Origin of the sequence: Bradyrhizobium tropiciagri, assembly GCF_018130545.1 — a bacterium.
GTDB classification, from domain to species: domain Bacteria; phylum Pseudomonadota; class Alphaproteobacteria; order Rhizobiales; family Xanthobacteraceae; genus Bradyrhizobium; species Bradyrhizobium tropiciagri_A.
Genome location: NZ_JAFCKF010000002.1, coordinates 727,721 through 782,346, shown reverse-complemented (window position 1 = coordinate 782,346; position 54,626 = coordinate 727,721). Strand labels below are relative to the sequence as shown.

At 64.5% G+C, this 54,626-nt stretch carries 58 protein-coding genes and 2 tRNA genes; 39 read left to right on the top strand and 21 right to left on the bottom strand.

Annotated features, from left to right (window positions below; all coding sequences use genetic code 11):
* Positions 1 to 183: 183 nt before the first annotated feature.
* From JQ616_RS10335 to JQ616_RS10325, 3 genes are all read right to left on the bottom strand, one after another.
* Positions 184 to 975, bottom strand: coding sequence for an outer membrane protein (locus JQ616_RS10335; RefSeq protein ID WP_212014101.1), 792 nt, complete (start codon positions 973 to 975; stop codon positions 184 to 186).
* Between the two features lie 225 nt (positions 976 to 1,200).
* Complete coding sequence (gene parE, locus JQ616_RS10330) at positions 1,201 to 3,261, bottom strand: DNA topoisomerase IV subunit B (RefSeq protein ID WP_212014100.1); 2,061 nt, start codon at positions 3,259 to 3,261, stop codon at positions 1,201 to 1,203.
* 128 nt (positions 3,262 to 3,389) lie between these two features.
* Positions 3,390 to 3,758: a hypothetical protein gene (locus JQ616_RS10325; RefSeq protein ID WP_212014099.1), complete on the bottom strand. Its 369-nt coding sequence runs from the start codon at positions 3,756 to 3,758 to the stop codon at positions 3,390 to 3,392.
* A gap of 187 nt (positions 3,759 to 3,945) precedes the next feature.
* On the opposite strand from JQ616_RS10325, the gene JQ616_RS10320 reads away from it, so the two are divergent.
* From JQ616_RS10320 to JQ616_RS10290, 7 genes are all read left to right on the top strand, one after another.
* Complete coding sequence (locus tag JQ616_RS10320; protein WP_212014097.1) at positions 3,946 to 4,476, top strand: DedA family protein; 531 nt, start codon at positions 3,946 to 3,948, stop codon at positions 4,474 to 4,476.
* 91 nt (positions 4,477 to 4,567) lie between these two features.
* Positions 4,568 to 6,076 carry a caspase family protein gene (locus JQ616_RS10315; RefSeq protein ID WP_212014095.1) on the top strand — a complete coding sequence of 503 codons (1,509 nt, stop codon included), beginning with the start codon at positions 4,568 to 4,570 and terminating at the stop codon, positions 6,074 to 6,076.
* 223 nt (positions 6,077 to 6,299) lie between these two features.
* Positions 6,300 to 7,289 (top strand): MBL fold metallo-hydrolase, encoded by a 990-nt coding sequence (locus JQ616_RS10310; protein WP_212014094.1) that lies wholly within the window; start codon positions 6,300 to 6,302, stop codon positions 7,287 to 7,289.
* Positions 7,290 to 7,508: 219 nt separating this feature from the next.
* The gene (locus JQ616_RS10305; protein WP_212014093.1) at positions 7,509 to 8,180 is read left to right on the top strand and encodes an FMN-binding negative transcriptional regulator; all 672 of its coding nucleotides are present in this window, start codon (positions 7,509 to 7,511) and stop codon (positions 8,178 to 8,180) included.
* Complete coding sequence (gene argC, locus JQ616_RS10300) at positions 8,180 to 9,226, top strand: N-acetyl-gamma-glutamyl-phosphate reductase (RefSeq protein WP_212014092.1); 1,047 nt, start codon at positions 8,180 to 8,182, stop codon at positions 9,224 to 9,226. The genes JQ616_RS10305 and argC (JQ616_RS10300) overlap by 1 nt, the downstream gene beginning before the upstream one ends.
* Positions 9,227 to 9,347: 121 nt before the next feature.
* Positions 9,348 to 10,325, top strand: coding sequence for an N-acetyl-gamma-glutamyl-phosphate reductase (gene argC / locus JQ616_RS10295; protein ID WP_212014091.1), 978 nt, complete (start codon positions 9,348 to 9,350; stop codon positions 10,323 to 10,325).
* A 16-nt stretch (positions 10,326 to 10,341) separates the two neighbouring features.
* A complete protein-coding gene (locus tag JQ616_RS10290) occupies positions 10,342 to 10,935 on the top strand; it encodes a class I SAM-dependent methyltransferase (protein ID WP_212014090.1) in 594 nt (197 codons plus the stop codon).
* Between the two features lie 40 nt (positions 10,936 to 10,975).
* On the opposite strand, the gene JQ616_RS10285 is transcribed toward JQ616_RS10290, so the two are convergent.
* Positions 10,976 to 11,374, bottom strand: coding sequence for an MAPEG family protein (locus tag JQ616_RS10285; RefSeq protein ID WP_212014089.1), 399 nt, complete (start codon positions 11,372 to 11,374; stop codon positions 10,976 to 10,978).
* A 73-nt stretch (positions 11,375 to 11,447) separates the two neighbouring features.
* The gene (locus JQ616_RS10280) at positions 11,448 to 13,256 is read right to left on the bottom strand and encodes a PHA/PHB synthase family protein (protein ID WP_212014087.1); all 1,809 of its coding nucleotides are present in this window, start codon (positions 13,254 to 13,256) and stop codon (positions 11,448 to 11,450) included.
* Positions 13,257 to 13,548: 292 nt separating this feature from the next.
* Here JQ616_RS10280 and JQ616_RS10275 point away from each other — a divergent pair, with 292 nt between their 5' ends.
* The 7 genes from JQ616_RS10275 (at position 13,549) to JQ616_RS10245 (ending at position 21,227) form a co-directional block, all read left to right on the top strand.
* Positions 13,549 to 13,824, top strand: a complete 276-nt coding sequence (locus tag JQ616_RS10275) for a hypothetical protein (RefSeq protein ID WP_212014085.1) — start codon at positions 13,549 to 13,551, stop codon at positions 13,822 to 13,824.
* A 215-nt stretch (positions 13,825 to 14,039) separates the two neighbouring features.
* Positions 14,040 to 15,260: an LL-diaminopimelate aminotransferase gene (locus tag JQ616_RS10270; RefSeq protein ID WP_212014083.1), complete on the top strand. Its 1,221-nt coding sequence runs from the start codon at positions 14,040 to 14,042 to the stop codon at positions 15,258 to 15,260.
* Between the two features lie 22 nt (positions 15,261 to 15,282).
* The gene (locus JQ616_RS10265; RefSeq protein WP_212014080.1) at positions 15,283 to 16,602 is read left to right on the top strand and encodes a homoserine dehydrogenase; all 1,320 of its coding nucleotides are present in this window, start codon (positions 15,283 to 15,285) and stop codon (positions 16,600 to 16,602) included.
* Between the two features lie 79 nt (positions 16,603 to 16,681).
* Positions 16,682 to 17,680 carry a class II fructose-bisphosphatase gene (glpX, locus tag JQ616_RS10260; protein WP_029083354.1) on the top strand — a complete coding sequence of 333 codons (999 nt, stop codon included), beginning with the start codon at positions 16,682 to 16,684 and terminating at the stop codon, positions 17,678 to 17,680.
* Between the two features lie 93 nt (positions 17,681 to 17,773).
* Positions 17,774 to 18,493: a haloacid dehalogenase type II gene (locus tag JQ616_RS10255; protein ID WP_212014079.1), complete on the top strand. Its 720-nt coding sequence runs from the start codon at positions 17,774 to 17,776 to the stop codon at positions 18,491 to 18,493.
* Positions 18,494 to 18,548: 55 nt separating this feature from the next.
* Positions 18,549 to 20,390 carry a single-stranded-DNA-specific exonuclease RecJ gene (gene recJ / locus JQ616_RS10250; RefSeq protein WP_212014078.1) on the top strand — a complete coding sequence of 614 codons (1,842 nt, stop codon included), beginning with the start codon at positions 18,549 to 18,551 and terminating at the stop codon, positions 20,388 to 20,390.
* Between the two features lie 18 nt (positions 20,391 to 20,408).
* Positions 20,409 to 21,227, top strand: a complete 819-nt coding sequence (locus JQ616_RS10245; RefSeq protein WP_212014077.1) for an SDR family NAD(P)-dependent oxidoreductase — start codon at positions 20,409 to 20,411, stop codon at positions 21,225 to 21,227.
* Here the strand turns inward: JQ616_RS10245 and JQ616_RS10240 are convergent.
* Together JQ616_RS10240 and JQ616_RS10235 are read right to left on the bottom strand one after the other, a co-directional pair.
* Complete coding sequence (locus tag JQ616_RS10240; protein WP_212014076.1) at positions 21,224 to 22,459, bottom strand: lytic murein transglycosylase; 1,236 nt, start codon at positions 22,457 to 22,459, stop codon at positions 21,224 to 21,226. The genes JQ616_RS10245 and JQ616_RS10240 overlap by 4 nt on opposite strands.
* Positions 22,460 to 22,571: 112 nt before the next feature.
* Positions 22,572 to 23,147 carry a MarR family winged helix-turn-helix transcriptional regulator gene (locus JQ616_RS10235; protein WP_212014804.1) on the bottom strand — a complete coding sequence of 192 codons (576 nt, stop codon included), beginning with the start codon at positions 23,145 to 23,147 and terminating at the stop codon, positions 22,572 to 22,574.
* 83 nt (positions 23,148 to 23,230) lie between these two features.
* Between JQ616_RS10235 and JQ616_RS10230 the strand changes: the two genes are divergently transcribed.
* The 3 genes from JQ616_RS10230 (at position 23,231) to JQ616_RS10220 (ending at position 25,290) form a co-directional block, all read left to right on the top strand.
* Positions 23,231 to 23,710 (top strand): carboxymuconolactone decarboxylase family protein, encoded by a 480-nt coding sequence (locus JQ616_RS10230; protein WP_212014075.1) that lies wholly within the window; start codon positions 23,231 to 23,233, stop codon positions 23,708 to 23,710.
* A 43-nt stretch (positions 23,711 to 23,753) separates the two neighbouring features.
* Complete coding sequence (locus JQ616_RS10225) at positions 23,754 to 24,260, top strand: cupin domain-containing protein (protein WP_212014074.1); 507 nt, start codon at positions 23,754 to 23,756, stop codon at positions 24,258 to 24,260.
* Between the two features lie 136 nt (positions 24,261 to 24,396).
* A complete protein-coding gene (locus tag JQ616_RS10220; RefSeq protein WP_212014072.1) occupies positions 24,397 to 25,290 on the top strand; it encodes a dihydrodipicolinate synthase family protein in 894 nt (297 codons plus the stop codon).
* Positions 25,291 to 25,344: 54 nt separating this feature from the next.
* Here JQ616_RS10220 and JQ616_RS10215 read toward each other — a convergent pair whose 3' ends face one another.
* Positions 25,345 to 25,767, bottom strand: a complete 423-nt coding sequence (locus tag JQ616_RS10215) for a DUF805 domain-containing protein (RefSeq protein WP_212014070.1) — start codon at positions 25,765 to 25,767, stop codon at positions 25,345 to 25,347.
* Positions 25,768 to 26,008: 241 nt separating this feature from the next.
* Here JQ616_RS10215 and JQ616_RS10210 point away from each other — a divergent pair, with 241 nt between their 5' ends.
* Positions 26,009 to 26,431, top strand: a complete 423-nt coding sequence (locus JQ616_RS10210; RefSeq protein ID WP_212014068.1) for a chorismate mutase — start codon at positions 26,009 to 26,011, stop codon at positions 26,429 to 26,431.
* Here the strand turns inward: JQ616_RS10210 and JQ616_RS10205 are convergent, their stop codons facing one another.
* Both JQ616_RS10205 and efp read right to left on the bottom strand, forming a co-directional pair.
* Positions 26,432 to 28,015, bottom strand: a complete 1,584-nt coding sequence (locus JQ616_RS10205; RefSeq protein WP_212014067.1) for a M23 family peptidase — start codon at positions 28,013 to 28,015, stop codon at positions 26,432 to 26,434.
* 37 nt (positions 28,016 to 28,052) lie between these two features.
* Positions 28,053 to 28,619, bottom strand: a complete 567-nt coding sequence (gene efp, locus JQ616_RS10200; protein ID WP_092125602.1) for an elongation factor P — start codon at positions 28,617 to 28,619, stop codon at positions 28,053 to 28,055.
* 402 nt (positions 28,620 to 29,021) lie between these two features.
* Here efp and epmA point away from each other — a divergent pair, with 402 nt between their 5' ends.
* The 3 genes from epmA (at position 29,022) to JQ616_RS10185 (ending at position 31,672) form a co-directional block, all read left to right on the top strand.
* On the top strand, positions 29,022 to 30,074 hold the full coding sequence (gene epmA, locus JQ616_RS10195) for an EF-P lysine aminoacylase EpmA (protein WP_212014066.1): 1,053 nt from the start codon (positions 29,022 to 29,024) through the stop codon (positions 30,072 to 30,074).
* Entirely contained in the window at positions 30,071 to 31,162 is a 1,092-nt protein-coding gene (locus JQ616_RS10190) for a lysine-2,3-aminomutase-like protein (RefSeq protein ID WP_212014065.1), read from the top strand. The genes epmA and JQ616_RS10190 overlap by 4 nt, the downstream gene beginning before the upstream one ends.
* Before the next feature lie 243 nt (positions 31,163 to 31,405).
* On the top strand, positions 31,406 to 31,672 hold the full coding sequence (locus tag JQ616_RS10185) for a hypothetical protein (RefSeq protein ID WP_249136609.1): 267 nt from the start codon (positions 31,406 to 31,408) through the stop codon (positions 31,670 to 31,672).
* A gap of 66 nt (positions 31,673 to 31,738) precedes the next feature.
* Here the strand turns inward: JQ616_RS10185 and JQ616_RS10180 are convergent, their stop codons facing one another.
* The 3 genes from JQ616_RS10180 to JQ616_RS10170 all read right to left on the bottom strand — a co-directional run bounded on the left by JQ616_RS10180 (position 31,739) and on the right by JQ616_RS10170 (position 34,719).
* Positions 31,739 to 32,824 carry a 3-deoxy-7-phosphoheptulonate synthase gene (locus JQ616_RS10180; protein ID WP_212014064.1) on the bottom strand — a complete coding sequence of 362 codons (1,086 nt, stop codon included), beginning with the start codon at positions 32,822 to 32,824 and terminating at the stop codon, positions 31,739 to 31,741.
* Between the two features lie 236 nt (positions 32,825 to 33,060).
* Entirely contained in the window at positions 33,061 to 33,633 is a 573-nt protein-coding gene (locus JQ616_RS10175; RefSeq protein WP_212014063.1) for an HdeD family acid-resistance protein, read from the bottom strand.
* 48 nt (positions 33,634 to 33,681) lie between these two features.
* Entirely contained in the window at positions 33,682 to 34,719 is a 1,038-nt protein-coding gene (locus tag JQ616_RS10170) for a PrsW family glutamic-type intramembrane protease (RefSeq protein WP_212014062.1), read from the bottom strand.
* Between the two features lie 304 nt (positions 34,720 to 35,023).
* Between JQ616_RS10170 and JQ616_RS10165 the strand changes: the two genes are divergently transcribed.
* Together JQ616_RS10165 and JQ616_RS10160 are read left to right on the top strand one after the other, a co-directional pair.
* Complete coding sequence (locus JQ616_RS10165; RefSeq protein WP_212014061.1) at positions 35,024 to 35,167, top strand: hypothetical protein; 144 nt, start codon at positions 35,024 to 35,026, stop codon at positions 35,165 to 35,167.
* Positions 35,154 to 36,059 carry a sulfite exporter TauE/SafE family protein gene (locus JQ616_RS10160; RefSeq protein WP_212014059.1) on the top strand — a complete coding sequence of 302 codons (906 nt, stop codon included), beginning with the start codon at positions 35,154 to 35,156 and terminating at the stop codon, positions 36,057 to 36,059. The genes JQ616_RS10165 and JQ616_RS10160 overlap by 14 nt, the downstream gene beginning before the upstream one ends.
* Before the next feature lie 7 nt (positions 36,060 to 36,066).
* Here JQ616_RS10160 and JQ616_RS10155 read toward each other — a convergent pair whose 3' ends face one another.
* The gene (locus tag JQ616_RS10155; RefSeq protein WP_212014057.1) at positions 36,067 to 37,299 is read right to left on the bottom strand and encodes a Zn-dependent hydrolase; all 1,233 of its coding nucleotides are present in this window, start codon (positions 37,297 to 37,299) and stop codon (positions 36,067 to 36,069) included.
* Positions 37,300 to 37,451: 152 nt separating this feature from the next.
* Between JQ616_RS10155 and JQ616_RS10150 the strand changes: the two genes are divergently transcribed.
* From JQ616_RS10150 to JQ616_RS10130, 5 genes are all read left to right on the top strand, one after another.
* Positions 37,452 to 37,793 carry a hypothetical protein gene (locus tag JQ616_RS10150; protein ID WP_212014054.1) on the top strand — a complete coding sequence of 114 codons (342 nt, stop codon included), beginning with the start codon at positions 37,452 to 37,454 and terminating at the stop codon, positions 37,791 to 37,793.
* A 78-nt stretch (positions 37,794 to 37,871) separates the two neighbouring features.
* Positions 37,872 to 38,021, top strand: coding sequence for a hypothetical protein (locus JQ616_RS10145; RefSeq protein WP_212014052.1), 150 nt, complete (start codon positions 37,872 to 37,874; stop codon positions 38,019 to 38,021).
* Positions 38,022 to 38,180: 159 nt separating this feature from the next.
* A tRNA-Glu gene (locus JQ616_RS10140) sits at positions 38,181 to 38,255 on the top strand.
* Positions 38,256 to 38,420: 165 nt separating this feature from the next.
* Entirely contained in the window at positions 38,421 to 38,678 is a 258-nt protein-coding gene (locus JQ616_RS10135) for a PilZ domain-containing protein (protein WP_163159771.1), read from the top strand.
* A 31-nt stretch (positions 38,679 to 38,709) separates the two neighbouring features.
* Positions 38,710 to 38,955, top strand: a complete 246-nt coding sequence (locus JQ616_RS10130; RefSeq protein WP_212014050.1) for a hypothetical protein — start codon at positions 38,710 to 38,712, stop codon at positions 38,953 to 38,955.
* Positions 38,956 to 38,973: 18 nt separating this feature from the next.
* On the opposite strand, the gene JQ616_RS10125 is transcribed toward JQ616_RS10130, so the two are convergent.
* From JQ616_RS10125 to JQ616_RS10115, 3 genes are all read right to left on the bottom strand, one after another.
* Complete coding sequence (locus JQ616_RS10125; RefSeq protein WP_212014048.1) at positions 38,974 to 39,615, bottom strand: glutathione S-transferase family protein; 642 nt, start codon at positions 39,613 to 39,615, stop codon at positions 38,974 to 38,976.
* A 350-nt stretch (positions 39,616 to 39,965) separates the two neighbouring features.
* Positions 39,966 to 40,418 (bottom strand): VOC family protein, encoded by a 453-nt coding sequence (locus tag JQ616_RS10120; RefSeq protein WP_050420326.1) that lies wholly within the window; start codon positions 40,416 to 40,418, stop codon positions 39,966 to 39,968.
* 860 nt (positions 40,419 to 41,278) lie between these two features.
* Positions 41,279 to 41,452 (bottom strand): hypothetical protein, encoded by a 174-nt coding sequence (locus JQ616_RS10115; protein ID WP_212014046.1) that lies wholly within the window; start codon positions 41,450 to 41,452, stop codon positions 41,279 to 41,281.
* Between the two features lie 166 nt (positions 41,453 to 41,618).
* Here JQ616_RS10115 and JQ616_RS10110 point away from each other — a divergent pair, with 166 nt between their 5' ends.
* The 3 genes from JQ616_RS10110 to JQ616_RS10100 all read left to right on the top strand — a co-directional run bounded on the left by JQ616_RS10110 (position 41,619) and on the right by JQ616_RS10100 (position 43,001).
* Positions 41,619 to 41,966: a GrlR family regulatory protein gene (locus JQ616_RS10110; RefSeq protein WP_212014044.1), complete on the top strand. Its 348-nt coding sequence runs from the start codon at positions 41,619 to 41,621 to the stop codon at positions 41,964 to 41,966.
* A gap of 243 nt (positions 41,967 to 42,209) precedes the next feature.
* On the top strand, positions 42,210 to 42,395 hold the full coding sequence (locus tag JQ616_RS10105) for a hypothetical protein (protein ID WP_212014849.1): 186 nt from the start codon (positions 42,210 to 42,212) through the stop codon (positions 42,393 to 42,395).
* Between the two features lie 330 nt (positions 42,396 to 42,725).
* Positions 42,726 to 43,001 (top strand): hypothetical protein, encoded by a 276-nt coding sequence (locus tag JQ616_RS10100; protein WP_212014042.1) that lies wholly within the window; start codon positions 42,726 to 42,728, stop codon positions 42,999 to 43,001.
* 110 nt (positions 43,002 to 43,111) lie between these two features.
* Here JQ616_RS10100 and JQ616_RS10095 read toward each other — a convergent pair whose 3' ends face one another.
* Positions 43,112 to 43,273 carry a hypothetical protein gene (locus JQ616_RS10095; RefSeq protein ID WP_212014041.1) on the bottom strand — a complete coding sequence of 54 codons (162 nt, stop codon included), beginning with the start codon at positions 43,271 to 43,273 and terminating at the stop codon, positions 43,112 to 43,114.
* A 192-nt stretch (positions 43,274 to 43,465) separates the two neighbouring features.
* Here JQ616_RS10095 and JQ616_RS10090 point away from each other — a divergent pair, with 192 nt between their 5' ends.
* From JQ616_RS10090 to JQ616_RS10060, 7 genes are all read left to right on the top strand, one after another.
* Positions 43,466 to 44,227 (top strand): SIR2 family NAD-dependent protein deacylase, encoded by a 762-nt coding sequence (locus tag JQ616_RS10090; protein ID WP_212014040.1) that lies wholly within the window; start codon positions 43,466 to 43,468, stop codon positions 44,225 to 44,227.
* Between the two features lie 214 nt (positions 44,228 to 44,441).
* A complete protein-coding gene (locus tag JQ616_RS10085; protein ID WP_097672215.1) occupies positions 44,442 to 45,104 on the top strand; it encodes a cold-shock protein in 663 nt (220 codons plus the stop codon).
* A 197-nt stretch (positions 45,105 to 45,301) separates the two neighbouring features.
* The gene (locus JQ616_RS10080) at positions 45,302 to 45,781 is read left to right on the top strand and encodes a DUF192 domain-containing protein (RefSeq protein WP_212014039.1); all 480 of its coding nucleotides are present in this window, start codon (positions 45,302 to 45,304) and stop codon (positions 45,779 to 45,781) included.
* A gap of 120 nt (positions 45,782 to 45,901) precedes the next feature.
* Positions 45,902 to 45,978: transfer RNA gene (locus JQ616_RS10075), tRNA-Pro, on the top strand.
* Positions 45,979 to 46,326: 348 nt separating this feature from the next.
* Complete coding sequence (locus tag JQ616_RS10070; RefSeq protein ID WP_212014038.1) at positions 46,327 to 46,608, top strand: tetratricopeptide repeat protein; 282 nt, start codon at positions 46,327 to 46,329, stop codon at positions 46,606 to 46,608.
* Complete coding sequence (locus tag JQ616_RS10065) at positions 46,605 to 46,898, top strand: UDP-N-acetylglucosamine-peptide N-acetylglucosaminyltransferase (RefSeq protein WP_212014037.1); 294 nt, start codon at positions 46,605 to 46,607, stop codon at positions 46,896 to 46,898. The genes JQ616_RS10070 and JQ616_RS10065 overlap by 4 nt, the downstream gene beginning before the upstream one ends.
* A gap of 92 nt (positions 46,899 to 46,990) precedes the next feature.
* A complete protein-coding gene (locus tag JQ616_RS10060; protein WP_212014035.1) occupies positions 46,991 to 47,767 on the top strand; it encodes a cyclase family protein in 777 nt (258 codons plus the stop codon).
* A gap of 315 nt (positions 47,768 to 48,082) precedes the next feature.
* On the opposite strand, the gene JQ616_RS10055 is transcribed toward JQ616_RS10060, so the two are convergent.
* On the bottom strand, positions 48,083 to 48,361 hold the full coding sequence (locus tag JQ616_RS10055; RefSeq protein ID WP_249136608.1) for a hypothetical protein: 279 nt from the start codon (positions 48,359 to 48,361) through the stop codon (positions 48,083 to 48,085).
* 366 nt (positions 48,362 to 48,727) lie between these two features.
* On the opposite strand from JQ616_RS10055, the gene JQ616_RS10050 reads away from it, so the two are divergent.
* Positions 48,728 to 50,548 carry a carbamoyltransferase family protein gene (locus JQ616_RS10050; RefSeq protein WP_212014033.1) on the top strand — a complete coding sequence of 607 codons (1,821 nt, stop codon included), beginning with the start codon at positions 48,728 to 48,730 and terminating at the stop codon, positions 50,546 to 50,548.
* A 42-nt stretch (positions 50,549 to 50,590) separates the two neighbouring features.
* Here the strand turns inward: JQ616_RS10050 and JQ616_RS10045 are convergent, their stop codons facing one another.
* The gene (locus tag JQ616_RS10045; RefSeq protein WP_349629976.1) at positions 50,591 to 52,060 is read right to left on the bottom strand and encodes a SagB/ThcOx family dehydrogenase; all 1,470 of its coding nucleotides are present in this window, start codon (positions 52,058 to 52,060) and stop codon (positions 50,591 to 50,593) included.
* A gap of 12 nt (positions 52,061 to 52,072) precedes the next feature.
* Positions 52,073 to 54,325, bottom strand: a complete 2,253-nt coding sequence (locus JQ616_RS10040; protein WP_212014032.1) for a TOMM precursor leader peptide-binding protein — start codon at positions 54,323 to 54,325, stop codon at positions 52,073 to 52,075.
* Positions 54,326 to 54,626: the final 301 nt, after the last annotated feature.

The window sequence follows — 54,626 nt, the reverse complement described above, 5'->3', positions numbered from 1 at the left end:
GTTATCCGCTGTGGTTTGAATCCGGTCGCGAGAGTGCCCGATCATCGTAGCACTGACCAGATCGGACACAGCCGGTCGGCCCTGCACCGACTTGTGTGCGGCCGGGGCATCTCCAAAGCGATTCGGGCAACAAAAAAGCCCCGGACGATGCCGGGGCTTTTGCTCTGCTATGTCAGCAGAAGATCAGTACTTGGCGACAACCGGACCGGTCCAGTTGAAGCGGTAGACCAGCGAGGTGCTGATGGTCTGCACGAGCGGCTTGAAGGTGATGTCGGTACCGGTCAAGGCGTTGGTGCCGTCGACCAGCTCCGAGATGTTCTTCTTGTCGTAGTAAGCAGCACGGTACTCGGTCTTCATGAACCAGCCCGGCGCGGTGATGCCGAAGATGTTCAGGTTGTTCTCGACGCCGCCGCCGACAAACCAGCCGCCACGATCGAAATCGTTGGTGTGCACGCCGCCCGGAAGCGCGCTCGCGGTGTTGAACAGGGTGGTGCCCTTCCAGTGCGAGCTGGAGTAACCGGCGTTGACGTAGGACAGAACGTTCGGAGCGACCAGATAACCGAGGCGCGCACCAGCGGCCCAAGAGTAGTCGTTCTTGATGTTGCCGGCGAGGAACGCCGTCTGATCCTGGATGGTGCCCTTCAGGCTGCCGAACTGACCGTCGGCGAACACGCCGATGACCCAGCTGTTGGCGGTCTGCCAGTCGTAACCGGCACCGACGGTGCCGTACCAGCCATCGCCACCCTGGCGCTGATTGAAGCCGAGGATCGGCGCGCCCGTGGCGGTCACCTGGGTACCGGTGTCAGCGTCCCAGACGCCGCCGCCGCCACCGCCGAAGATGTAGAAGCCGGTCCAGCTCGGCGCCACCGCGATCGGGGCGGGAGCCTTGGTGTAGGGGCGGGCGGCCAGGTCGGCAGCCGACGCGGAACCCGTCATCGCAGCAACCGCGGTCAGAGCGAGCAAAATCTTCTTCATATCCAAATCCTCGACTAGCGTTCGATCGGGTCGCTGGCGGGAGTGCGTTGGCACCGATTCCCGAAACTCATGCTCGGACTATACGTGGTTCCGCCGGAAATGCTGTTGCGGGTGAGACACAACCGCCCGAAAACGAAACCTCTGGAGCTCTCGGAGAGCGCGAATGAAAACGGCCGCCCCGATCAGGAGGCGGCCGGAAATTCATTTTGAATCAGTTGGTTGAGCCTAGACGTCGAGCAGGTCGTCGCTGGCGAATTCGGCCTTGTCGGAGATGAAGGCAAAGCGGGCTTCGGCCTTGGTTCCCATCAGCCGCTCGACCGAGTCGGCGGTGCCCTCGCGATCGTCGGCGAGCAGCACCACGCGCAGCAGGGTGCGCTTGGCCGGATCCATCGTGGTTTCCTTGAGCTGCGCCGGCATCATTTCGCCGAGGCCTTTGAAGCGATTGACCTCGACTTTGGCGTTGGCGTTGAACTCGCTCTTGAGCAGCTCTTCCTTGTGCGCGTCGTCGCGCGCGTAGATCGACTTGGTGCCGTGCTTCAGTTTGTAGAGCGGCGGCACAGCCAGATAGAGATGACCCTCGTCGATCAGCCGCGGCATCTGCCGGTAGAAGAAGGTGATCAGGAGCGAGGCGATGTGCGCGCCGTCGACGTCGGCGTCGGTCATGATGATGATGCGCTGATAGCGCAGATCCTCTTCGCGGTAGTGCGCGAGCGTGCCGCAGCCGATCGCCTGCACGAGATCGGAGAGCTGCGCGTTGGCGGTCAGCTTGTCCTTGCCGGCCGACGCGACGTTGAGGATCTTGCCGCGCAGCGGCAGCACGGCCTGCGTCTTGCGATCGCGCGCCTGCTTGGCGCTGCCGCCGGCCGAGTCGCCCTCGACGATGAAGAGTTCGGAGCCTTCGGTGCCGGCATCGGAGCAATCCGCGAGCTTGCCGGGAAGGCGCAGCTTCTTGCCGGCGGTCTTGCGCGCGGTTTCCTTTTCCTGGCGGCGGCGCAGCCGCTCTTCGGCGCGATCGATCACGAAATCGAGCAGCCGGTTGGCCTGGTTCGGATTACCCGACAGCCAATGGTCGAACGGATCCTTCATCGCCTGTTCGACGATGCGCTGCGCTTCGGCGGTGGCGAGGCGATCTTTCGTTTGACCCTGGAATTCAGGCTCGCGCACGAACACCGAGAGCATCACGGCCGCGCCCACCATCACGTCTTCCGAGGTGATCGAGGCCGCGCGCTTCCCCTGACCGGCGCGCTCGGCGTGATCCTTCAAGCCGCGCAGCAGCGCGCTGCGCAGGCCGGATTCATGCGTGCCGCCATCGGGCGTCGGCACCGTGTTGGTGTAGGACGACAGGAAGCCGTCGGCATCGGCGGTCCACGCGACCGCCCATTCGCAGGCGCCATGCGCGCCGCTGCGGCCGGACTTGCCGGAGAAGATATCCTGATGCACCAGCGTGTCGGCGTGGATCGCCGCGGCGAGATAGTCCTTTAGGCCGCCGGGGAAGTGAAACTTGGCTTCCGCCGGAACGTCTTCGACGCCCTTCAGCAACTCTGCATCGCAGTGCCAGCGAATCTCGACGCCGCCGAACAGATAGGCCTTCGAGCGCGTCATCTTGAACAGGCGCTGCGGCTTGAACGCCGCCTTGGCGCCGAAAATGTCGGTGTCCGGCTTGAAGCGGATCCGGGTGCCGCGGCGGTTGTTGACCTTGCCGAGGTCTTCGAGCTTGCCCTTCGGATGGCCGCGCTCGAAGGTCATGCGATGCAACTGTCCGCTGCGCGCAACCTCAACCTCGAGCCGCGAGGAGAGGGCGTTGACCACGGAGACGCCGACGCCGTGCAGGCCGCCCGAAGTCTCGTAGACCTTGGAGTCGAACTTGCCGCCCGAATGCAGCGTGCACATGATGACTTCGAGTGCCGACTTCTTCGGGAATTTCGGATGCGGGTCGACCGGAATGCCGCGACCATTGTCGGTCACGGTCAGGAAGCCGTCAGTGGTCAGCTCGACGTCGATGAAAGTGGCGTGACCCGCCAGCGCCTCGTCCATGCAGTTGTCGATCACTTCGGCGAACAGGTGGTGCAGGGCCTTCTCGTCGGTGCCGCCGATATACATGCCCGGTCGCCGGCGGACCGGTTCCAGCCCTTCCAGCACCTCGATGTCGGCCGCCGTATAGCCGGCTTCGGCGCCTCCCGAGGGGCGTGAAGCAGCCTTCGCCGGGGCGCGTCCCTTCGGTTCCGGGGCTCCGAACAGATCGTCGGCAGATTTGCTTTTGGCGTTCGATTTCAATGACTTGGCCATGGTTCTTCAAGTGGCGCGCCGGTCTTGGCGCCGCGAATCGGTTGCTCTGACTATGCCACGGATGGGCTGCCAAATGGGGGCGACCGCGCCCTTGGGCGCCAGCCGCCTGTGTAGATAGGAAGCCGCGATTACGCCCGCGAGGTGCGAAATACAACGACCGTGAACAGGGCCATGGCGACAACGACCATCAGGGAACCGACGATCGGGGCAGCCTCGAACGAGGGGCCCTTCAGCAGCACGCCGGCCACGCCGGCCGGAAACACGATGCCGCCGACGATATGCAGCCAGCCCTGGATTCTGGCGAGCAGCATGGCGCCTGCGGCCGGCACCAGGCGGTAGTACAGGCCGAACAGGAACAGCAGCACGCCGCCGACGAGATTGAGATGCGCGTGCGCCGGCCCCAACGTGAAGTCGTGCTGGATACCCATGGTGATGCCCGCGAGCATTCCGAACAGCAGGACGAGCACGCTCACGCACATCATCAGTGACCCGATCATCGAGTGATTCCTTTTCTTATGAGGGAGATGCCGGCCAGCCTGGACCGCGGGGGCCTTACCGGAAATCACGTTCGATCCCCGCCTTTGTGACTTGATGTCACGCAATGGGCTGGCTTACCTGTTCTTAGGCTGCGTGCCGGTAGAAAGGTTCATTCGGGGTTCAACGGAGCGGAAGGCACACGACGAGATGGAAGACTTTGCGCGGGCCTTGGCCGAATTCGTGCGCCACCACCAGGCCTGGGCCGCTCCGATCGTCATGTTGCTGGCGTTCGCTGAATCGCTCGCCTTCATCTCATTGCTGGTGCCCGCTTGGGGCGCGCTGGTTGCGATCGGCGCGTTGATCGGCGTCAGCGGGATCAACTTCTGGCCGATCTGGATCGCCGGCGGCATTGGAGCCGCGCTCGGCGACTGGGTCTCCTACTGGTTCGGCTATCGCTACAAGGAACAGGTCGCGCAGATGTGGCCTCTGTCGCGCTATCCGGAGATCCTGCCGCGCGGCGAGGCCTTCGTGAAGACCTGGGGCGTGCCCAGCATCTTCATCGGCCGCTTCTTCGGCCCGCTGCGCGCTTCGGTGCCGCTCGCAGCCGGCATCTTCGAGATGTCGTACTGGCAATTCCAGGTCGCCAATTTCGTCTCCGCGCTGGTCTGGTCCGCGGCGCTGCTGTTGTTCGGCGATGTCATTGCGCAGGGCATCGAGTGGATGTGGCGGGTGGTGTAGCTATTCGCCAGCGCAGGCGCGCCACAGCCTCGCAGACAAATCCGGGAAGCCGGATTTCGCCGTTCTGCCGTGGCCGGATGGAGGGCAGGGCATGAATCGGTTTTGGTGCGGGCTGGCGGTGTTCGTGGCGGTTGCCGTGGCATCTGCGACCGTAGTGCCAGCTTCGGCGCAGACCATTCAAAGCACACCTGAAAAGAATCCCGCGGTGGCGCGCTCCAACAGTGCCGCGATCGCGCTCTTCAAGCGCGGCGACTACCAGGGTGCGCTGTCTGCCCTCGACGGAATCATCCAGCGCTTCCCGGAGTCCGGGCTGGCCTATGCCAACCGTGGCGGGGTCTATTTCCAGATCAAGAAGTACGACGAGGCGATCAAGGACTACACGCAGGCGATCGGCCTCGGCCGAAACGATACGATGACCGTCCTCGATCGCGCATCCGCCTATTCCAAGAACGGCGAGTTCGATCGTGCGCTGGACGATTGCAACGCCATCATCCGGATCAATCCGCGCAATGCGGTTGCTTACCGCGTGTGTGGGGTCGCCTGGCAGGGCAAGGGTGACAACCAGAAAGCGTTCGCTGATCTCGACGAGTCCGTCCGTCTCGATCCTCGCGCGGCCAAGACGTTTCGTGCGCGCGCCATCGCCTATGAGCAGGCGGGGCTGGCGGACAAGGCGCGGGCAGATATCGCGCAGGCTGGCAGGCTCGACCCGTCGAGCGTCACCCAGGCGGCATTGGCCGAGGCTCGCGAGCGTGCCGGGGCCGCAGCGCCAGCGGCGATGCCGCAGCCCAAGCCTGCGCAGCAGCTCACGCCTGCTGTGGCTCCTCCGGTTGTCGCCGCCGCGCCTCAGAATGATCCCGCGCCGCCGGTCACCGCAAGCGACGCGCCGGGCGGCGAGACGCGCGTGGCGCTGGTCATCGGCAACAGCGACTATGTTTCGGTGCCACGCTTGCCCAATCCGCAACATGACGCGGCCGCCGTCGCGGATGCGCTTCGGGCTGCCGGTTTCAAGACCGTCAGGCTTGACGACAATCTCGGCGCTCCGGCGATGCGCCAGGCGCTCAACGAATTCTCGGCCGAGGCCGCCCAGGCTGACTGGGCGCTGGTCTATTACGCCGGCCACGGCATCGAGGTGAATGGCACTAATTACCTGATCCCGGTGGATGCCAAACTGAAGACCGATCGCGCGGTTCAATTCGAGGCGGTGCCGCTTGATGCGGTGCTGGCGAGCGTCGAGGGCGCGCGAAAGCTGCATCTCGTCATCCTCGATGCCTGCCGGGACAACCCGTTCCTGCGCGACATGGCGCGGACGGTCACCAGCCGTTCGGTCGGGCGAGGATTGGCGCGGATCGAGCCCGACGCGAGCGCGACGCTGGTGGCTTATTCCGCCAAGGCCGGGCAGACCGCGATGGACGGAACGGACGGGCAGGACAACAGCCCGTTCGCGCGCGCCGTGATCCGGAACATGCAGAGGCCGGGCGTCGAAATTCGCAAGTTCTTCGGCCTGGTCCGCGACGACGTGATGGCGGCGACCGGCAACAGCCAGGAGCCGTTTGTCTACGGTTCACTGGGAGGCGATGACTATTTCCTCAGGAAACCCTGAAATTTCCTGAAACGGATTCGCGGCGCGCGATCGCCGTGGTCCGCGCCGCCAAGTCGTAACGTCATCGCGTCGCGGCCGGGAATATCGCTGGCCGTGCGGGGTAAGCCGAGAGGACGGTGGTTCGCGCCATCGTCATCGCGCGCGCATCGAAACGCTGATAAAACCACGCGCAGAAGGCGCGGCTTCCACCGGGCGCATCACCGATTCACTGGGAGGACACCACATGGAATTGACACGACGTCACGCACTCGCTGGCGCGGCCGGCATCGCCGCCGCGCCGCTGTTGTCAGCCGCGCCTGCGGCCGCCGCGGCGCCCGCAGCCGACAAGCAGGCGCCGAGCTTCTATCGCTACAAGGTCGGCGACATCATGGTCACCGCGGTGTCCGACGGCAAGAACGTCTTCAAGCTGGAAGACAGCTTCATTCCGAACGCGAAGCGGGATGACGTCAACGCGGCGCTGGAGAAGGCGTTCATGCCGCGCGACATGATGACGATCTGGTTCGCGCCGATCGTGCTCAACACCGGCGGCAAGCTGGTCGTGATCGACACCGGCAATGGCGCGCTGGCGAAGGCCAGCACGAAGGGCGCCAACGGCCTGTTCGCCGACAATTTCGTCGCGGCCGGATTCGACCCCAAGAATGTCGACATGGTCGTGATCTCGCATTTCCACGGCGACCACGTGAACGGCCTGCTGACCGCCGAAGGCACGCCGGCATTTCCGAATGCCGAGGTGCTGGTGCCGGCGACCGAATGGAAATTCTGGATGGACGACGGCGAGATGAGCCGGGCGCCGGCCGGCCGCATGGCCGGCCTGTTCAAGAACAACCGCAACATCTTCGAAGCCGGCTTGAAGAAAAAGGTGACGCCCTATGAGTGGGGCAAGGAGATCGCGCCCGGCCTGACCTCGGTCGAGACTGTCGGCCATACGCCGGGCCACACCTCCTACGTGCTGGCCTCGGGGGCGGACAAGGTGTTCATCCAGTCCGACGTCACCAACAATCCGAACCTGTTCGCGACCAATCCCGGCTGGCATGCGTTCTTCGACCAGGACGGCGACGTCGCGGAGAAGACCCGCCGCCGCATCTACGACATGGTGGTCGCGGAGCGGCTCCAGGTGCAGGGCTTCCACTATCCGTTCCCGGGCCTCGGCAATGTGGTCAAAGACGGCGCCGGCTACCGCGTCGTGCCCGCGCCGTGGAATCCGGCGATCTGAACGGTTTATCTTGACGCCAAAGGGGCGCGGCCTTATAGCCGCGCCCATGATCAACGCCGCGACCATCATCATCGCCCGCCGCCGCCGCATTCTCGCGGTATGGGCGGTCGCTCGCGTTTAGACCATCGCCTCTGCCGCCGGATCTGATCCCGCGGCGCTCTCCTCAAAAAGACACGCGGTTCGATCGGGCGGCTCCTTCGTCATGCAGGAGTGTCGACCATGTATACGCCACCGGTATTCAAGCCTGACCGCGCCGCGAGCCTCGGCTTCGCGGAAGCGCGCGGTTTCGGCTTGGCCTGCGCGTGGGACGGCGGCAAGCCGATCGCCTCCGCGCTGCCGTTCTATCTGACCTATGCCGCCGACGGCACGCCGCGGGCGCTGTTTCATGTTGCCCGTCACAATCCGCTGGTAAAGCTGGCCAACGGGATGTCCTGGCTGCTGGCCGTCACCGGCGCGGATGCCTATGTGTCGCCCGACTGGTACGTGTCGCCCGACCAGGTGCCGACCTGGCTCTATCAGGCCGTGCATCTGACGGGGCCGGTCCGGACCCTGTCGGGCGAAGAACTTGGCCTTCAGATCGACGTCCTGAGCGCCAAGTTCGAGGACCGGCTGCTGCCGAAAAAGCCGTGGGTGACGGGCAAGATGACCGCCGCGCGGCTGGAAGCAATGAAGAAGGCCATCGTGGGCCTCGAGATGACGGTGGAAGAGGTGGAGGGCAGCTTCAAGCTGAACCAGCATAAGTCTGAAACAGACTTTGCGGCGGTCGGTAACACGCTCGCATTGCAGGCCGAAGCCGGTGCCCGGGACATCGCGGCATTGATGCGCGAGGTGCGCCCGCAGGCTTTCGCGATGACACAGACCGAGATGACTGCGCTTCCGAGGAGCGAGTAATGACGAAGAAGAAAATCGGAATCTTGGGCGCGTCCGGCTACACAGGCGCCGACGCGGTGCGCCTGTTGGCGCGGCACCCCAATGCCGAAATCACCGCGCTTACCGCCAACACCCATGCCGGCAAGACGATGAGCGAGGTATTTCCTCACTTCTTCATGCTCGACCTGCCAAAACTCGTGGAATGGGAAAAGGTCGACTGGACGCGGCTCGACGCCGCGTTCTGCGGACTGCCGCACGGGACGACGCAAGAAATCATCGCCGCGGTGCTGAAAGCCAATCCCGGAATCAAGATCCTCGATATGTCCGCGGATTTCCGGCTGCGCAACAAAGACAGCTACGCGCAATGGTACGGCCATGAGCACCGGGCGCTCGAATTGCAGCACGAGGCCGTCTATGGGCTGACCGAACTCTACCGGGAGAAGATCACGGCCGCGCGGCTGGTGGCCTGTCCCGGCTGCTATCCGACAGCGGTGCTGCTGGCGCTTGTTCCGCTGGCGAAGGCAAAGCTGATCGACGTCGACGACATCATCATCGACGCAAAGTCGGGCGTCACCGGCGCCGGACGCGGACTGAAGCAGAACACGCTGTTCAGCGAAGCCGGCGAAGGGTTGTCGCCCTATTCGATCGGAAGCCATCGACACTCGGCGGAGATCGAGCAGGAGATCGGCGCGGCCGCTGGCTCGGCTGTGACAGTGAACTTCACCCCGCATCTCATTCCGATGGCGCGGGGTGAGTTCTGCACATCCTATGTCAAGCTCAACGGGGCTACGCCGGACGATTTGCGCGCCGAGCTGGAAAAGGCCTACGCCAACGAGCCGTTCGTATATGTGACGAAGAAGGGCGTGCTGCCCCAGACGCAGAACGTGCGTGGTTCCAATTACGTTCAGATCGGCGTCGTCGCCGACCGGATCAAGAACCGCGCCATCGTGCTCTCGACGCTCGACAATCTCGTGAAGGGTTCTGCCGGGCAGGCGATCCAGAACATGAACCTGATGTTCGGCTTGCCCGAAACCACCGGACTGGAGCAGATCGCGCTGTTTCCGTGAGCGGGGGTTGTTGTTGTGGACGAGGATGCGCTCAGGCTAGGGATAACAGTTCCGGATTGGCGGCGCAGGCGCGGCCAGATGTGTTAGCAAACGAAACGAACGAGCTCGAAAGGAGCGTGCCATGACCCTCACCGACACCAATCCGAAGACCAAGAGCGGTGCGACCAAGGCCACCGTGTTTGTCGATGGCGGGTCCGGCACCACCGGGCTCGGCATCCAGGAGCGGCTGCATTCGATCGGCGACGTCGCCGTGAAGCACATCGCCGAGGACAAGCGGAAGGATGCCGGTGCCAAGCGCGCGCTGATGGAGGAGGTCGACCTCGTGATCCTCTGCCTGCCCGATGAGGCCGCCAAGGAAACCGTCGCGCTGATCGACACCATGGGCAATTCAGCGCCCAAGGTGCTCGACGCGTCGACCGCCTATCGGGTCGCGCCCGACTGGGCCTATGGCTTCGCCGAGCTCGCGCCCGACCAGGCCGATAAGATCCGCCACGCGAAAAAGGTCTCGAATCCCGGCTGCTATCCGACCGGCGCGATCGCGCTGCTGCGGCCGATCGTCGACGCCGGCCTGCTGCCTGCGGATTATCCGGTCACCATCAACGCGGTGAGCGGCTATTCGGGCGGCGGCAAGACGATGATGTCGAGCTTCGAGGACGGCTCGGCGCCGGCGTTCCATCTCTATGGGCTCGGTTTTGAGCACAAGCATGTGCCGGAGATGCAGCTCTACTCGCATCTGACGCGGCGGCCGCTCTTCATCCCGTCGGTCGGCAACTACCGGCAGGGCATGCTGGTCTCGGTGCCGCTGCAGCTCGACGCGCTGCCGGGCAAGCCTGATGGTGCCGATCTGCAAGCCGCGCTCGCGAAGTGGTACGCGGGCAGCAAATATGTTTCCGCGATGCCGCTGCAGAACGAGGCCAGCAAGGGCGGCAAGATCGAACCGGAGGCGCTCAATGAGACCAACCAGCTCGAGCTCTATGTCTTCGCCAGCGACAAGCACCGGCAGGCGGTGCTGGTCGCGCGGCTCGACAATCTGGGCAAGGGGGCCTCAGGCGCCGCGGTCCAGAACATGCGGCTGATGCTCGGGCTCGCCGACAGCTGACAACGAGGGGCGCATCGTGGACGACGCCACGCTGCAATTCTACCGGCGCAATGCCGAGGCCTATGCCGGGTGGGCGAAAGCGCCGTCTGCCCGGCTGGTCGCTTTCCTCAAGCTGCTGCCGCCGGGCGGGGCGATCCTCGAGCTCGGCTGCGGCGCCGGCAATCATGCCGCGGTCATGCTCGCTGAAGGCTTTGTGGTGCGTGCGACCGACGGTTCACCCGAAATGGCTGAGGTCGCGGCGCGCCGCATCAATCATCCCGTCGAGGCGATGCTGTTCGATGAGCTCGGGGACCTCGATGCCTATGACGGCGTCTGGGCCAGCGCGTGCCTGCTGCACGTGCCGCGCGACGAACTGGCCGGCATCCTCGGTCGCATCCATCGGGCGTTGAAACCCGGCGGCCTGTTCTACGCGAGCTACAAGATCGGCCATGACGACGGCCGCGACAGCATCGGCCGCTACTACAATTATCCCGCGGCCGAATGGCTGGTGGCGACCTACGCCGCGTCAGGGGCGTGGATGCAAGTTTCGTCCGACACCAGCGAGATCAAGAGCTTTGATGAAGCGCCTGCCACGATGCTGCACATCGTGGTGCGCAAGAACGAAGCATAGCGCCGGCGCGGCTGCGCCGCGACCGGCCGGAATCTGCAGTTCAGAGAGCCTTGAAGATCGCGAGTGCCAGCACCGCTTGGGCGATGAAGCCGACCGTGAAGGCCAGCGTGCGGAACACCGGCAGGCCGAGTGTGTAGACGATCAGATGCGCGACGCGGGCCCAGAAATAGACGGCGCAGGCGAGCACGGTCCATTTGGTGGAATAGTCGGCCGCGTTGAGGATCAAGACCAGCGGCGCGAAGATCACGAGATTCTCGACCGCGTTGTCGTGGGCGAACATCAGCCGGTTGGCCCATTCGGCGTGAGGCTTGTCGCCGCGCGAGGGATTGCCCATGGCGCCGGAGAGGCCGCGCACCTGACAGCGATTGATGATGTAGGGGACCCACAAAATGCCGGTCAGGATCACCGTCAGCGACAGCCAGAACAGTTCGCGCGTCATTGTCTCCCCCTCACGTCAATGCGATTCCCGACCGCCGGGATCGCCTGTTTATAGCTGAGCGGAAGAGCCCGCGCTACGCGCGGACGCGGACATAGCTGCCCGGGGCATCCTCGAGCGCCTGCATTCCGTTCGACCCCACCGTGCGCGCTGGAACCATCTCCGGATCATGGCTCTCCAGCCAGCCGCGCCAGTCGGGCCACCACGAGCCCTTGTGCTCCTCGGCGCCCTTCAGCCAGTCGGCGAGCTTGATGTCCCTGATGTTGTCGTTGGTCCAGTATTGGTACTTCTTCGACGCAGGCGGATTGACCACGCCGGCGATATGGCCGGAGCCGGACAGCACATACTTCACCGGACCGCCGAAGAACTGCGAACCGTACAGCACCGATTCCGCCGGCGCGATGTGATCCTCGCGGGCGGCGAGGTTGTAGACCGGCACCTTCACCTTCGACAGATCGAGCAGCGTGTTGTCGAGCACCATCGTGCCGGTGGACAGCCGGTTCTCCAGATAGCAGTTGCGCAGATAATAGGAATGGTTCGACGACGGCATCCGCGTCGCATCCGAATTCCAGTGCAGCAGGTCGAACGAGGAGGGCGGCTGGCCCTTCAGGTAATTGTTCACGACATACGACCAGATCAGGTCGTTGGAGCGCAGCATGTTGAAGGCCATCGCCATCTTGCTGCCTTCGAGCACGCCGGATTCCTGCATGTCGCGTTCGAGCGCCGAGATCTGGTCCTCGTCGACGAACACCAGGAGGTCGCCGGCATGGGTGAAGTCGACTTGCGCGGCAAAGAACGTCGCCGAGGTCACGCGCTGGCGGCGCTTCTCGGCGAGATAGGCCAACGTCGAGGCGAGCAGGGTGCCGCCGACGCAATAGCCGGCGGTGTGCACCTTCATCTCGCCGGTGGCCTTCTCGATCACGTCCATCGCCGTGAGCGGACCTTCGGTCATGTAGTCGGCCCAGGTCTTCTTGCCGAGCTCCTTGTCCGGATTGACCCAGGAGATCACGAACACCGTGATGCCCTGGTCGACGCACCATTTGACGTAGGATTTCTCGGGGCGCAGATCGAGGATGTAGAACTTGTTGATCCAGGGCGGCACGATCAGGAGCGGCGTGCGCAGCACGTTCTCGGTTGCCGGGGAATACTGGATCAGCTGCATCAGCTCGTTCTGGTAGATCACCTTGCCCGGCGTCGTCGCCATGTTGAGGCCGACCTCGAGATTGCTCGAATCGGACTGGCGGATCCGCAGCGTGCCGTGGCCGGCCTCGATGTCCTCGGCCAGCATCTTCATGCCGCGCACCAGATTGTCGCCATTGGTCTCGACGGTGGCGCGCAGCACTTCCGGATTGGTCAGCACGAAGTTCGACGGCGCCAGCGCGTTGCTGATCTGCTGAACGTAGAATTCGGCCTTCTTGCGGGTGTGCGGATCGATCCCGTCGGCCTCATGGACCAGCTGCTGCGCCCATTTCGAGGTCAAGAGATAAAGCTGCAGGATGAAGTCGAAGAACTGGTTCGACTTCCACTCCGGGTCCTGGAAGCGCTTGTCGCGGGGGGCCGGCAGGATTGCCGGCTTGGCGTCGGCTTCGCCGGCCATGCGGCGCACCGCCGAGCCCCAGAGATCGAGGTAGTCCTTGCCGAGCTGCATCTGCAGCGACGAGGCGCGCTCCTTGTCGGACAGCCAGTATTCGGCAATCACGCTGAAGGTCTTGATGACCTCACCGAACTCGTTCGGCGGCTTGTCGCGGACCTCCCCAGTCTGGCGCGGCTTGAGATAGGCGGCCAGCGCCTGGCCGCTGCTCTCCATCGCCCGGGCGATGTTCATGGCGAAGGCTTCGGCGTTGAATTTGGGGGCGGGTTGGGTGTCGGGAATGACGTTGCTCATCTGAGGGACATTATCGCGTCGTTTGGGGGGCGTCATCGCGCGGTGCGGCAAGGAGAATCAGGCAAAATCCGATGTTTCACTCTGTTGCGGTGCGACAAAAAATCTTTGTTCCGTCATATTGAAGCCTCAGGCATCGCTTTTCCTGTATCCCGCTTTAAGTGTTTCGGGCGACAATGGTTTGAAACGCTGAACTCGGAATTAACGCAGCGGGGACGCTGCAAGGCTCGTACCAGTGCGACCCGTGTCGGCAATGTGCGACGTGCGCGCTAGCTTGTTGGGGACAATTCGGCGCATGCCGATCGATCGAATGAACAGGGGGCTCGCGGCCGCAGTGCTGCTCGCGTCGATGATGGCGCTGAGCGGGTGCTCGAGCACGATTGCCGATATGGCCATGCCGGCCGATGCGCCGGCGCGGGCCAAGGATGCCAGCGGCTACCTGCCGGTCCATGACCTTCCGCCCGACCGGGCCGATCCGACGATCAAGCCGGCGGACCAGGCCAAGATCGAGCAGGAGCTGATTGCCGCGCGCGAGCGCCAGACCCAAGCTCAGGCCCAGGCCGGCAAGTGAGCCGCGCCAGATGGCCGATCAGCGCTGGCGCCGCCCGGTGTCCGTGCTAAAAGAAACCCGGTTCAACCGCAGATCCGGCCGCAGCCCCCAGATCGTGCGCCTGAATTCGCTCTAAATCATTGATTCAGCGCGATTTCTGTAAGAGGCCGTGACGGCTTCCGCGACATTGGCAAGGGGGTCGATTCTGGCATCGCGGTTGTCGGAGCAAGGGTCCCATGGAAGATTTTTACCGCATTCGCCGTCTGCCGCCTTACGTCTTTGAAAAGGTCAACCAGGCCAAGGCGGCCGCGCGCAATGCCGGGGCCGACATCATCGACATGGGCATGGGCAATCCGGACCTGCCGACCCCGCCGCATGTGATCGAGAAGCTGAAGGAGACGCTGGGCAAGCCGCGCACCGACCGCTACTCGGCCTCGCGCGGCATCAACGGCCTGCGCAAGGCCCAGGCCGCCTATTATGCGCGCCGCTTCGGCGTCAAGCTCAACCCGGATACCCAGGTGGTGGCGACGCTCGGCTCGAAGGAGGGCTTCGCCAACGTCGCACAGGCCATCACCGCGCCCGGCGACGTCGTGCTGTGCCCGAATCCGAGCTACCCGATCCATGCCTTCGGCTTCCTGATGGCGGGCGGCGTGATCCGCTCGGTACCGTCGGAGCCGACGCCGCAATTCTTCGAGGCGGTCGAGCGCGCGATCATCCATTCGATCCCGAAGCCGATCGCGCTGATCGTCTGCTACCCGTCGAACCCGACCGCCTATGTCGCGGACCTCGACTTCTACAAGGATCTGGTCGCGTTCGCGAAGAAGCACGACATCTTCATCCTGTCCGATCTGGCCTACGCCGAAGTCTATTTCGACGACAACAATCCGCCGCCGTCGGTGCTGCAGGTGCCCGGTGCGATCGACGTCACCGTCGAGTTCACCTCGATGTCGAAGACATTCTCGATGGCCGGCTGGCGCATGGGCTTTGCGGTCGGCAATGAGCGCATCATCGCGGCCCTGGCGCGCGTCAAATCCTATCTCGATTACGGCGCCTTCACGCCGGTCCAGGTGGCGGCGACCGCTGCGCTGAATGGCCCGGATGACTGCATCCGCGAGATGCGCGACACCTACCGCAAGCGCCGCGATGCGCTGGTCGAGTCATTTGGCCGCGCCGGCTGGGAGATTCCGCCGCCGCAAGCCTCGATGTTCGCCTGGGCGCCGCTGCCCAAGGAATTCGAGGCGGTCGGCAGCATGCAGTTCGCGACCCTGATGGTGGAGAAATCCGGCGTCGTGGTATCGCCCGGCGTTGCGTTCGGCGAGCATGGCGAAGGCTATGTCCGCATCGCGATGGTGGAGAACGAGCAGCGCATCCGGCAGGCCGCGCGCGGCGTGCGCCGCTTCCTTGAAAGCGGCATCGAAACGTTGCACAACGTCGTTCCTCTCGCCAACCGACGCTAATCCTTCCAGGTTGCTTAATATCATGGTCGCACCCCTGAACGTGGGCATAGCGGGGCTCGGCACCGTCGGTGCCGATGTCGTCCGCCTCATCGAAACGCAAGGACGGGCGCTGGCCGAGCGCAGCGGCCGAGCGGTTCGCGTTGTCGCCGTCACCGCGCGCTCGAAAGCCAAGAAGCGCGGGCTCGATCTGCGCGGCATCGCCTGGGCCAAGAGCCCCGAGGCGCTGGCTGAGGATCCCAATATCGACTGCTTCGTCGAGTTGATGGGCGGCGCCGGCGATCCGGCGCTGTCGGCGATCGAGACCGCGCTGAAGGCCGGCAAGTCGGTCGTGACCGCCAACAAGGCGCTGATCGCCAAGCATGGCCTGCGGCTTGCCGCAGCCGCCGAGAAGCATGGCGGCGCGCTGAACTTCGAGGCGGCCGTCGGTGCGGCGATCCCGGTCATCAAGACGCTGCGCGAGGGCCTCGCTGGCACCAGCGTCAACCGCGTCTATGGCATCCTCAACGGCACCTGCAATTACATCCTGACCCGGATGGAGCAGGAGGGCCTGTCGTTCGAAGAATGCCTGAAGGACGCCCAGCGCCTCGGCTATGCCGAAGCCAACCCGTCATTCGACGTCGACGGTCACGACACCGCGCAAAAGCTCGCGATCCTGGCGAGCCTCGCCTTCGGAACCAAGGTCGCGGAAAGCGCTGTTTATGTCGAAGGCATTTCCTCGATCACGCCGGAGGATCTCAAGGCCGCCGCGGAACTCGGCTACCGGGTCAAACTGCTCGGCGTGGCCGTGCGCACGGCAAAGGGCATTGAGCAACGCGTGCACCCGACCATGGTGCCGAAATCATCCTCGATCGCCCAGGTGATGGGTGTGACCAATGCGGTGGCGATCGACGGCGAGGGCATTCCGCCGATCACGCTGGTCGGTCCCGGCGCCGGCGGCGGCGCGACGGCGTCCGCCGTAGTCGCCGATATCGCCGATGTCGCCCGCGGCATCCGTGCGAAGCCGTTCGGCCGACCGGTGGAGCGGTTGCGTGACACCACCAAGGCGCCGATGGAACGCCACGAGGGTGGTTATTATATCCGCCTGATGGCGCGCGATCTTGCAGGCACTGCTGCAACAATCGCCACCCGGCTCGCGGAACAGAAGATATCTCTGGAATCCATCGTGCAGCGGCATCCGGATGGCGTCGATGTGAATGGCGCGGCCAAAAAACCTTCACCGGTTCCGGTCATTCTGATTACCTATGCGACCAGCGAAGATGCCGTGCATCGGGCGTTGGCCGCAGTGCAGCGCGATAAGGTCATCAGCGGCAGGCCGCAGGTGATCCGGATCGAGAAAAACTAGCGCATGGCCTGAACGGGTCGGGCGTGAGACGATTGATGCGGGCAGGCTGGCCTGTCCCAGAGGCTTAAGGAGTACGCTGATGTCGACCCATATTTCCGTTCCGCCGCAGATGTTGCTCGAGCGTATCCTGACGCTCGAAATCGTGCGCGTGACGGAGCGCGCGGCGGTGTCGGCCGCGCGGCTGCGCGGCCACGGCCAGGAGAAGGCCGCCGACAAGGCCGCGGTCGACGCGATGCGGCGCGAGCTCAACAAGCTGCCGATCGAAGGCACGGTCGTGATCGGCGAGGGTGAGCGCGACGAGGCGCCGATGCTGTTCATCGGCGAGAAGGTCGGTCTCAATGCCGGCCCCAAGGTCGACATCGCGGTCGATCCGCTCGAAGGCACCACGCTGTGCGCCAAGAATATGCCGGGCTCGATCGCCACCATGGCGATGGCCGATGGCGGCACGCTGCTGCACGCGCCCGACGTCTACATGCAGAAGATTGCGATCGGCCCGGGCTACGCCAAGAATGTGATCGAGCTCGACGCACCGCCGGCCGACAACGTGCGGCGGCTCGCCAAGGCCAAGGGCGTCGACCCGACCGCCATCAACGTGCTGGTGCTCGACCGTCCGCGCCATGCCGACATCATCAATAGCGTGCGCTCGACCGGCGCTGCCGTGCAGCTGATCACCGACGGCGACGTCGCCGGCGTCATTCACTGCGCCAAGCCCGATGAGACCGGCGTCGACATGTATATCGGCACCGGCGGCGCGCCCGAGGGCGTGCTGGCGGCGGTCGCGCTGCGCTGCATCGGCGGCCAGATGCAGTGCCGCCTGATCCTCGACACCGAGGAGAAGCGCGAGCGCGCCCACAAGATGGGCGTCATCGACCCGAAGATGATCTACGGCATCGAGGACATGGCCAAGGGCGACTGCCTGTTCGCCGCCACCGGCGTCACCACCGGCTCGCTGCTGACCGGCGTCAAGTTCAAGAAGGACGTCATCGAGACCGAGACCGTCGTGATGCGCTCGGTCACCGGCACCGTGCGCTACATCAAGGCCGAGCACCGGCAGCTGGAGAAATTCCACCTCGACTAAGCAGAGCCTAGATACGATCTCCGTCATTCCGGGTTCGGTGCTTTGCATCGCCCCGGAATGACGAACCAACAAAAACAACAAAGGGAGAGGCGCATGTCCGATCTGTCCGGGGTCAAGGCGCTGGTGTTCGACGTGTTCGGAACCGTGGTCGATTGGCGTACCAGCCTGATCAACGATTTCACGACATGGGGAGAGAAGCGCGGCATCAAGGCCGACTGGACCGCGTTGGTCGATGGCTGGCGCGCGGTCTATGCGGCCTCGATGGATGAGGTGCGCAAGAACCCGCAGAACGGCTACGTGATCCTCGATGTCTTGCACCGCCGCTCGCTGGAGAAGCTGGTCGCGCAGTTCAACATCAAGGGACTCACCGAGGACGACCTACAGCATCTGACGAAAGGCTGGCATCGCCTGCATGGGTGGTCCGACAGCGTCGCCGGCCTGACCCGGCTGAAGACCAAGTACATCATCTCGCCGCTGTCCAATGGCAACGTCGCGCTGCTCACCAACATGGCGAAGTTCGCAGGCTTGCCCTGGGACCTCGTGATGTCGGCTGAGCTGTTCGAGCACTACAAGCCCGATCCGGAAACCTATCTCGGCGCCGCGAAGCTGCTCTGCTTGCCGCCGGAGCAGGTGATGATGGTCGCCGCGCACAATTACGATCTGAAGCACGCGCAGAAGCTCGGCCTCAAGACCGCCTTCGTGGCACGTCCGACCGAATACGGCCCGTTGCAAAAGTATGATTTCGAGGCCACTGGCGAATGGGACATCGTGGCCAAGGATTTCGGGGAAATCGCCAGCCGGTTGGGCTGCTAGAACTGGCCTGTGATTCATCGAAGCGCTACGGTTCCTTCTTAATTCGGAAGGGATCATGACAGTTCACGCATCCGCCATACCCGTTGAAGCGCCGCCGGCGTTCCTTGGTGTGTCGCGGTCGCTGACCGGAAAGCTCTGGCGCGACCGGCTGGATGCGCGCGGGGCGGCGCGGGCGCTTGCGATCGTGCAGCGCTATCAATTGCCGGAAATGCTGGCGCGGGTGCTGGCCGGACGCGATGTCGCCATCGACGAGGTCGCGGACTTCCTCGATCCAACCATCCGCAAGCTCATGCCTGATCCGCACACTGTCACCGAGATGGAGACTGCCGCCAAGCGCATCGCGGATGCCGCGGCTCGCGGCGAGAAGGTCGCGATCTTCGGTGACTACGACGTCGACGGCGCGACCTCGGCGGCGCTTTTGACCTGGCATCTGCGCCATTGCGGGCTGGACCCGCTGATCCACATTCCCGACCGCATTTTCGAAGGCTATGGGCCGAATGTCGACGCCGTCCGCGCGCTCGCGGCAAAAGGCGCGACGCTGCTCGTCACCGTCGATTGCGGCACCACCAGCATCGAGCCGCTGGCGGAAGCAAAAAAGCTCGGCATGTCGGTCGTGGTGATCGATCATCACCAGACCGGTGATGAGTTGCCCGAGGTCGACGCGCTGGTGAACCCGAACCGGCCCGACGATCTCTCCGGGCTCGGCCATCTCGCAGCCGTGGGCCTCGTGTTCGTGACTTTGGTTGCGGTGAACCGCGAGCTGCGCCAGCGCGGCTTCTGGACCAGCGAGATGCCGGAGCCCGATCTGCTCAGCATGCTGCATCACGTCGCGCTCGGCACCGTCGCCGACGTCGCGCCGCTGATCGGGCTCAACCGCGCCTTCGTCGCCAAGGGCCTGATCGCAATGCGCCGCCGCGACCATGTCGGCCATACCGCGCTGATGGATGTGGCGCGGCTCAATGGCCCGCCAGAGGCCTGGCATCTCGGCTTCATGCTGGGGCCGCGCATCAATGCCGGCGGCCGCATCGGGCGCGCTGATCTCGGCGTGCGGCTGCTGCTTGAGGGCGATATATCGGAGGCCGCGCGGATCGCGGCCGAACTCGATCGGCTCAATGCCGAGCGACGCGTGATCGAGCAGGCCGCCGAGGCGCAGGCCGAAGCCGAGGCGCTGGCCTCGCTCGGGCTCGAGGACAAGGGCGCTGTGATCGTCACCGCGGCGGAAGGCTGGCACCCCGGCGTGGTCGGGCTGGTCGCCGCGCGGTTGAAGGAGAAGTTCGCGCGCCCCGCCTTTGCGATTGCGCTCGAACCGGGCGGCATCGGCACCGGATCCGGCCGCTCGATCGGCGGCGTCGATCTCGGCAAGGCGGTGCGGCAGGCGGTGCATGACGGTCTGTTGATGAAGGGTGGCGGGCACGCGATGGCGGCCGGCGTCACGCTGCGCAAGGAGAAGCTCGCCGAATTCCGCGCCTACATGGAGAGCGCGCTCGCGGCGGACGTCGCCAACTCGCGGCACGAGAACGAGCTGTTCATCGACGGTGCGGTGACCGCGCGCGCGGTGACGCCGGAATTCGCCGCGACGCTCAATCGCGCCGGTCCGTTCGGTGCCGCCAATCCCGAGCCGGTGATCGCGCTGCCGTCGCATCAGCTGGTCTATGCCGACGAGGTCGGGCAGGCGCATCTGCGGCTGCGCTTCAAGTCAGGCGACGGGTCCATCGTCAACGGTATCGCATTCCGCTCCGTCGGACAGAAGCTCGGCAGCGCCTTGACGCAAAATCGCGGCCAGCAATTGCACGTGGCGGGCTCTCTTGCGGTTGACCGTTGGCAAGGCACCGAACGTGTGCAATTCCGTGTCCTCGACGTCGCGGTGCCGGACCAGGGCCCGACGGTGATCAAATAAGAAACGTTGGGAGAGGACATGTCAGGACAGGTTGAAGGCAAGGTCGCGCTGGTGACCGGCGGCGCATCGGGTATCGGCGAGGCCATCGTCGAATTGCTCGCACAGGAAGGCGCGACCGTTGTTGCGACCGACATCGACGAGTTGAGGGGACCGGAGCTCGCCGCTCGGCTCACGAAGGCCGGGCGCAAGGTGAGCTTCCTGCCGCAGGATGTGACCAGCGAGGAGCGCTGGATCGAGGTCGTTGCTGAAATCGGCAAGCGCCACAGCCGCCTCGACATCATGGTCTCCAACGCCGGCATCGGCATCGGCGCGCCGTCGATTGTCGAGATGTCGCTTGCCGACTGGCGCCGGCAGACCGCGATCAATATCGACGGCGTGTTCCTGTCGGTGAAGCATTCGCTGCCGCTGATGCGCAAGCATGGCGGTGGCTCCATCATCATGATGTCGTCGCTCGCGGGCCTGCGTGGTGCTGCGAACCTGTCAGGCTATAGCGCGACCAAGGGCGCGGTGCGGCTGTTCGCCAAGTCGATCGCGATGGAATGCGCGCAGGTGAATGACGGCATCCGCGTCAACTCCGTGCATCCCGGTATCATCGATACGCCGATCTGGGGCAAGATCCCGACCGGCGCCACCGGTGCCGGCCAGAACGCGCCGATCGATCCCGAGGAGCGCGCCAGGTTCGCGACGCCGCTCGGCCGCGCCGGCCAGGCCATCGAGATCGCGCAGGGCGTGCTCTATCTCGCCTCGGACGCGTCGCGTTACGTCACCGGCAGCGAACTCGTGATCGACGGCGGCATGAATGCCGGCGGCGTGGTGCGGCAGCCTCCGAGCAATTAGCCGCCCTGGCGTAACCGCGCCAGCACCTTGAGCCCGCCGTAACCATCGGCGGGCAGCAGGCCCGCCTTGACCTGAAAATCCTTGATTGCCTTCATGGTGTCGTTGCCGACACGGCCGTCAGTGCCGCCGGTGTCGAAACCGGCCTTGGTCAGACGCGTCTGCATCTCCTGCACTTCGGCGAGCGTCAGCGCGCGCTCCGAGCCCGGGAAGGGCTGGATGAAGGGCGGGCCGCCGAGGCAGCGATCGCCGAGATGGCAGATCGCCAGCGCGTAGTTCATCGAGGGATTGTAGCTCTTCACTGAATTGAAGTTCGGGCCGAGCAGGAAGGCCGGGCCGCCGGCGACGGGGATCCAGAGCTGCGCCGATGCGTTCGGTTGCGGGAACGGCTGGCCATCGGCTCTGACGACGCCGGCACTGGCCCAGGCTGCATAGGTGCGGCTGCCGCTGGCTCCGCCACCGGGCGCGCGCACCTCGTAGCCCCAATGCTCGCCGCGGTGCCACTTGCCGCGATTGACCAGATATTTCGCGGTCGAGCCCAGCGCGTCGTCGGGCCGGCCGAACGGCGAGACCTTGCCGTCGCCGTCATAGTCGAAGCCGACATTGAGCCAGACTTCCGGCATCCACTGCGAATGGCCCATTGCGCCGGCCCAGGAGCCGTTCATCTCCTCCGGCGTGCTCCAGCCGCGCTGCACGATCTTCATCGCGTTGATCAGCTCGGTTTCCCAATAAGCCTTGCGGCGCGGCTCGTTCCAGGCGAGCGCCGCAAGCGAGGGAAACACCGGCGTCATGTGGTTCTGCTGTACCAGCGGATCGCCATAGGCTGATTCAACGCCCCACAGCGCGAGCAGCGTGCCGCGCTCGACGCCGAAGTCGCGCTCGATGCGGCCGAACAGCGCCTCGTTCTTCTTCAGCGCCTCGCGGCCGTGAATGATGCGCCAGTCGGAGACGCGGCGGTTGATGTACTGCCAGATCTGCTCGTGGAATTCCGGCTGGTTGCGCATCTGCTTGAACACGCTCATGTCGGGCTCGACCCGTCCCATGCAGCGGTTCCAGGTCGCATCCGAGATGCCTTTTGCCTGCGCGCGGCCGCGGAAATTGTCGCGCCACTGGTCGAAGCCGGGAGGCGCGGCGGCGAGCGCGCCGAGCGGATTGGCAAGCACGACGCCTGCGGCGAGCCCGGCCTTCAAGACGGCGCGACGGGCAGAGGACTTCAAAGAATCAGGCTGTTTCATGCGCCTAGTCTAGCGGCGGCCGTGGGGTGGGCCAAAAGCCATGACGCCGCAAGAATCATTATTTGAGCATGCCCTTGTCGGAAAACCGGTTCCCGCTTTTCCGGGGCATGCTCTAACTATCCTGCAAATCTATGGCGATTTTTGACAGCCATTGCCGGACAATTTGCTCCGATCTGGCATCAAGGCTGGCGGCAAGCCGGCGCTCCTGGGCCTGGGCGATATGGCGGCATTTCTCCAGCAGCGAGGTTCCATGGCTGGTCAGCGTCCATTGCAGCACCCGGCCGTGGACCGGGTGCGGCGTCTTGCGGATCGCGCCGTCGCGCTCGAGGTTGCGGATGATCACACTCACGGTCTGCGGCGTCTGCAGTGCCACCCGCGCCAGATCGGCACCCGAGAGGCCCGGATAGGCCTTCAGCATCGTGAGCACCACGAACTGCGGCGAGGTGACACCGAGCCCGGCGAGCCCGCGCTCCATCGACAACCGCGACGCCGCATGCGCCTGGCGCAGCAGATAGGCGAGATAGCCCTGTTCGCCGCGCTTGCCTTCGCCGGGAGGCGGGACGGGGGACGTGAGCACGGTATCGGCTGCGCTCGATCTCGAACTCGCACCGGCCGTCCCGTCGGCTCTTGTCCTGCCCGGACGCTGCCCGGTGGCGCCGGATTTCGCTCGTTTCTGCATTCCCGCCATGTTGCCTTCGCGAATGTCTGCGGCTTGATCGATGTCAGAGCTCTGATAATGTATCAGTACACTGATAACACGAGGCCAGGTCAATGTCACACGCCCGCAAGGAATACACCGACTTCGAGAAGCTCGCGCCCGACGTGTTCGCCGCGGTGCGGGCGCTCGGCCAGTTCGCGGCGAAGGCCGGCCTCGACAAGCAGCTGCTCGAGCTGGTGAAGCTGCGTGCGTCGCAGATCAACGGCTGTGCGTTCTGCGTGCAGTATCACATCCTGCAGGGCGAGAGCCTCGGCGTGCCCGTCGACAAGCTGAACCTCGTCGTGGTGTGGCGCGAGGCGCCGCAATTCTCGGCTCGCGAGCGGGCGGCGCTGGTCTGGACCGAAGCGCTGACCACCATGCCGAACGGCGTCAGCGACGAGGTCTATGCCGAGGTCACCGCCGAATTCTCCGAGCAGGAGCTGACCTATCTGACCTCGGCGATCGCATCGATCAATGTCTGGAACCGGTTCGGCGCAGCCTATCGCTGGACGCCGCCACCGCGCCGGCAAAGCGCGAACGCGACGGTCTCGTAAGGTCGAGACGGAACAAACGATAACTGACAGGGGAGACGTACCGATGGCTTCGATGACGATGACACCCTCGCTTCCATTTGCACGGCCGCCGCGCCCGGTCACGCTCGCCGTGGTCGCAGGGTTGGCCTCGGCTGTCCTGATCGGCAAGGCGCTGCCGACCCCGATGGATGCGATCTCCGCGGCGATCGCGCCGCTCTGCGCCAGCGCCAATGCGGCGTCACCACTCGACAAGGTCGAGGTCATCAGCTCGCATGCACTGCCGAACGTCGCGGGCAAGCGCGTCACGGTGGTGCGCGTCTTCTATGGTCCGGGCGGCTTTACGCCGCCGCACCGCCACTCCGGCTCGGTGACGGCCTACATCACCAAGGGCGAGATCCGCTCGCAGCTCGGCGGCGGGCCGGTCGAGACCTTCAAGGTCGGCCAATCCTTCTTCGAGCCGCCGGGCTCGACCCACATGGTCTCGGCCAATGCCAGCACCACGGAGCCGGCGGAGCTGATCGCGGTGTTCGTGGCGGACGAGGGTGCACAGCTGACCACGATGCTGGAATAGCGCTCGCTTCTCAGGGACGACCGCATTGGACCAGTTTGGTGCCGAGCTCGCGTGAAAGTGGACCTTGCGCGCGGGGCGTTGCGTGGATTGATTACGCGACAAGTTGCGGCGACGGTTGCCGACAGAGGACAAATCGATGATCAGTCTGAAGGGGCTCTCCGCCTTCCCGATAACGCCCTCGAACCGCGATGGCCGGGTCGATGTGGGCGCGCTCCGCGCTCTGCTCGAGCCCTTGCTTGCGGCGAAGGTGGATTCGGTCGGGCTGCTTGGCAGCACCGGTTCATATCCGTATTTCAGCCGCGAGGAGCGGCGGCGGGCCGTCGAGGCGGCGACAGCGTTGGCCAGCGGCCGGATGCCGATCCTGGTCGGCATCGGCGCGCTGCGCACGGACGATGCGGTGCGGCTGGCGCAGGATGCACGCGAGGCCGGCGCGACGGCGGGCCTGCTGGCGGCGGTGTCCTACACGCCTCTGACGGACGATGAGGTCTTTGAGCATTTTCAAACCGTGGCCCGCGAGAGCGGGCTGCCGATCTGCATCTATGACAACCCCGGAACCACCCATTTTCGATTCACGCCGGCTCTGATCGGCCGCCTGAGCCGTGTCGAGGGAATCGTCGCGGTGAAGAGCCCTGCGCTGGATGCCTCGACCATTGCGGATCATCTGAAGGAGTTGCGCGCTGCCGTTCCGGACGGCGTTGCGTTGGGTTACAGCGCCGACTGGAATTGCACCGAGTCGCTCCTGGCAGGTGGGGACACCTGGTACAGCGTTGTCGCCGGCGTCCTGCCGCGGATTTGCGTGGAGATCGTCCGCGCTGCGACGAGCGGCGATGCGGCCCGGGCACGGCAGCTCGATGCGCGCTTGTTGCCGATCTGGGATTTGTTCAAGGCATATTCGGGCCTGCGCGTCGTCTACGCGATCGCCAATCTCAGAGGGATCTGCGCGGCCGAGCCGCCGCGTCCGATCCTGCCGCTACCCGCGGACGCTCAGCGCAGGGTCAAAGAGACGTTGGCTGCAATGGACGTCAGCTGATCGCGTGACATGGCACTAGATGTAACGGCGCGGGACGTCGTTACGTAGGGCGCGCTAGATACCGGTGCGTGCCGGCGGGGCGCGGCCGAACCGGTTGTCGCCCTTCGATCCCGGCAGCGCGCTCAGCGTCACCACGAGCGCCAGGTAGGGGATCCAGTATTTGACGTGCAGCGCAGCGGCGAGGTGGGGGATGCCCAGGAGCGTCAGTGCCCACCAGCCCGAGACGTTGAGGTCGTGTAGCCGCTTCACCAGGATCGTGACCAACGGCCACAATGACAGGATGAGCAGCAGGCGCAGCACGGACAGCTCGTCAGCCGGGCCGCTGCTGTCGTAGTGGTGTGGCGCTGGGCCGAATTTCACGCTGAGCCGAATGACGAGCATGTCGGTCAGGACGAGGCCGAAGAACCCCAGGCCGAATTCCTGCCGGCTGATGCGGCCCTTCACCGAGAGGAAGAACCAGATGAAGGTCGATAGCATGCTGGGTTGCGATCCGGCTTGAGCAGGCATCTGATTGATATCTGTATCGTTGGTCGAAGCGGAATCGGTTCCCGCGATTTGCTGCCGCCATCATGATCATTCAGCCCGGCCGTTGTCGCCGCGACATGACGCCATCAAGGCGGATTCGAATGGACCCTGCGTCGTCCGATCCATGGTGCGGCTTCCATCGGCGCGCAAAATCGGCATAAACATTCGCAAAGCCTGGCTGGGAGGGCGTTCGATGCGATTGCCGATGTTTCTGTTGACGCTATTGGTTCCTGCAATGGCCTGGGCCGAGGAACCTGCAACCAATGCGCCGGCGCTGTGGGGCAGTCCCACGGTTGACAATGGCGCCTGCTGCAAGACGCTTGGTGAGGTGCGCGGCAATATCGACCGGCTCGACCGCGAGATCGTGCGCCTGATGGCCGAGCGTGGCCGCTATGTGCATGAGGCCGCGCGCTTCAAGGCCAACCCGGCGCAGGTCGAGGCGCCGGAGCGCGCCGAAGCCGTGGTGAAGAAGGCGATGGCGCTCGCGGAAGCGGACGGGCTGTCGCCCAAGGTGGCCGAAGCCGCCTATCGCGCGATGATCCGCGCCTTCATCGATTACGAGCAGGGCATTTTCGCAGCCGCCGCGGCGCGCGGCGAAGCGCCCTGGAAGAAGTAGCTAGTTGCCGCCACCCTCCTGGGTGTCGATGCGATGCACGATGTCGTCGGGCAGGGCGTGGGCGACGGCGGCCGCAGGTCCAGACTCGGGCCCGATCTCGCGGCCGCGACCGCGGATCAGCCGCTCATAGGCCGACACCAGCGTGCTGTAGGGATTGACCCACAGCCAGCCGTCGCGCGTGAATACCTGCACGTCGAAATGCAGATGCCGTGACGTGCCGTTGGGATGGTCGAGATAGTTCGAGACCACGCCGATCTTCTCGCCTTCGCTGACGCGACGGCCGTTGAGCAGGCCGTCGGCATCCATCGCCGACGGGTTCATGTGCATGTAGCGGAAGCGGACATGCTCGGTGCGGGTGTTGACCTGCAACGTCGCGGCCTGCTGCTGCGCCGAGCGGAACACGATGCTGTCGCGCACCGCGACGACCGCCTGCTGCCTGGGGTCGCAGCCGTCCTTGCTGTCGGCCGGACATGCACCGGGTCTGATGTCCTGGCCCTGGTGGCCGTAGCCGCTGTCGCATTGGCCGACCTCGAAGCTGCGCGCCTCGCAGAAATTGTCCTGCCAGGGATACTCGTCGACGGTCGCGCCCGCTCTGCGCCTGGCGAAGGATTGCGAGTGCGCGAAGGCCGGTGCCTTCTCCAGCGGAAAGCGGATCTGCGAATAGACCGTGACGTCGGGATGGCCGCCTTGCCTGCGTCCGCCACTGCCCGCGATGATGTCGCCGCTCGGGCGGTAGGTGAAGTCGGCCGACTGCGCGATCGGCCGCTCGGCGACCTCAGAGGCGATGTCGCGGCGTGGCTGCGACGGCTGTCCGCCGACAATGTGGAGGGCCTTCAGGAAGCGTTCGGCGACCGGAGTGGCCTCGCGGCACGCCAGCCGCTTCGCCCGCGGTGCGCTGTCGAGGCATTGGATCGAGACGACATAAGGGATTCCGAACCGGGTGAAGGCGTAGCGGACATAGCCTTCGCGGATGAAGCGGCGCAGGTCCGGAAACTGCGCGCCCAGCGTCTTGACCGGCTCGCCCTTGCCGCCGAGCCGGTCGGTGAGGTCGTAAACCAGGATCGAGCCCGAGATCTGCACCTCGACCGGCTTTGCGAAGGTTCGCGGTGGCATGTCGTCGCCGGCGCCGGGCGCGAGCGAGAACACCGCGTCATAGCCGGAGCCACCGGCATGGAAGACGTCGGCCGCGCTGAAATCGGCCTGATAGCGCGCGACCGGCAGATTGTCCGGCGCTCCGTTTTGCCGCGCGTCGAGATAGCTTGCGGGGTCGAACGGCAGCAGCACGGGGATCGGGCTGCGCACGATGCCGGGGAAGAGTTGTGAGGTCGCGGCGTTCAGCTGAACCAGCGCGGGCGTCGCGCGCGGATCGGAGGCGGGGACGCGGCGCTGTCCGGCGAAGCTGAAATTGGCGGCGATCGCCGGGCGGGAAGAGATCTCCTGCCGCAGCTGCTCGAGCGCGGCACGCCATTCGACCCGCATGGCCGAGATCGATGGCGTTCGCAGTTCGTCGGCACGGAGGCCGGGAGGAGGCAAGAGCAGGACTGCCAGCCAGCAACTGATGAAGCTGACCACCTTCCTGTTCACTGCACCCCCCGGTTCGAGTCTCCAGAGAGACTAGCGCTCAATCCTTGGCGCGTTCAACGTAGGAACCGTCCTCGGTCATGACGACGATGCGTGTTCCGGTGGAAACATGCGGCGGCACGCCGGTGCGGATGCCGTTGGAGAGCATCGCGGGCTTGTAGGACGACGAGGCGGTCTGGCCCTTGGTGACGGGCTCGGTCTCGACCACTTCCAGCGTCACGCGCTGCGGCAGCTGAATCGCGACCGGGTTGCCGTCGTGCATCGACAGCTTCACGGTCATGTTCTCCTGCAGATACGGCGCAGACGAGCCGACGATCTCCTTGGAGACCTGGACCTGGTCGTAATTGTCGTTGTTCATGAAGTGGAAGCCGTCGGCATCCTCGTAGAGGTAGTTGTAGTTGTGGTCCTCGACGGTGGCCTTCTCGACCTGGTCGGTGGTCTTGTAGCGCTCCGAGACCTTCACGCCGTCGCCGATGCGGCGCATTTCGATCTGGCTGACGGGAGTGCCCTTGCCGGGATGAATGTTTTCGGCGGAGAGGACCACATAGAGCTTGCCATCCTGCTCGATGATGTTGCCCTTGCGGATGGAACTGGCGATGACTTTCAAAGGTGTTTTCCTGAATTTGAGAACGTGAGGGGGCCAACCGGTTCGGCAGCGCCTCGGCCGTGGCGGCGATTTCGGGCCGCAACATACTCAATTATCCCTGAGATGCCAGCCTTTTGCGGCTGTTTTCGGTCGGTTGCGAACGTCTATTCTGGCGATGATCGGACCGGTTTCGCCGTCGGGATCGGGAAGGGCCGGCGAGCCTTGGCGCCGGCACCGCCGGGCCGCGCCAGATGGACAAGGCCGGCGTCTTTCGACATGAAGGGGCAGGCGCCGCTGCGCCTGTCCGGGATCGAGCATCATGTTTGCCGTCAATTCTTTCAATATCAATGGCTTGCTCCAATTTCCTAAGCGGCCATGCAGGGTGCTTCATGCCGCTTCGACGTTGCCGGAAGCGAGGCTGATATGACCGGGCTGGACCAGACTTCGCCCTGGTGGACGCCGCAGCGCTACGCCGATCGCCGGCCATTCCTGCAGGCGCGGACAGCGATCACGCGGGCACTGCGGGCCTGGTTCGAGGAGCAGGGATTTGCCGAGGTCGAGACCGCCATCCTGCAGGTCTCGCCGGGCAACGAGACCCATCTGCATGCGCCCCGCACCGAGCTCACGCAGGCCGATGGTTCACAGGCGACGCGCTATCTGCGCACTTCGCCGGAGTTCGCCTGCAAGAAGCTGCTCGCGGCCGGGGAGCCGAAGATCTACGAGTTCGCCCGGGTGTTCCGCGACCGTGAGCGCGGCGACCTGCATCTGCCCGAATTCACCATGCTGGAATGGTACCGCGCCAACGCCGGCTACGATGCCATCATGGCCGACACGATCGTCGTGATCGCCCATGCGGCGCAGGCGACCGGGATCGGGCGGTTTTCCTTCCGCGGCAGGATGGCCGATCCGTTTGCCGAGCCGGAGCTGCTGACGGTCGCCGCAGCCTTCGAGCGCTTCGCCGGCATCGACCTGCTGGCGACGATTTCGGGCGGCGAGGGCGATCGCGCGGCGTTGGCGTCGGCGGCGCGCGAGCGGGTACGGATCGCCGACGACGACACCTGGTCGGATATCTTCAGCAAGGTGCTGGTCGAGCATGTCGAGCCCAATCTGGGACAGTGCCGCCTGACCGTGCTGTTCGAATACCCGTCGCCGGAAGCCGCGCTGGCGCGCACCAAAGCGGGCGAGTCACGGGTCGCCGAACGCTTCGAGGTCTATGCCTGCGGCGTCGAGCTCGCCAACGGCTTTGGTGAGTTGACCGATGCCGTCGAGCAGCGCCATCGTTTCACCGCCGCGATGGACGAGAAGGCTCGCCGTTACGGCGAGCGCTATCCGCTCGACGACGATTTCCTTGCCGCGGTCGGCCGGATGCCGGAGGCGAGCGGCGTCGCGCTCGGCTTCGACCGGCTGGTGATGCTGGCGAGCGGCGCGCCGCGAATTGATCAGGTGGTCTGGACACCGCCGGCAGGAGAGACATGAACAGGATCGATCCCAAACTGGCGGCGACGTTGCGACAGCCGCGCGAGCTGGTCGATGCCGGCCTCGCCCCGGCGTCCGCGCTCGCCGACCTCGAACAGGTGGCGGCGCGCTACGCGGTCGCGGTGACGCCGGAGCTCGCCGCACTGATCGATCCGGACGACGCCAACGACCCGATCGCGCGGCAGTTCATCCCGAGTGCGGACGAGCTCGTGGAGCAACCGGGCGAGAACGCCGATCCGATCGGCGACGATGCGCATTCGCCGGTCGCGGGCATCGTGCACCGCTATCCTGATCGGGTGTTGTTCAAGCTGGTCCATGTCTGCGCGGTCTATTGCCGGTTTTGTTTCCGGCGCGAAATGGTCGGGCCGGGAAAGGCCTCGGCCCTGTCCGACGACGCCTACCGTGCGGCGCTGGACTACATCCGCAGCCATCCGGAGATCTGGGAAGTCATCCTGACCGGCGGCGATCCCCTGATGCTGTCGCCGCGCAGGCTGACCGAGATCATGGCCGACCTCGCCGGCATCGATCATGTGAAGATCATCCGCATCCACACCCGTGTCCCGATCGCCGATCCCGGCCGCATCAATGCCGAGATGATTGCGGCCCTGCGGGTGGAGGGCGCGACGACCTGGATTGCGATCCATGCCAACCATCCGCGTGAACTCGGCGCCAATGCGCGCGCCGCCTGCGCGCGGCTTGCCGACGCCGGCGTCCCCCTGGTCAGCCAGTCGGTCTTGCTGCGCGGCGTCAATGACGATGCCGCGACGCTCGAGGCGCTGATGCGCGCCTTCGTCGAGTGCCGGATCAAGCCCTATTACCTGCATCACGGCGATCTGGCGCCCGGCACCGCGCATCTGCGCACCACGATCGAAGCCGGGCAGGAGTTGATGCGGACGTTGCGCGGGCGCGTCTCCGGACTGTGTCAACCGGACTATGTCCTCGACATCCCCGGCGGCCACGGCAAGGCGCCGATCGGCCCGGCCTATTTGTCGCAGCCGGATTCCCGCGAATGTGAAGATTCCCTGGAACGGCGGTACCGTGTCGTCGATTATTGCGGTGACGTTCATCTTTATCCGCCGCAATCGTGAAACGGCGATGGGCGGGGCCGGGGACGGACGGCGGGAGCCGCCCGAGGACGAGGGCAGCCGCGGCATCGAAAATGCTGTGATGTTCGGCTTCTTTGCGGTGCTGGTTGCCGCGGGCAATCTGGCTCCTTGGCATGATGGCCGATATACGGAAGGTTCAGGATTGCGCAGCGCAGGGACGACGCAACTGTGCTACCGTCGAGCTGCCGGAACGGGCGCGATAGGGTTGAGAAGCGGAGACGCGAGATGCGGAAGACAGTTTTGTTGATGGCTCTGATGATGGCTGCGGTCGGAGCGCCCCAGCTTGGAACGTCCCTGGCCTGGGCGCAGCAACAGGGCGGATCGTCCTCCATGCAGAAGGGGTCGGGGGTGCCGGAAGCGCCGATCGGACATCGTCAGCCGCGCCGGGGCGACGTCAGCAACGAGAAGAATATCAGCGATCCGAACAGCCAGGCCAACAAGGAAGACGCCGCGCTCGACAAGAAGATCAAGAGCATCTGTCGCGGCTGTTAAGCTGCGCAGTACGCCGGCGGAGCGCGACAGCCGCCCCGCCGGCAATGCTCAATCCGTTCGGCCGCGTCAGGCCGAACGCTCCTGCAAGCCGTCAGGCCGCACGCGGCGCCTTGCGTCGACAGCGTCGGCCAGCTGCTTCAACACGTCAGCCGTCGTATCGAGGTCGATGCAGCCATCGGTGATGCTCTGGCCGTAGGTCAGAGGTTTGCCCGGCTCGACGTCCTGGCGTCCCGCAACCAGATTGCTTTCGATCATTACGCCGACGATGCGCTGTTCGCCGCTTGCGACTTGCTGCGCAATGTCGGCGGCCACCAGCGGCTGGTTCTCCGGCTTCTTGCTGCTGTTGGCGTGGCTGGTGTCGATCATCAGCCGCGCTGCGACACCGGCGCGGCCGAGTTCGGCAGCGGCGGCATCGACGCTCGCGGCATCATAGTTCGGCATCCGGCCGCCGCGCAGGATGACGTGGCAATCCTCGTTGCCGCTGGTTGCGGCGATCGCCGAACGGCCGCCCTTGGTGACCGCCATGAAGTGATGCGGGTGCGAGGCCGACTTCACCGCGTCGGCCGCGATCCGCACGCCACCGTCGGTGCTGTTCTTGAAGCCGACCGGGCAGGACAGGCCGGACGCCAGCTCGCGATGGATCTGGCTTTCGGTGGTGCGCGCGCCGATCGCGGCCCAGGACACGAGATCCGCAATGTATTGCGGCGTCGTCATGTCGAGGAATTCGGTGCCGGCCGGCAGACCGAGATTGTTCACGGCCGACAGCACATTGCGGGCGAGCCGCAGGCCCTTGTTGATGTCGAAGCTGCCGTCGAGGCCGGGATCGTTGATCAGCCCCTTCCAGCCGACGGTGGTGCGCGGCTTCTCGAAATAGACCCGCATCACGATCTCGAGGCGGTCGGCGAGCTGCTCGCGCAGGCCGGCGAGGCGCTCGGCGTAATCGACGGCCGCCGCGGGATCGTGAATGGAGCAGGGGCCGACGACGACCAGCAGGCGGTCATCGGTGCCGTTGAGGATGGCATGGATGGCGTTGCGGGCGCCCATCACGACGCGGGTCGCCGTCAGGGTGCGCGGGACCTCCCGCATCACCTCTTCGGGCGTACTCAGCTCTTTCAGTTCCTTGATGCGAAGATCGTCTGTCGTACTCAACACGGCTGGCTCCTTTGGATTTTTGGGACCTGCCGGCAACAAAAAAGCCGCCAGGTCTGGCGGCTTGTTTTGGACGTTTGCTGCAATTCTTCAGATTGAGCGCGATCCTCCTGCCGCCAGCGAGCTGTCGTAGCTAAAGTACCAAAAATAGCTGGTGGCAGTGGTGATCATGGGGCGGCTCTATAGCGCAGGGATTTGGGGCTGTCACCCCCCAAATGCAAGCCCCCTGCGGTTCGCCGTCAGGTGTTGCGCGCCGCCAACGCCATGCCGATCAGCGTCGCGCCGCCGAACATCAGGTTGAGGCCGACCAGGAGGCCGATCGCCCAGCCCGCCGACTCCGGCAGGCCGGCGATGATGAAGAAGGCGACCACGATGTCCATCAGGCCTGCGATCAAGAGCCAGGACCAGCGTCCCGACAATTCGCGGCGATGCTCGAGCGCGTACATGACGGTGGCGACGCCCTCGGCGACGAAATAGGCGCCGATGACGATGGTCAGCGTCAGCACGCCCTGCATCGGACGAGCCAGCAGCACCATGCCGGCCAGCACGGCGAGCGCGGCTGATATCAGCGACCACCAGAAGCCCGGCATGTTGCGCGCCCAGAACGTCACGATCAGCCCGCCGATGCCCGAGATCAGGAACATCCAGCCGAGGAAGATGGTGACGGCGAGGCTTGCGAAGGTCGGCACGATCATCGCCGCGATGCCGAGCACCACGAGCAGGATGCCCTCGAACAGGAACGCCTTCCAGTGCGCCTTGACGGCAGCCTGCATCTCCGATCGCAGTCTGTCGAGGTTGTTGGGCAGGGTCATCGCGGCACTCCCGATCTGCGAGCGTAAAGTCTGCGCGTGCAGCGTATCCTAGCTCTGGCTTGGCGCGGACGGAAAGCCCTCCGCGGCGGTGCGCATCCGGTTGCGGCCGAGGAAGTAGACGGCGGTGGTCGCGATCAGGAGCGCGAGGCCAATCAGGATCGAGGTGAAGCCGATCGGCACCAGGATGAACGACGCATTGCGCTCGGGATTGACGTACCAGTGATGCAGCGAGGTGAGCAGGAAGGAGACGCCGGCAAAGCCGGTGCCGCCGCCGATCAGTAGCAGCGCCCACATCCGCCGCAGTTGGCTGAGCCGCTCGCGCGCGACGTCGGTGCGCGGCGCGTGATGCTTGCCGAGGCGGCGCACCAGGCGGATCGCAAAGCCGATCGAGGAGAAGCCGACCAGCACGCTGGCCGAACCGAGCAGCAGCCGCGTGGTCGAGCCGAGATCGGGCATGCGCTGCAGCACGAGCAGCGGGAAATCGAACGCCGCGTGCAGCAGGACCGGCGCGACCAGCACCAGCGTCCAGTTCGTGATCCGCGCCCAGTCGCGGTGACCCCGATAGGCACCGAGCGCGCCGCCGGAGCGCGCGATCGCCAGGTAGGCGCCGGCGATGATCCCGAGCGAGCCATGGAACGGCACGGTGAGCACGCTGCGCAACGCCGCGAGCGCGCGCCACATGTCCTTGTGCTGGACCAGATAGGCGAGGTTTTCATAGGCGGCGAAGCCGAGTCCGGCGGCCGCGCCATAGACCACCGTATCCATCGGATCGGCGAAGGCGCGGCGGCGCGTCGAGATGACGACGATGACGAGAACCTTGACGATCTCCTCCGGCGCCGCGACGCCGAACAGCGCGCGCACCGCTTGCGTCGCCCAGGGATCGTCGGGAATGGCGAGCAGCGCGTTGAAGGGAATTCGCGCCAGCCCGAGCAGCGAGATGCTGGCCGCACCGAGCACGAAGGCCAGCCACACCTGCACCGGCGGTCCCGGGCGCTCGTCGGCTGCGATGACGAGCCACAACACCAGCAGTGCGGGGGCAATGGCGGCGGCGCCAATGACCGTTGGAAGCGACTCAAACAACAACATGAGCCGGACGGGCCCCTTCAAAGGCATCAAAGCGATGCGTACCCAAGAAATGGCAGCAAGTTCAGCGGATTGCAAATCGTGCGGTGAGGAGAATAGGTTCGGCCGAGGCGGTTCTCGTGTCCAATATGCCACGGTACCCGCGAAAGCGTGCCGGAAGCCCGTTGTTGCGGGCCTCGTCAGAGCCGGAGCGGGCTGCAAGCTATCTGTCCCGGGTCAGGTTCCTGAAGGCCCAACGCACCATCAAGGCTCCAAGCGGCATTCCCCGCGCAGAGCTTCAACGTCCCGATGGGGTGGCGACCTCTGAATGAAGCGATCCGTCGTCACCGCGAGCGCGGGTGCTTTGCAAGACCCGACAGCCGCAAGTTTCGGCACCGAGCCGCTTGCGTTAGGCTATAATGCCGCAGGCAAAGCGACTGATCCGGTAAAAGCCAAAGATGCCTTCGATTGATTCTGCTGTGATCGTTCTTGCCGTGATCGCTCTGTTTGCGGCTTTTGTGAACGGTGCGTTGGGTTACGGGTTTTCCTCGCTCACCGTGCCGGTCGCGCTTGTCTTCTATACCAACCGCGTCCTCAACCCTGCGGTTGTCATCGTCGAAGTCTTCGTCAACCTATATGTTCTGTGCATCAATCTGAGCGGCGTGCCGGCGGTTTGGCGGCGCGTGCTGCCGATCCTGATCGGCCTGGTGCCGGGCATCGCGATCGGCGCCTTTACGCTGACATCGCTGCTGCCCGGCTGGACCAAATTCGCCACCTACTCGATCATTCTGCCGTTGATCCTGCTGCAGGCGGCCGGATGGCGACGGCCGATCCAGTCGAAATGGCTGGTCGGTTTGCCGTTTGGAACGACGCTCGGCGTCCTGTACTCGGTCACGACCATCTCGGGACCGCCGCTGGCGATCCTGTTCAACAATCAGGGCCTCGTCAAAGACGAGTTCCGGGCCGGACTCGCGTTGGTTCGGGTGACGGAGTCCAGTCTCACGGCGATCGCGTACTACAAGCTCGGTTTGTTCATCGAAGAGAGCCGGAGTATTTTGTTCGTGCTGGTTCCCTGCGTCGTCGTCGGCATCCCGCTCGGGGCCTGGCTGATCCGGCGGCTGGATGCCGAGACGTTTCGCCGGATCTGCATGAGCTTCGATGCCTGGGTCGTGGGCTTCGGCCTGTCGCGCGTATTGATGGAACTGAAGCTGATCGACAGCCCGTGGGCCTACAGCGTGATGGCCGGCACGATCCTGATCGACGTCTGCCTGTTGTACGTCTTCTTCACTGCGCGGCGAGGCAGCGCGCAGAACTCGCACGCTCTGGCTTCGCTGCGATCCGGCAACCGGCGCGGTCCGAGCTGACGGCGCGCTAACCTGCCAGCAGGCGCCTGCAGGTTTCGACAAACACTTTGGCTCCCGTGACGATGTCGGCGTCGGCGGTGTTCTCGCTCCAGTGATGGCTGATGCCACCGATCGACGGCACGAACAGCATCGCCGCCGGCATGATGGTGGCTAGCACCTGGGCGTCATGGCCGGCGCTGCTCGGCATCCGGATGGATTTGCCGCCGGCGCAAGTTGCGCTCGCGGCCTCGATCGCATCCTGGAAGGCGGGCGTCATCATTGCGGGCACGCCGGTGCGGATGCGTTCGACCTTCACGCTGCAACGCCCCTGCGCGGTGACCTCGGCCGCCATGCGCTGCAGATGCTGCTCGAGACGTGCGATCACCTCGGGATTGTCGTCGCGGATCTGGAACAGCATCTCGGCGGCACCCGGGATGACGCTCGGTGCACCCGGATCCAGCGTGATGCGGCCGGTGGTCCACACTGTGCGCGGGCCGCACAGGGCAGGGAGGCTATCGTCGATCGCGACACAGAACCGCGCCAGCGCAAGTCCCGCATCCTTGCGCACCGCCATCCGCGTGGTGCCGGCATGGTTCTGCGCGCCGGTGAACGTGATGCGATACTGCCAGATGCCGACGATCGAGGTGACGATACCGATCTTGAGCCCGCTGCTCTCCAACGTGTCACCCTGTTCGATATGCGCCTCGAGATAGCCGATATGGCGACGAGCTTCGGCGTTGAGGCGCGGGCGTCCAGCGAAGCCCGCATCCTGCAACGCCTGTCGCATGGTGCGATCGCTGGAGCGGTCGCGCGCCGCATCGATGTCGGCTTCGGTGACGGCGCCGGCAAAGGAGCGGCTGCCGAGGAAACTGCCGAAATGTCCTTCCTCATCGCACCACGAGGCGACCTCGACCGCGCCGTGAATCTCCGGATCGGTATTGATGACGCGCGCGGCTTCGAGCGCGTAGATCACGCCGAGCGGGCCATCAAGCCAGCCCGCATGGTTCTGGCTCTCCAGATGCGAGCCGGCGAGCAGTTTCGGTCCCGCCTTTGCGCTCGTGCCGAGCACATTGCCGATGCCGTCGATCGTTGCGGTGAGATCCGCGTCGGGCAGGCGGGCGGCCAGCCAGTCGAGCGAGCGCAGATGCGGCTCTGAGAAGGTCGGCTTGTGCACGCCGGACTTGTAGGCGCCGATCGCACGCAGCGTGTTGAGATCGGCGAGCACGCGCTTGCCGTCGAAGCGATCGTTGGTGCCTGGCATGAGGGGACTCCGGATTAGCGTCTTGATTACGTGTTGGCGCCGCAATCCCGTCTTGATGCCGTCGCGGTTGGATGCGACGGAACAATCAGGGTGAACGATTTCTTAGCGGTTCTGCTCTTAGCTCGTAGTACGAATAGCGTGTGAGTGTGATCATGTCTGCATTCCGGAACTGGGCCCGCAAGGCCGCCGTGTTGTTTCTTCCGATCGCGCTTGGCGCCTGCGCGCAAGTTGCGCAGCAATACAGCATGAGCGCGCCGCCACCGGGAACAGGGCCGCTGGCCTGGGACGGTGCCGGACAAGACCCCAATCAGCCGCAGCCGCGCCGCCATGCGCACAACGCGTCACCTGCGGTGCCGGGGACGCAGCTGTCGGATGCGGATGCCGATGAGCGGCTCGCGCGCAAGCTCGTGATCTGCAGCACCTGCATCAAGCAGAAGCCGGCGGTGGCGGCGGCGCAGCCGACCAACCGTCAGGACGTCGCCAGCAATCACTAGCGGCCGGCGCTGCGCGTGCTGCTGCCGTCCGGCCTGTAGGCCTTAGTTAGGCCACGAAGTCGGTTGATGCGCAGGCCCATGTCGTTCCGAAGACTCATCGTTCCCGCCGTCGTCGTCGCGCTTGCCGCCGTCATCCTGATTCATGTCGGTGGCTCGCGGGCCCATGCCCATGTGCCGCTGCATTGCGGCTTCTGGACCTCGATCGAGGCCGGATTGTCCTGCAGATAACCCCTCCGGCGGGCGACCGGGGGCCAATCCGCGAAAAGCGCGTCTCGACGCTTGCCCGCCCGGCCAATCGCCACTATACGTTCGCCCGTCGCGGCCCCTGAGGGCTGCGGCCGATTCCGGCGCTTCTCACGTCTAACGTATTGATCTGCCGAGAGTTTTGCTCCCTTCGTCTATCGGTTAGGACGCCACCCTTTCACGGTGGAGAGAGCGGTTCGATTCCGCTAGGGAGCGCCATAGCGCGGCAAACCGAAATTCCCGCCAATGCAATGGCCGTCCTTGGGCGGGCCGCCTTGTCCTGCCTTCTGACGGTGTGAACAACGCCGCAATCACTGCAATCCGCCGTGATTTCGCAACCCTTTGGTAAGCCACCGGCGCTAGGCGTGTGCCGGGGATGATGTGATGGCTTTAGGGTCCAAGAAGCGCGAAACGCGCAAATCGCTGCGGCAATCCGGCTGGATCACGCTCGACGGCGGATTCGCGGCGCGGCCATGCGTGGTCGAGGACATTTCCTCGTCGGGCGCAAAGATCACCGTCCAGGACAACAACACGCTGCCGGCCAAGCTGCGGCTGGCGTTTTCGCGCGACGCCCGCACCGGGCGCGCCTGCGAGGTGGTCTGGCGCGAAGGCAAGACGTTCGGCGTCAAGTTCGTGCGCTAGCCTCATCAGGCTGCGCGGGATAAAAGGCGGGATGCGCAAAACCTGCCTCGTCATCGCCGCTGTCCTGCTTCCCGCTGTTGCGTTCGCGCAGCAGGGCGACCGCCGCAATTTCCAGACGCCGCCCGATGCCGGGAAAATCTTGCCGTCGAAATCCGCGACGCGGAGCAATCCGTGCGCGTCGTATGGACCGGGCTTCGTCAAGGTCGAGGGCAGCGACACCTGCGTGAAGCTTGGCGGCGGCATCAGTGTCGGTGCAGGGATGTCGAGCGGCCGCTGAACGGACTGCCGGCGGCGCTCACGACATCGGCGGCGCGACGATCTGCACAAAAGCCGGCCGCTGCGCGATCTCGCCGAACCAGCGTTCGAGATGGGGCAGCCTGGGCTTGGTGACGCCCTCGACACCAAACCAGCGCCGCGCAAAGGCGCCGAGCGCGAGGTCGGCGATGGTGAACTGATCGCCCTCGATGAAGCGGCGGGTTGCGAGCTGCGCCTCGGCGACGCGCCACACCACGCCCTCGGCATCGGCGGCCTGCTGGATCTGGACCATGTCGCGCTTGTCCGGCGGCGTACGCACTAGCCCCCAGAACACCGGGCGGTCGACCGGCTGCAGCGTCGACAGCGTCCAGTCGAGCCAGCGGTCGACTGCGGCGCGCGCCCTCGGCGGCTGCGGATAGATCGGCGCGTGCTGGCCATAGGCCATGCAGAGATAGCGCATCACCGAATTGGATTCCCACAGCACATAGTCGCCGTCGACCAGCGTCGGGACGCGGCCGTTCGGATTCATCGCGAGATAATCGGGCTGATCGTTCTTGCCGAACTGCATGCCGGCATCGATGCGATGATAGGGCAGCTCGAGCTCGGCGAGACACCAGAGCACCTTCTGAACATTGACCGAATTGGCTCGGCCCCAGATCGTCAGTTGCGGCTTGCTATCCATGTCGCGATTCTTCCCGCTGTTGTGCTTTGCGCGCTTCTTAGCCGAAACGTCAGCGGAAAGCGCGGGATGAATCGTACCGAGAGCAAAAAAGAGGCTCCGCCGCATTGCGGCAGAGCCTTGTCGATTTACACGCATCAAAACGTAGTCAGCGACCGAACAACAACCACAGCACAATGATCACCGGGATCGGCACGCCCAACAGCCAAAGCAAAATCCCTTTTCCCATCTCCGTTGCCTCCTCGCATTCCTCTTGTGGGGAGGCAACGTCAACGGTCGTGTCACGTTCCTAACGATCGTCCCGCGCATCGCTGCGGCATAGCGCATAGGAACGAAGCGCGCGGGCGCGGCGTTTACCAGTGACCGGTATTGGGCATCGATGCCCACGGTTCGGCCGGTGCCTTCGGATCTCCCTTTTGCAGGATTTCGATCGAGTGCAGGTCGGGCGAACGCACGAATGCCATGTTGCCGTCGCGCGGTGGACGATTGATGGTGACGCCCATCTTCATCAGCTTCTCACAGGTCGCGTAGATGTCGTCGACCTCATAGGCGAGGTGGCCGAAATGGCGATCCTCGCCGTATTTCTCCTCGTCCCAATTATAGGTCAGTTCGACCAGCGGCGCGCCGCGGGTTTGCGGCAGCGATTTGAGCAGGTGAAGGTCTTCCTCCGCGCAGAGAAACACCAGCGTGAAGCGGCCCTTGTCATTGTCGATGCGGCGCACTTCCTTCAGCCCCAGCGCGTCCTGATAGAATTTCATCGCGACGTCGAGATTGCGGACGCGCAGCATGGTGTGCAGATAGCGCATTTTTTATCCTCCTGAGAAACGTTCAGAGATTCTTGTTGGGGCGGGGGGTGGTTCGCCGCGGAAACTAGCAGCAAATCGAACCGAGGGGCAGCGATAAGGTGCGGCCTTGCTCTGCTGCCGTTCGCGCTTTCCGGCGCTTCATGATCGCGATTGCGTGAAGGTTTGATCGCGCAGGACTCTCGTCAAGTCGATGGACGTTGGCGCGCCAATCTGCGTGGGCGATGTTTCGGATCGCGCTGGCGATGAACCAGATGACGAGCGCAAACTGCTCCCCGATTGGTGCGGCATCTAAAGCTTTATGCGCCGCCGCAAACAGGGCGCATGCGGCGCGAGACAAGAGAAAGCCCCGCCCGGGCAATTCCGGGACAGGGCTTTCGTGGTCGAGCCTTGGAGGCTGGTACCTCTATCTCATCGAATGGCCATCACGGCCAATCAAGGACGCGCGAGGTTGGACGTCCTCTAAAAAGTAAAACCCCGCGAGTGGGCTCGCGAGGTCTGATGCCGACCGGCCTTGGGGAGATCCTGCCGGCACCGGGCATCTAACGTGGCCCTGAGCGGCTGGTTCCCGCGCCCGGAAAATAGAAAGCCCCGCAGGCTGGATGCGGGGCTTTCCCAGCTGACGGACTGGGGATCTCTCAGGGCGTGAGCCGTCAACTGTTGGGGACCAAACTTAAGGTTGAATTTGTAAAATGCAACAGCGCCGCGTAGACGGAATATCTTCGTCCCACAGCGCTGTGCCTGATACTGGGCCCTGAAATCCCCAGTGCTGTTGTGTCTTCCCAGCTCGCAAAAGGTTCAGAACGGGACGCCGCGCGCGCGGAGTCTTCGTGGCATCCAGAACGCAACGGCTGATTGCGATCTCACACCTTGATGTCGAGAATGGTCTCGATGGTGTCGCGGTCGGCCTTGTTCTTGGCAGCGAACACATCAAGCACATCCGCGCTGATGATACGCGGCTGCTCCTTCGCCGTCTGATCGACGACGAGCTGCACCCGGGCTTGCGTCACTTCGGCAGGTACGGGGTAAACGAGCATGGCTCTCTCCCTCCGATAGCCGACCTTGTCAGGACTTTCTTAACGATCTGTAAGCGCCTCGCCGGGGCGGTTTTTAGTCCGAATCGGCGGCCGGGCGGGTACGGCGCGCTCGCCTGCGGCCCGGCTTGGCGTCATACTGCCGTTTTCGGGACCGGCGGCGCGATCCATGAGGAATGGGCTCTACTCGATCCACATGCACATGACGGACGGTGTCCGGGGGCGCGACAGCGGTGTCCTGATCCTGCGCGATGGGGTGCTGATCGGCGGCGGGCCGTATTTCTGGTCGATCGGCGCCTATACGGTCGGCGAGGGGACCTGGAAGGGACATCTCAGCACCAACCAGCATACGCCGTTACCTGACCCGTTCACCCGGCCGCTGTTCGCAGGCCACGAGGTGTCGAGCGGCTTCACCGGTACCTTCAGCGGCGACCAGGCCGAGGCGTTCGGCACCGTGCTGATTGGAACCCGCAGCCTGGGCTTCCAGGCGACCCTGAAATGGCTCGCTGACGCCTGATCGGCGCGAGGCCTGTGGACGAGTGCGCAGCAAGCGCCGAAGCTTGTTGCGCAAATGGACCTGGTGCGGCTGTGGATTTGCTGCGGACAAGCGGGGGATAGTCTGTGCACCCGCGACGTGTGGCCGATCGAGCCATCATTAAGGGGAATACCGGGCCACCGCTAACCCTACCGGGTTAGGTTAAGAGCAGCATCGCGTTGCCACCACCTGCGATTGCGCTAGGGATGGTTGCAGGTGACCGCCATGATGCCATCGTTCCATAGCGCTGACCGACCGACCCACCGGCGTGTGATGGTGGTGGGCCTGCTGTTCTGTGCAGCTTTTGTAACGATCAGCTTCTGGCTGCGGCAGCAGCCCGAGGGGGGCAGGGTGTTGGTCAAGGCGGACCGGCTGGTCCGGACGGCGGGCGAGGCGCGCAAAGCGAACTGACAAGACGAACTGACCAGGCAACCGGGACACCGGGCCGCCGACGCTCAGTCCGGCAGCTTCCCGTTCGGGTGCTTGTGATACATCGCGATGCCGATGAAACCGGCAAAGCCCATCACATTCAGTAGCAGTTCCATCCACGCCGGCATCGGTGCCAACCTCGCTTACAGACAAGCTAATCCCTGAGGTTGTGTCTTTGTTCCCGCGCTAACCGATGGTAGCTTTGCGCAATCGCATGGCTGCGGAACCGGAACACTCGCTCCGCACCTGGCCTTGTTGCAACCATCCCATCGAGCCCGCGTTAGCCTCACGAACTTGAGTGAGGAGGTTGTGATGAGAAAGACATTGGCAGTCCTGGCGACGGTTGCGACGGTTGGTGCAACGATGATCAGCGCGCCGGCACAGGCACGCGGCATCGGTCCCGGCCTGGCTTTCGGTCTGGCCGCCGGCGCACTCGCCGCGGGCGCGGCTGGCGCCTACTACGGCCCACATTATTACTACGGGCCCGGTTACGGCTACTATGGCCCGCGCTACGGCTACTATGGTGACGGATACGCCTACTACCGCGGTCCGTATTATCGGCACCACTACTATCGCCATTATTGGTAATGGCGACGAGCCCGGAGCACATCGCTCCGGGCTTTTCTCAACTGCACGTCACGATGTGAAGGCGCGGAGGGCGCCCGCATCGATCGTCCGGTGAGCGAGCGAGGACGACATCAGGCGCTCTTGCGCTGCAATCCGCTCCAGACATTGCCGAGCGTGTTGTCGTAATATTCCTGGCGGTCGCGCTCGAACTTCTGCTGCGTCGCCCGGAAGCTTGCAATGCGTGCGACGATCTCCTCGCGCTCGCGCGCGACGCGCTCTTCCACATCTGTCATTGCCCATCCTCGTCGTGGTGGTCCTATCCCCGCGCGCATTGGCGTCGGTGAATTGGGCGTCAATGCGGAGCAGGCCGTGCAGGAATGTGATGATGCTGAGGCGGCGGGCAGGGCCCGATCGCCCGCGTCGCGGCCGAGCTCGCAACCGGTTGGACCGTGCTATAGTCGCAGCGGCCAACCGGATCGTTTGCAGTGATCGCGAAAGACTTGCGCAGCGGCGTCGAGCAGCTCGGCAACATGATTGCCGAGGCATCATCGATCGTGCCCTTCACCGGGGCGGGGATCTCCACCGAGTGCGGCATCCCCGATTTCCGTTCGCCCGGCGGGCTGTGGACCCGCAACCGGCCGATTCCGTTCGACGAGTTCGTCGCCAGCCAGGAGGCGCGCGACGAATCGTGGCGTCGCCGCTTCGCGATGGAACCGACGTTTGTCGCGGCTAAGCCCGGTCGCGGGCATCGCGCGCTCGCCTCGCTCTACCGGGCCGGCAAGGTTCCCGGCATCATCACGCAGAACATCGACAATTTGCATCAGGCCTCCGGCTTCAAGGCCGACGACGTGATCGAGCTGCACGGCAACACGACCTATGCCCGCTGCATCGGTTGCGGCAAGGACTACGACCTGTCGTGGGTGAAGCAGCACTTCGACAAGGCCGGCAGCGCGCCCGACTGCGCAGACTGCGGTGACCCCGTGAAGACCGCGACGATCTCGTTCGGGCAGTCGATGCCCGAGGATGCGATGCGCCGCGCCGCGGAACTCGCCCGGCAGTGCGATCTGTTTCTGGCGATCGGGTCGTCGCTGGTGGTGTGGCCTGCCGCAGGCTTTCCGATGATGGCGAGAGAGAGCGGCGCGCGGCTCGTGATCATCAACAACGAGCCGACCGATCAGGACGACATCGCCGATCTGGTGATCCGCCATGACATCGGCGACACGCTTGGTCCTTTCGTAGGCAATTAGTGCCCGATTGATTCGCGGCTGTGCAAGCCTGTTCATAGTTCCGGCAAGAATCGTTTTTTTAGCTATGCCCGGCAAGCGGGAGTGTTATCTTTTGATTAAGAGATTCGCGCAGCGTCCAGGTGAGTTGTCCAAGTGAGTTGGTCACGGAGAGCAGCGCGTACAGGATGCGCCGCAACGTCGGCGATCTGCATTTTGATGTGTGGGGTCCGGGGTCATGGGGTCGGACGGATTTGAGTCCAAGAAGCTCGGCGGGCCGCCGATCGGCGGAGTTGGGCAAAGTCGCATTGCACAAGGCGAGTATGGCAGCGCGCCGCGCGATCCGGCGCTGGATGCCTTCTCCGGTCTCGGCGACGCCGCGGCCAATCTCGTCGAAGTCTCCGGCGTCATCAAATGGTTCGACGCGTCGAAGGGATACGGCTTCATCGTCCCCGACAATGGCTGGCCCGACATCCTGCTGCACGTGACCGTGCTGCGGCGCGACGGCTATCAGACCGCCTATGAGGGCGCGCGCCTCGTCGTCGAATGCGTGCAGCGCGCCAAGGGCTACCAGGCCTTCCGCATCGTCTCGATGGACGAGTCGACCGCGATCCACCCGGCGCAGATGCTGCCGCCGCGCACCCACGTCACGGTGACCGCGACCAGCGGGCTCGAGCGTGCGCAGGTCAAGTGGTTCAACCGGCTGCGCGGCTTCGGCTTCGTGACCTGCGGGGAAGGCACGCCCGACATCTTCGTGCATATGGAGACGCTGCGCCGCTTCGGCATGACCGAGCTGCGCCCCGGCCAGTATGTGCTGGTGCGGTTCGGGCCCGGCTCCAAGGGCATGATGGCCGCCGAGATCCACCCGGAGACCGGCCCTTCGGCGCTGTCGTCGCACTGAGCGTGATCCCGGACCCGGAGGGCCGCGTTCGCGCAAAGTGCGAAGCGGTTGTCCGAGTAGGTCAAGCTCAGACAAGACCCCCGTCGTGTGCCCTGACGGAAACGTGAGCCGCCGGCGAGGCCTCTCGGCTCTGGCATTTGCCGCAATCATCGGGTTAGGGTCCGCCGGAAATTCTTCCTCGGTGTGAGTATTTGTCGATGAATTCCGTTTGTAGTGTTGGTCGGCTCCGCCTGTGGCTGATAGCCTGCCTCGTCATCATGGTCGGCGCGCTGCTCGCCCCGGCCGCGCAGGCCGCCAGCGTCCAGCCGCTCGAGATCGTCACCAAGTCAGGCGTGCATGTCTTCTCGGTCGAGATGGCGACCACCGAGCAGGAGAAGGAAACCGGCCTGATGTACCGGAAGGAGCTCGCGGACGGCAAAGGCATGCTGTTCGACTTCACGCCGGAGCAGGAAGTGTCGATGTGGATGAAGAACACCTACATCTCGCTCGACATGATCTTCATCCGCGCCGACGGGCGCATCCTGCGGATCGCCGAGAACACCGAGCCGCTGTCGACCAAGATCATTCCGTCGCGGGGGCTCGCCAAGGGCGTCCTCGAGGTGATTGCCGGCACCGCGCAGAAGTACGGCATCCAGCCCGGCGACCGGGTCGGCCATCCGCTGTTCGGCGGCCACTAGCCTTCCGTTTCTGCGCGATTTCGGGACGGAAACCGCCGCCGGCGTCGCAGCAGTAAGCCCCGCACCGGCGCCTTGCTGGCGCCGGCTGAAGCGTGTATCCACGGGGCCTCTCGGAAATGTCGGGGTATAGCGCAGCCTGGTAGCGCGGCAGTTTTGGGTACTGCAGGTCGTTGGTTCGAATCCAGCTGCCCCGACCATCCCATCCTGAGACGTCATCGCAACACTGTCCCGGGGCTGGTCGCGCGAGACCGGTGCAGACAGAGCTTTGCTCGAGATCATCTGGACCGACGCAACAACGCCGCCCGGACGGAATATCTTCGTCCAGACGGCGCCGTCGAATACTGGGCCCTGAAATCCCCAGTGCCAATGGGTCGTCCGGGCGGCAGATAGGTTCAACCCCAGGACGGGTTCGGTCGCGGTTGTAATGTCGCAGCGCGCGCAGGCCGGGCCCGGAGGTTGCGCGGGCTATCTGCGAGGATGTCATGCGGGAACCTTGTCCCGTTCTGGTTGCCTGCTAGTGTCCGCCCGCAATCACGGGAAGCAGGATGAGCGCGGCAAAAAAAGCATACCAAAACGCCATCAACGCGATGAATGCCGGAAGGCCAGTTGAGGCGGTCGCGCTGTTCGACAAGGCCCTGGCGCTCAAGCCTGACCTTGCGGAGGCCTGGCTCGGTCGCGGCAATGTACTCTCCAAGCTGAAGCGCCTGGACGAAGCAATTGCATCCCACGACAAGGCGCTGGCACTCGATCCTGAACTCACCGAGGCATGGTGCGGTCGCGGCAATGTATTGACCGAATTGGGGCGCTACGAGGCTTGCCGGTCTTGACGCTGATTGGCGATGCGTTGGGGGGCCGGGTGGCCGCAAGCCTGTTGAACGCGCTGGGCTTGCCGGAACTGATTGCCCATAGCGCAAAAGAATATGAAGATCGGGCGGTCGAGATCGCAGCGAATCCGGAAACGATAAGGGCCCTGAAAGCCAAGCTCGCGCAGAACCGTCTGAGCAAGCCGCTGTTTGATACAAAGCTTTTCACGAGGCAGATCGAAGCGGCCTACATCGCAATGTACAAGCGACAGCAGGCCGGCCTGGCGCCGGATACGATCATTGTTCCTGAATAGGATGGATGATCGATCCAGCTGCCTTGCGAGACGCGAGGTCGACACCGGCAGGACGTCGCCGGCCTGACAAGAACAATCCGCGAGGAGGCACCATGGCGCGCAGACTGATCGATATCTCCGTTCCCCTGCAGAACGACGTTCCGGCCGACCCGCCCGGCAATCATCCGACCATCCAGTATATCGATCACCAGCAGGGGCTGCCGCGCATGCTGCAGTTCTTCGACGGATTGAAGGCTGCCGATCTGCCTGACGGTCAGGGCTGGGCCGTCGAGCAGGTCTCGCTCTCCACCCACAACGGCACCCATCTCGATGCACCCTGGCATTTCCATCCGACCATGAACCGCGGCGAGCGGTCCTGGACCATCGACGAGGTGCCGCTGGAATGGTGCTTCCAGCCGGGCGTGAAGCTCGACTTCCGGCATCTGCCTGACGGCTACGTCGCGACCGCAGGCGATGTCGAAGCCGAGCTGAAGCGCATCGGTCACACGCTGTCGCCGCTCGAGATCGTCGTCGTCAACACCAACGCCGGCGCGAAGTATGGCCAGCCCGACTATGTCAATTCGGGCTGCGGCATGGGCTATGAGGCGACGATGTATCTGCTCGAACGCGGCGTGCGCCTGACCGGCATCGATGGCTGGAGCTGGGACGCGCCGTTCGTTTTCACCGCGAAGAGATATGCCGAGACGAAGGACGCCGGCCTGATCTGGGAAGGCCACAAGGCCGGGCGGCACATCGGCTATTGCCATATCGAGAAGCTGCACAACCTCGAGCAGCTGCCGTCGACCGGGTTCATGGTGTCGTGCTTTCCGGTGAAGATCGAGCGTGCCTCGGCAGGGTGGACGAGGGCGGTCGCGATCCTCGACGGCTAGCCGTTGTGGGGTTCCTAAACGAGCTCGGGAACCGGTGGACAAACTGTTCATTCCGCTCGATTGTTGCGAGATAGCTACAGCCTAAGGCAGATGAATCTGCTCTGATGCACGTCGTAGATGCATTGGGTGATCGGGCTGGCGGCTCGTCCTCGCGTCCCGATTTTCTGAAGCGTTCTCTCCCGTGACTAGAGCCCCGGCGCGTCTCCCGGGGCTCTTTCTTGCGTGCCAATGCTGAGGCGGACCCCAAAAGAAAATCAGGTGCGCCGAAACCGACGCACCTGATCTTTGTCTTCAAATCGCTCGTGTCGGCAGTTGTCAGTACCGGCAGACCCGAACACCACGCGGGGTCCACCAACAACGGGGACCGACATAACCGCCGTAGCCGTAACCGCCGTAGTATCCATAGCCGCGACCATAGCCCCAACCGCGTCCGCGGCCCCAGCCGCCGCGATAGCCATAACCGCGTCCGCGCCATTGCGCTTGCGCAGATGACGTGGTGGCGCCGACCAGGATGGCAGAGGTGCTTGCGACATAGACGAACAACAAAGCGACCGCTGCAAGGCAGCGAGTCAGGATATTGTAGCGTTTAGTCATTCCAGAGATCTCCAGTCACTTCCAGACATCAGAACCGATGCTGGCTGTCTCGCTTAGACGCGCGAGACCGATCGTTGGTTCGCGCATTCTAAGACAACATTTTCACCAAGGTTCTTGCGGATTTCGCGGACACTATTGAGGTAGATACATCAGGTCAAGTTGCCGTCCTATTTGCAGATATGATCAGGGCGCTGCGTTCATCTTGCCGTTCATCCGCTGTTCATTCTGTTCATCATGATCTGCGGTGATTTGATCGTTGGCCACAGAGTCGGAATTTGAAGACCTCGAGAAAAGCGTATCGGTAACTTGATGTCGACACGATCATGCTTTCCGAGCATCCAGTAAGTCGCCCGCCGAAGAGTATCCATGCCGAAACAACACACCTATGTCCTTGGTCTCAACGTCTACGACCATGACGTGAGCGCCTGCTTGCTGCGCGACGGCGCGATCGCCTATGCGATCTCGAAGGAGCGCATCACCCGCGAGAAGCACGCTTCCGGCTTCTACAAGGAAGTCGTCGACTACTGCCTGTCCGCCGAGGGCATCACGCTCGACGACGTCGATCTCGTGGTGCGCAACAGTTACATCCTGCCGGTACCCGAGATGGAGGAGCGGATGCTCCACCAGGACATGCCGGGCTTCCTGCCGATTGCCGAGCGCAACGAGGCGATCAAGCATCCGCTGTTTCGTTCCAGGTCCGACAAGGTGGTGTCGATCTCGCATCACCTCGCGCATGCCTACAGCGCATTCGCGGTGTCGCCGTTCAAGGACGGTGTCGTGATGATCGTCGACGGCGTCGGCAATTACCAGGCCGACGCGATGGAGTCCTATCCGCAGGATGGTGCGTCGCCACTCGCCCGGGAGTCCGAGAGCTACTACAGGTTCGACGACACCAGACTGGAATGCCTGAAGAAGGTCTTCATGGAGCCGGCGCGCGGTCTGTTGTCGGACGAGTTCTACAACATGCCGGGCTTGGGCGCGTTGTACAGCAGGGTCTCGACTTACGTGTTCGGCGACTGGAACAAGTGCGGCGAGCTGATGGGCCTTGCGCCCTATGGTCGCCGCGAGCAGGTCGGCCATCTCCTCGAGATGAAGGATGGCAGGCTGCACGTGCCGTTCTGGGGCGATGACAACCAGCAGCCCTTCGTGCTCGACGGCGGCAACTGGGACAAGAGCCCGACGATGCGGCACTGGGAGGACATCGCCTGGCGGGTGCAGGACGATACCGAGTACGTGCTGCTGGCGCGGGCGCGCTGGCTGCGCGAGGCCACCGGCGCGAAGAACCTCTGCATCGCCGGCGGCGTCGCGCTGAACTGCGTGGCCAACGGGCGCATCGCGCGCGAGGCGGGCTTCGAGAACATCTGGATCCAGCCCGCTGCCGGCGATGATGGCATCGCGATCGGCTGCGCCTATTACGGTTGGCTCGAAATCCTCAAAGCGCGCCGGTCGTTCGTGATGGACCACGCCTATGTCGGCCGGCGCTACAGCGACGCCGAGGTCGCGGCGGCGCTGCAAAGCTTCCTGGTGCGCATCCAGGTCGATGCGAAGCGCAGTGACAATATCTGCCGCGATACCGCGAAGCTGCTCGCCGACCAGCGCGTGATCGGCTGGTTCCAGGACCGTTCCGAATTCGGCCCGCGCGCGCTCGGCAATCGCAGCCTGATCGCCGATCCGCGCAAGCCCGAAATGAAGGACATCCTCAACAGCCGCGTCAAGCATCGGCAAGCCTTCCGGCCGTTCGCCCCGATCGTGCTGGCCGAGCGCATGAGGGAGATATTCGAGGGCGAGGAGGACTCGCCCTACATGCTGATCGCAAAGCCGGTGCGGCCGGAGTGGCGCGACAGGATCCCGGCGATCGTGCATGTCGACGGCTCGGCGCGGGTGCAGAGCGTGCGGGAAGAAACCAACCCGACGCTTTATCGCCTGCTGAAGGAGTTCGAGGCGCTGACCGGCGTACCGGTGCTGATCAACACATCGTTCAACGTCAAGGGCGAGCCGATTGTCGAAACGCCTGAAGATGCCGTGAGCTGCTTCCTCACCACCGGGATCGACAACCTCGTGCTGCACGACACGCTGGTGTCGAAGACAGCGATGCACAAGGTCGTTGCGCCGGTCATGAATACGTTCGGCGATGTCACGAGCATCGTTGCCGCGACCGCTGCACCAGATCCGAGCCGCGCAGGCTGATCAGGTCTCTCCCTGTGATGCTGTCGTGGCGGCGATCGAGGACTAGGCGGGCGCGGATGGTGCGATGCCGCGCCCCAGCGCGAACTGGCCGACCGGTCCTTCGACGTGGAAGTCGAGCCCGGTCATTTTCGCGAACAGATCGATATTGGTGGTGCCGATCGCACAGCCGCCGAGGCCCAAATCCGTCGCCGCCAGATACAGCGTCTGGGTCAGGGCGCCGACGTCCTTCAGGATCAGCGCATAAGCGATGGCGCTGTACTTCCACGAGATCCGGCCGAAGCGCGCGGCGATCGTGATCAGGATCTGAGGTCGAGACGATGCATCCATGGCGAAGACCGCGCTTTGCATCATGGCCTCGAGGTGCTGCGGGCGGACGTCGATGGCTACCAACGCGTGCGCATCGGCGTCGTAGTGATAGAGCCCCGGCGTGAGGCCATCGCAATTGCCGACGGCGAGATAGAGTTCAAGCTCGTAGGCGCTGCCTGCTGCGGGATACGGCCTACTGGTGTATTCGATATCGGGCCCGTCGTCGGCAAACTCGAGCGGGCTGCTCCATTTGGCCCGGACCCGCGCGACATTGTTCAGGAATGCCGCAAGCTCAGCCAGCGTGATCGGTTTGCGATCGTCGAAATCGCGCGTCGAGTGTCTGTCATGCAGCAGCCGTTCGAGCGCGGAGGCGATCCGGTCGGAGTCCGGCAGCTTGATGGTCTTGCCTGGCCAGGCCGGCCGGATCGCGGGAAGCGGCGCGATCAGTCCGGTGTGCGGATAAAGGCCACCGAGCGGATTGGCCTGCCGGCCTTCCGTGCTGCGGGTGTGGAACAGCAGATCGTGGAAATCCCACAGCACCAGGCCGTCGTCGCCTTCTGCCTGCCGCAGGGTATCGCGGTCGGCGGCGTCGGCCTCGACGAGGATGTGACAATCCAGCAGGAGCGCGAGCAGGGCTGGTCCCCGATAGCGGTCTTGCCGCCGGATCTGGCTGATCTTGTGCGGCGTAGCGAGGGCCGTGAGCAGGGCTGCAATCCCGGCATCACGAATCCTGAACAGCGCGCCGGCCCGCGGTGATTCCAGCACCATCTCTGCGCCGCGTCGCCGCATGTAGGCAAAGCGCGACAGCACGATCGTTGTCGCGTCAGTGAGCTTCGGCGTCCGCGGCCAATAATCCGGAAGCTGCGGTTCGATCACCACCAGATCATCGTCGGCGCGCGCGCCTCCGAGGCGGTATTCCAGCAGGCCACGGCGCGCCAATTGCCGGATCAGGCGCTCGATGTCGCGTTCGACCGCATCGCCGTCGGGCGCGGCGGCAGACAGCGGCAGCCCGGTCGGCAGCTGCTGTGCACGCTCTACCGCGACGGCGCTGAACTTCCCCAGCGGTTCCGAATAGTCGTCGAAATGCGCCGCCATGCTGCCGTCGGCTTGCGCCTGCAACGAGACGCGCGCGTTGAGCCGGGCGAAAAGGGTCGGCGGCGTGCCGCGCGCTTTCTTCTTCTCGTTGATTTTCCTGGGCGCAGGCACGCCGGTATCACCTCAGCTGTGCGGGAGGAATGGCGTCAACTCGCTCTCGAGCGACCGGCGATCGCGCAATCCCAGCTTGACCGGTACGTCGTAGAGCCGCCCCGGTCCAAAGCGGCGATAGAAGTGGCGCAAGCCGGGGACGATGACCCGCACCACCGGCACCTCGACGTCCGGCCGGGTCTGATCGAGCACGAGGAAGTCCATGCCGGCGCGTGCAGCGATCTCGACACAGGCATCGGCCTGCGCGCGCGCGTTGTCGAGCGGCACGTTCGCCGCCGGGGCGGCGGGCACGATCGGGTTTGGATCCGGAATCAAAAACGGATGGTCCTCGAGCCGCAGCGGATTGATGCCATCCAGGCTCGGCTTCTCGCCGCTGCCGCCACCCATCAATCCGATCGACAGGAACTGGTTCAGCTCCGTCAACGACCGCAGCAGCGCGATGCGCGGGTCGAAGTGCGAGCCGGAGCCGAACTCGATGTTCTCCTGTCCGTTCTGCATCCAGTGCACGATGGCAACATAGGTCGGGATGGCGAGATCGCTGGAGATGTCGAGCACCCAGAGCTTGCGGCCGGATGCCTCGAGCTGGGATTTGAGATCGCGGACATAGGAATCGTCGAACTGGTCGAGGTCGACCTCCGCCCGTCGCGATCGGTTGTACCACCAGATCGCGTAGGCATCGCGCTCCATCAATTCGAGGAAGCCCTGCGTGATCGCCTCCTCGCGGGTGTTGCCGGCTGCACAGCCATTGGAATCGGCAGCGAAGGCGGCCGGGCCCTGGTAGAAGAAATACAGCAGGCTGGTCGGAATCTGGCGGAAGCGCTTGTCGCGCAGCGACCAGACCGGGCTCCACTCGATCCGTTGCGATGGATCGAACGGTTCCGGCGCCGGCTGGGTGGGGTGGGAATCGTCATGGTTGTGCACGGCGCGGGTGCGGTACTGCTCGTCGCTGAACAACAGGATGTCGTTGGGACGGATGGCGTCGCCGGGGGCAAAGTCGGTGAAGCGCTTGCGCGCCCGGATCTCATCGCCCTGGAAGATTCCCGAATAGCGCTCGATCGCCTCCATCAGTGCGCTGGCCTCGCCTTGCTCGGCGGTGCTGCCCTTGCCGAAGCTGCCACCGCTCAAGCCGGAGCGGAGCTCGTCGACGTTTTGCGCCGGCGCGGAGAAATTATGCTGGGCGTAGAAATTGGTGTTCATCGGCAGATCGACCTCGATCCGCTCCAGCCGCGTCACCACGCCGGTGAGCGGGCTGACATGCTTCTTGAACCGCGCCACCGTGGCGCGTGACGACACGGCACGATAGCCGCCGCTGGTCATGATGAGCTTGGCGCCCGGCCCCAACTCAACCGGTTGCGGCGCGCGCCGCGGGTTCTGCAGTTTCTTGTTGCCGCAGGTGGGGCATTGCGGGCGGGCTGCCACGTAATGCCTGGAGATCGTCGAGCCCAGTAGGTCGAGACTGACGATGTGATTGCGCAGATCGGTGCGGAAGCCGCTGGCGATCGCCTTGGCGATCTCAACGGCGGCCAGCTGGATGGCGCTCTGTCCAACCGGATGCTGCGCCAGCGGAGAGACCGCGACCGGCCGCGCCGCACCGCGATCGAGGAAGCCCTTGACCTCGCGGTTGCGGATCATCCGGTCGAACAGGCAGGTCCAGCACGCGGTCTCACCCGGATTGAACACGGGGCCGACCAGCGGAAACACGCCGGACGGCTGCACAAGCAACCAAGGTGATCCGTCGGATACGCGCTGCAAATTGCGCTCGGCGAGCCGCCGGTCGAGGTAGTCGTTCACCAGCGTGACCGTGAGGTCGGGCGATGTCTTGACGATGCGGACGCCCAGTTCCTGCAGTGCCTTGCTCAATTCGGCCCCGCCCTTGACGTCGATCGTCTCGAGTCGAACGCGGCAGTTGTGAAGGTTCTGCTCGGCGATCGCCTCGGGAAGACCCAGGCTGGCCCAAAGCCCGGCAACAGCGTTGGTGTGACCCGGCGGCTTTGAGATCACATAGCGGCGGTCATGCAGTCGCTTGATGGCTTCATTGATCTTGTCAGACGGAAACTTTCGCCCGAGCTCTGCCGTGAGCTTGGCGACGCTGCAGCCGTTTGCACCGATCGCCGCCGCCAGCGCGCAGTAAAGCTCGCCGTGGAGGAAGAACTTTCGGTCTTCGGAATAGAGGCAGACAACATCCGGAGGCAGCACATAGGCTGTGAAATTCGGTGCGAACTGCAGAACGTCCTTGTTGGTGCGCGGGGTGGATTTTCCTGGCAAAGAACCGTTCCTGTGCAGCTTGTGGGTAGACTATTGAATCGGGGGCGAGGCGTGAAGCGGGGCGCGGTGCCGGCTTCGACAAACCTTCGCGCGGGTGCCCGAAGCGAGCCGGGCAACGATACGGGGACAATATGAATTGACAACATGAATTGGCCGGGCCGACGTGTGTCGGACCCGGCCATGACGATCGATGCATGTCAATGCGATGCTGTCTCGATTAGCAGAGGCGGCAGGCGCCCCACGACACGCAGCAGCCACCACCGCAACCACCGCAGCCGCCACAGCGGCAGCCACGGCAACC

Bases quoted from the DNA above. Each gene is read 5' to 3' on its own strand.
- JQ616_RS10215 (WP_212014070.1), bottom strand. From the start codon at position 25,767: ATGCTATCGACCTTCATCTGGTTCTTCCTCTCGGTGAAGGGCCGCATC.
- JQ616_RS10190 (WP_212014065.1), top strand. From the start codon at position 30,071: ATGAACAGGATCGATCCCAAACTGGCGGCGACGTTGCGACAGCCGCGC.
- JQ616_RS10085 (WP_097672215.1), top strand. From the start codon at position 44,442: ATGGGGTCGGACGGATTTGAGTCCAAGAAGCTCGGCGGGCCGCCGATC.
- recJ (WP_212014078.1), top strand. From the start codon at position 18,549: ATGACAGTTCACGCATCCGCCATACCCGTTGAAGCGCCGCCGGCGTTC.
- JQ616_RS10210 (WP_212014068.1), top strand. From the start codon at position 26,009: ATGCGATTGCCGATGTTTCTGTTGACGCTATTGGTTCCTGCAATGGCC.
- JQ616_RS10335 (WP_212014101.1), bottom strand. From the start codon at position 975: ATGAAGAAGATTTTGCTCGCTCTGACCGCGGTTGCTGCGATGACGGGT.
- JQ616_RS10105 (WP_212014849.1), top strand. From the start codon at position 42,210: ATGATGCCATCGTTCCATAGCGCTGACCGACCGACCCACCGGCGTGTG.
- parE (WP_212014100.1), bottom strand. From the start codon at position 3,261: ATGGCCAAGTCATTGAAATCGAACGCCAAAAGCAAATCTGCCGACGAT.
- JQ616_RS10175 (WP_212014063.1), bottom strand. From the start codon at position 33,633: ATGACCCTGCCCAACAACCTCGACAGACTGCGATCGGAGATGCAGGCT.
- JQ616_RS10230 (WP_212014075.1), top strand. From the start codon at position 23,231: ATGTCACACGCCCGCAAGGAATACACCGACTTCGAGAAGCTCGCGCCC.
- argC (WP_212014091.1), top strand. From the start codon at position 9,348: ATGACCCTCACCGACACCAATCCGAAGACCAAGAGCGGTGCGACCAAG.
- glpX (WP_029083354.1), top strand. From the start codon at position 16,682: ATGTCGACCCATATTTCCGTTCCGCCGCAGATGTTGCTCGAGCGTATC.
- JQ616_RS10305 (WP_212014093.1), top strand. From the start codon at position 7,509: ATGTATACGCCACCGGTATTCAAGCCTGACCGCGCCGCGAGCCTCGGC.
- JQ616_RS10130 (WP_212014050.1), top strand. From the start codon at position 38,710: ATGCGCAAAACCTGCCTCGTCATCGCCGCTGTCCTGCTTCCCGCTGTT.
- JQ616_RS10150 (WP_212014054.1), top strand. From the start codon at position 37,452: ATGTCTGCATTCCGGAACTGGGCCCGCAAGGCCGCCGTGTTGTTTCTT.
- JQ616_RS10225 (WP_212014074.1), top strand. From the start codon at position 23,754: ATGGCTTCGATGACGATGACACCCTCGCTTCCATTTGCACGGCCGCCG.
- JQ616_RS10235 (WP_212014804.1), bottom strand. From the start codon at position 23,147: ATGGCGGGAATGCAGAAACGAGCGAAATCCGGCGCCACCGGGCAGCGT.
- JQ616_RS10115 (WP_212014046.1), bottom strand. From the start codon at position 41,452: ATGCTCGTTTACCCCGTACCTGCCGAAGTGACGCAAGCCCGGGTGCAG.
- JQ616_RS10255 (WP_212014079.1), top strand. From the start codon at position 17,774: ATGTCCGATCTGTCCGGGGTCAAGGCGCTGGTGTTCGACGTGTTCGGA.
- JQ616_RS10275 (WP_212014085.1), top strand. From the start codon at position 13,549: ATGCCGATCGATCGAATGAACAGGGGGCTCGCGGCCGCAGTGCTGCTC.
- JQ616_RS10060 (WP_212014035.1), top strand. From the start codon at position 46,991: ATGGCGCGCAGACTGATCGATATCTCCGTTCCCCTGCAGAACGACGTT.
- epmA (WP_212014066.1), top strand. From the start codon at position 29,022: ATGACCGGGCTGGACCAGACTTCGCCCTGGTGGACGCCGCAGCGCTAC.
- JQ616_RS10325 (WP_212014099.1), bottom strand. From the start codon at position 3,758: ATGATCGGGTCACTGATGATGTGCGTGAGCGTGCTCGTCCTGCTGTTC.
- JQ616_RS10170 (WP_212014062.1), bottom strand. From the start codon at position 34,719: ATGTTGTTGTTTGAGTCGCTTCCAACGGTCATTGGCGCCGCCGCCATT.
- JQ616_RS10320 (WP_212014097.1), top strand. From the start codon at position 3,946: ATGGAAGACTTTGCGCGGGCCTTGGCCGAATTCGTGCGCCACCACCAG.
- JQ616_RS10110 (WP_212014044.1), top strand. From the start codon at position 41,619: ATGAGGAATGGGCTCTACTCGATCCACATGCACATGACGGACGGTGTC.
- JQ616_RS10125 (WP_212014048.1), bottom strand. From the start codon at position 39,615: ATGGATAGCAAGCCGCAACTGACGATCTGGGGCCGAGCCAATTCGGTC.
- JQ616_RS10120 (WP_050420326.1), bottom strand. From the start codon at position 40,418: ATGCGCTATCTGCACACCATGCTGCGCGTCCGCAATCTCGACGTCGCG.
- JQ616_RS10155 (WP_212014057.1), bottom strand. From the start codon at position 37,299: ATGCCAGGCACCAACGATCGCTTCGACGGCAAGCGCGTGCTCGCCGAT.
- JQ616_RS10270 (WP_212014083.1), top strand. From the start codon at position 14,040: ATGGAAGATTTTTACCGCATTCGCCGTCTGCCGCCTTACGTCTTTGAA.
- JQ616_RS10220 (WP_212014072.1), top strand. From the start codon at position 24,397: ATGATCAGTCTGAAGGGGCTCTCCGCCTTCCCGATAACGCCCTCGAAC.
- JQ616_RS10165 (WP_212014061.1), top strand. From the start codon at position 35,024: ATGAAGCGATCCGTCGTCACCGCGAGCGCGGGTGCTTTGCAAGACCCG.
- JQ616_RS10285 (WP_212014089.1), bottom strand. From the start codon at position 11,374: ATGACGCGCGAACTGTTCTGGCTGTCGCTGACGGTGATCCTGACCGGC.
- JQ616_RS10160 (WP_212014059.1), top strand. From the start codon at position 35,154: ATGCCTTCGATTGATTCTGCTGTGATCGTTCTTGCCGTGATCGCTCTG.
- JQ616_RS10135 (WP_163159771.1), top strand. From the start codon at position 38,421: ATGGCTTTAGGGTCCAAGAAGCGCGAAACGCGCAAATCGCTGCGGCAA.
- JQ616_RS10185 (WP_249136609.1), top strand. From the start codon at position 31,406: ATGCGGAAGACAGTTTTGTTGATGGCTCTGATGATGGCTGCGGTCGGA.
- JQ616_RS10265 (WP_212014080.1), top strand. From the start codon at position 15,283: ATGGTCGCACCCCTGAACGTGGGCATAGCGGGGCTCGGCACCGTCGGT.
- JQ616_RS10145 (WP_212014052.1), top strand. From the start codon at position 37,872: ATGTCGTTCCGAAGACTCATCGTTCCCGCCGTCGTCGTCGCGCTTGCC.
- JQ616_RS10070 (WP_212014038.1), top strand. From the start codon at position 46,327: ATGAGCGCGGCAAAAAAAGCATACCAAAACGCCATCAACGCGATGAAT.
- JQ616_RS10080 (WP_212014039.1), top strand. From the start codon at position 45,302: ATGAATTCCGTTTGTAGTGTTGGTCGGCTCCGCCTGTGGCTGATAGCC.
- JQ616_RS10240 (WP_212014076.1), bottom strand. From the start codon at position 22,459: ATGAAACAGCCTGATTCTTTGAAGTCCTCTGCCCGTCGCGCCGTCTTG.
- JQ616_RS10315 (WP_212014095.1), top strand. From the start codon at position 4,568: ATGAATCGGTTTTGGTGCGGGCTGGCGGTGTTCGTGGCGGTTGCCGTG.
- JQ616_RS10280 (WP_212014087.1), bottom strand. From the start codon at position 13,256: ATGAGCAACGTCATTCCCGACACCCAACCCGCCCCCAAATTCAACGCC.
- JQ616_RS10050 (WP_212014033.1), top strand. From the start codon at position 48,728: ATGCCGAAACAACACACCTATGTCCTTGGTCTCAACGTCTACGACCAT.
- JQ616_RS10055 (WP_249136608.1), bottom strand. From the start codon at position 48,361: ATGACTAAACGCTACAATATCCTGACTCGCTGCCTTGCAGCGGTCGCT.
- JQ616_RS10100 (WP_212014042.1), top strand. From the start codon at position 42,726: ATGAGAAAGACATTGGCAGTCCTGGCGACGGTTGCGACGGTTGGTGCA.
- JQ616_RS10310 (WP_212014094.1), top strand. From the start codon at position 6,300: ATGGAATTGACACGACGTCACGCACTCGCTGGCGCGGCCGGCATCGCC.
- JQ616_RS10095 (WP_212014041.1), bottom strand. From the start codon at position 43,273: ATGACAGATGTGGAAGAGCGCGTCGCGCGCGAGCGCGAGGAGATCGTC.
- argC (WP_212014092.1), top strand. From the start codon at position 8,180: ATGACGAAGAAGAAAATCGGAATCTTGGGCGCGTCCGGCTACACAGGC.
- JQ616_RS10245 (WP_212014077.1), top strand. From the start codon at position 20,409: ATGTCAGGACAGGTTGAAGGCAAGGTCGCGCTGGTGACCGGCGGCGCA.